Annotated in this window: 41 protein-coding genes, 4 tRNA genes, 1 other RNA gene and 1 pseudogene; 24 read left to right on the plus strand and 23 right to left on the minus strand. The window is 72.3% G+C overall.

Annotated elements, in window-relative coordinates; all coding sequences use genetic code 11:
- Position 1: 1 nt before the first annotated feature.
- From IXW69_RS05040 to IXW69_RS05060, 5 genes are all read right to left on the minus strand, one after another.
- Positions 2 to 1,240, minus strand: coding sequence for a carboxylate--amine ligase (locus IXW69_RS05040; RefSeq protein ID WP_194785282.1), 1,239 nt, complete (start codon positions 1,238 to 1,240; stop codon positions 2 to 4).
- A 195-nt stretch (positions 1,241 to 1,435) separates the two neighbouring features.
- Positions 1,436 to 2,581 carry a lipid II:glycine glycyltransferase FemX gene (locus IXW69_RS05045; RefSeq protein WP_194785283.1) on the minus strand — a complete coding sequence of 382 codons (1,146 nt, stop codon included), beginning with the start codon at positions 2,579 to 2,581 and terminating at the stop codon, positions 1,436 to 1,438.
- 112 nt (positions 2,582 to 2,693) lie between these two features.
- Positions 2,694 to 3,932, minus strand: coding sequence for a carboxylate--amine ligase (locus IXW69_RS05050; RefSeq protein ID WP_194785284.1), 1,239 nt, complete (start codon positions 3,930 to 3,932; stop codon positions 2,694 to 2,696).
- An 84-nt stretch (positions 3,933 to 4,016) separates the two neighbouring features.
- Positions 4,017 to 4,088 (minus strand) — tRNA-Val (locus IXW69_RS05055).
- Between the two features lies 1 nt (position 4,089).
- Positions 4,090 to 4,162, minus strand: a tRNA-Gly gene (locus tag IXW69_RS05060).
- A 252-nt stretch (positions 4,163 to 4,414) separates the two neighbouring features.
- Here IXW69_RS05060 and glgX point away from each other — a divergent pair.
- The 3 genes from glgX to treZ all read left to right on the plus strand — a co-directional run bounded on the left by glgX (position 4,415) and on the right by treZ (position 11,653).
- Positions 4,415 to 6,814 carry a glycogen debranching protein GlgX gene (gene glgX / locus IXW69_RS05065; protein WP_194785285.1) on the plus strand — a complete coding sequence of 800 codons (2,400 nt, stop codon included), beginning with the start codon at positions 4,415 to 4,417 and terminating at the stop codon, positions 6,812 to 6,814.
- Positions 6,815 to 6,968: 154 nt separating this feature from the next.
- The gene (treY, locus tag IXW69_RS05070) at positions 6,969 to 9,605 is read left to right on the plus strand and encodes a malto-oligosyltrehalose synthase (protein ID WP_194785286.1); all 2,637 of its coding nucleotides are present in this window, start codon (positions 6,969 to 6,971) and stop codon (positions 9,603 to 9,605) included.
- Positions 9,605 to 11,653: a malto-oligosyltrehalose trehalohydrolase gene (gene treZ, locus IXW69_RS05075; RefSeq protein WP_194785287.1), complete on the plus strand. Its 2,049-nt coding sequence runs from the start codon at positions 9,605 to 9,607 to the stop codon at positions 11,651 to 11,653. Before treY ends, treZ begins: the two co-directional genes overlap by 1 nt.
- A gap of 130 nt (positions 11,654 to 11,783) precedes the next feature.
- On the opposite strand, the gene IXW69_RS05080 is transcribed toward treZ, so the two are convergent.
- On the minus strand, positions 11,784 to 12,980 hold the full coding sequence (locus IXW69_RS05080) for a lipid II:glycine glycyltransferase FemX (RefSeq protein ID WP_194785288.1): 1,197 nt from the start codon (positions 12,978 to 12,980) through the stop codon (positions 11,784 to 11,786).
- Between the two features lie 132 nt (positions 12,981 to 13,112).
- Here IXW69_RS05080 and IXW69_RS05085 point away from each other — a divergent pair, with 132 nt between their 5' ends.
- The gene (locus tag IXW69_RS05085) at positions 13,113 to 13,721 is read left to right on the plus strand and encodes a DUF3000 domain-containing protein (RefSeq protein WP_194785289.1); all 609 of its coding nucleotides are present in this window, start codon (positions 13,113 to 13,115) and stop codon (positions 13,719 to 13,721) included.
- Between the two features lie 68 nt (positions 13,722 to 13,789).
- Entirely contained in the window at positions 13,790 to 15,031 is a 1,242-nt protein-coding gene (locus tag IXW69_RS05090) for an HRDC domain-containing protein (protein WP_194785290.1), read from the plus strand.
- An 83-nt stretch (positions 15,032 to 15,114) separates the two neighbouring features.
- Here the strand turns inward: IXW69_RS05090 and pflA are convergent, their stop codons facing one another.
- From pflA to pflB, 3 genes are all read right to left on the minus strand, one after another.
- On the minus strand, positions 15,115 to 15,999 hold the full coding sequence (gene pflA, locus IXW69_RS05095; protein ID WP_194785291.1) for a pyruvate formate-lyase-activating protein: 885 nt from the start codon (positions 15,997 to 15,999) through the stop codon (positions 15,115 to 15,117).
- 40 nt (positions 16,000 to 16,039) lie between these two features.
- Positions 16,040 to 16,285, minus strand: coding sequence for an autonomous glycyl radical cofactor GrcA2 (gene grcA2, locus IXW69_RS05100; protein ID WP_194785292.1), 246 nt, complete (start codon positions 16,283 to 16,285; stop codon positions 16,040 to 16,042).
- Between the two features lie 219 nt (positions 16,286 to 16,504).
- Positions 16,505 to 18,625, minus strand: a complete 2,121-nt coding sequence (gene pflB / locus IXW69_RS05105) for a formate C-acetyltransferase (protein WP_194785293.1) — start codon at positions 18,623 to 18,625, stop codon at positions 16,505 to 16,507.
- A gap of 551 nt (positions 18,626 to 19,176) precedes the next feature.
- Between pflB and IXW69_RS05110 the strand changes: the two genes are divergently transcribed.
- On the plus strand, positions 19,177 to 21,180 hold the full coding sequence (locus tag IXW69_RS05110; RefSeq protein WP_194785294.1) for an alpha/beta hydrolase family protein: 2,004 nt from the start codon (positions 19,177 to 19,179) through the stop codon (positions 21,178 to 21,180).
- Positions 21,177 to 23,255, plus strand: a complete 2,079-nt coding sequence (locus IXW69_RS05115) for a chloride channel protein (RefSeq protein ID WP_407646529.1) — start codon at positions 21,177 to 21,179, stop codon at positions 23,253 to 23,255. Before IXW69_RS05110 ends, IXW69_RS05115 begins: the two co-directional genes overlap by 4 nt.
- A 49-nt stretch (positions 23,256 to 23,304) precedes the next feature.
- On the opposite strand, the gene IXW69_RS05120 is transcribed toward IXW69_RS05115, so the two are convergent.
- Positions 23,305 to 23,820, minus strand: a complete 516-nt coding sequence (locus tag IXW69_RS05120; protein ID WP_194785295.1) for a hypothetical protein — start codon at positions 23,818 to 23,820, stop codon at positions 23,305 to 23,307.
- A 176-nt stretch (positions 23,821 to 23,996) separates the two neighbouring features.
- On the opposite strand from IXW69_RS05120, the gene IXW69_RS05125 reads away from it, so the two are divergent.
- From IXW69_RS05125 to sucB, 3 genes are all read left to right on the plus strand, one after another.
- Positions 23,997 to 25,520: a leucyl aminopeptidase gene (locus tag IXW69_RS05125; protein ID WP_323745184.1), complete on the plus strand. Its 1,524-nt coding sequence runs from the start codon at positions 23,997 to 23,999 to the stop codon at positions 25,518 to 25,520.
- A gap of 270 nt (positions 25,521 to 25,790) precedes the next feature.
- On the plus strand, positions 25,791 to 27,164 hold the full coding sequence (gene lpdA / locus IXW69_RS05130) for a dihydrolipoyl dehydrogenase (RefSeq protein WP_194785297.1): 1,374 nt from the start codon (positions 25,791 to 25,793) through the stop codon (positions 27,162 to 27,164).
- A 31-nt stretch (positions 27,165 to 27,195) separates the two neighbouring features.
- Positions 27,196 to 28,983, plus strand: coding sequence for a 2-oxoglutarate dehydrogenase, E2 component, dihydrolipoamide succinyltransferase (gene sucB / locus IXW69_RS05135; protein WP_194785298.1), 1,788 nt, complete (start codon positions 27,196 to 27,198; stop codon positions 28,981 to 28,983).
- 105 nt (positions 28,984 to 29,088) lie between these two features.
- On the opposite strand, the gene IXW69_RS05140 is transcribed toward sucB, so the two are convergent.
- Positions 29,089 to 30,786, minus strand: a complete 1,698-nt coding sequence (locus IXW69_RS05140) for a protein kinase domain-containing protein (RefSeq protein WP_194785299.1) — start codon at positions 30,784 to 30,786, stop codon at positions 29,089 to 29,091.
- Positions 30,787 to 30,921: 135 nt separating this feature from the next.
- Here IXW69_RS05140 and lipB point away from each other — a divergent pair, with 135 nt between their 5' ends.
- The 8 genes from lipB to IXW69_RS05180 all read left to right on the plus strand — a co-directional run bounded on the left by lipB (position 30,922) and on the right by IXW69_RS05180 (position 39,297).
- Entirely contained in the window at positions 30,922 to 31,614 is a 693-nt protein-coding gene (gene lipB / locus IXW69_RS05145; protein WP_194785300.1) for a lipoyl(octanoyl) transferase LipB, read from the plus strand.
- A gap of 93 nt (positions 31,615 to 31,707) precedes the next feature.
- A complete protein-coding gene (gene lipA / locus IXW69_RS05150) occupies positions 31,708 to 32,733 on the plus strand; it encodes a lipoyl synthase (protein WP_194785301.1) in 1,026 nt (341 codons plus the stop codon).
- A 124-nt stretch (positions 32,734 to 32,857) separates the two neighbouring features.
- Positions 32,858 to 33,580 (plus strand): DUF4191 domain-containing protein, encoded by a 723-nt coding sequence (locus IXW69_RS05155; protein ID WP_194785302.1) that lies wholly within the window; start codon positions 32,858 to 32,860, stop codon positions 33,578 to 33,580.
- 379 nt (positions 33,581 to 33,959) lie between these two features.
- Positions 33,960 to 35,381, plus strand: coding sequence for a type I glutamate--ammonia ligase (gene glnA / locus IXW69_RS05160; protein ID WP_194785303.1), 1,422 nt, complete (start codon positions 33,960 to 33,962; stop codon positions 35,379 to 35,381).
- Positions 35,382 to 35,518: 137 nt separating this feature from the next.
- A complete protein-coding gene (locus IXW69_RS05165; RefSeq protein WP_194785304.1) occupies positions 35,519 to 36,469 on the plus strand; it encodes an ABC transporter substrate-binding protein in 951 nt (316 codons plus the stop codon).
- An 87-nt stretch (positions 36,470 to 36,556) separates the two neighbouring features.
- On the plus strand, positions 36,557 to 37,501 hold the full coding sequence (locus tag IXW69_RS05170; RefSeq protein WP_194785305.1) for an ABC transporter substrate-binding protein: 945 nt from the start codon (positions 36,557 to 36,559) through the stop codon (positions 37,499 to 37,501).
- 3 nt (positions 37,502 to 37,504) lie between these two features.
- On the plus strand, positions 37,505 to 38,482 hold the full coding sequence (locus IXW69_RS05175) for an amino acid ABC transporter permease (protein ID WP_194785306.1): 978 nt from the start codon (positions 37,505 to 37,507) through the stop codon (positions 38,480 to 38,482).
- A complete protein-coding gene (locus IXW69_RS05180) occupies positions 38,479 to 39,297 on the plus strand; it encodes an amino acid ABC transporter ATP-binding protein (protein WP_194785307.1) in 819 nt (272 codons plus the stop codon). Before IXW69_RS05175 ends, IXW69_RS05180 begins: the two co-directional genes overlap by 4 nt.
- A gap of 126 nt (positions 39,298 to 39,423) precedes the next feature.
- Here the strand turns inward: IXW69_RS05180 and IXW69_RS05185 are convergent, their stop codons facing one another.
- The 4 genes from IXW69_RS05185 to IXW69_RS05200 form a co-directional block, all read right to left on the minus strand.
- Complete coding sequence (locus IXW69_RS05185; RefSeq protein ID WP_194785308.1) at positions 39,424 to 39,795, minus strand: hypothetical protein; 372 nt, start codon at positions 39,793 to 39,795, stop codon at positions 39,424 to 39,426.
- Positions 39,796 to 40,042: 247 nt separating this feature from the next.
- Entirely contained in the window at positions 40,043 to 40,750 is a 708-nt protein-coding gene (locus tag IXW69_RS05190) for a histidine phosphatase family protein (protein ID WP_194785309.1), read from the minus strand.
- A gap of 83 nt (positions 40,751 to 40,833) precedes the next feature.
- The gene (locus IXW69_RS05195; RefSeq protein WP_194785310.1) at positions 40,834 to 44,532 is read right to left on the minus strand and encodes a bifunctional [glutamine synthetase] adenylyltransferase/[glutamine synthetase]-adenylyl-L-tyrosine phosphorylase; all 3,699 of its coding nucleotides are present in this window, start codon (positions 44,530 to 44,532) and stop codon (positions 40,834 to 40,836) included.
- A gap of 106 nt (positions 44,533 to 44,638) precedes the next feature.
- Complete coding sequence (locus IXW69_RS05200; RefSeq protein ID WP_194785311.1) at positions 44,639 to 45,970, minus strand: glutamine synthetase family protein; 1,332 nt, start codon at positions 45,968 to 45,970, stop codon at positions 44,639 to 44,641.
- A gap of 125 nt (positions 45,971 to 46,095) precedes the next feature.
- On the opposite strand from IXW69_RS05200, the gene panB reads away from it, so the two are divergent.
- Positions 46,096 to 47,025: a 3-methyl-2-oxobutanoate hydroxymethyltransferase gene (gene panB, locus IXW69_RS05205; protein ID WP_194785312.1), complete on the plus strand. Its 930-nt coding sequence runs from the start codon at positions 46,096 to 46,098 to the stop codon at positions 47,023 to 47,025.
- A gap of 67 nt (positions 47,026 to 47,092) precedes the next feature.
- On the opposite strand, the pseudogene IXW69_RS05210 reads toward panB, so the two are convergent.
- Together IXW69_RS05210 and IXW69_RS05215 are read right to left on the minus strand one after the other, a co-directional pair.
- Positions 47,093 to 47,488 (minus strand): annotated as a pseudogene (locus IXW69_RS05210) (LysE family translocator); the annotation flags it as partial.
- 128 nt (positions 47,489 to 47,616) lie between these two features.
- Positions 47,617 to 48,474, minus strand: a complete 858-nt coding sequence (locus IXW69_RS05215) for a histidine phosphatase family protein (RefSeq protein WP_194785314.1) — start codon at positions 48,472 to 48,474, stop codon at positions 47,617 to 47,619.
- A gap of 138 nt (positions 48,475 to 48,612) precedes the next feature.
- Between IXW69_RS05215 and map the strand changes: the two genes are divergently transcribed.
- Both map and IXW69_RS05225 read left to right on the plus strand, forming a co-directional pair.
- Positions 48,613 to 49,500 carry a type I methionyl aminopeptidase gene (map, locus tag IXW69_RS05220; protein ID WP_194785315.1) on the plus strand — a complete coding sequence of 296 codons (888 nt, stop codon included), beginning with the start codon at positions 48,613 to 48,615 and terminating at the stop codon, positions 49,498 to 49,500.
- A 229-nt stretch (positions 49,501 to 49,729) separates the two neighbouring features.
- Positions 49,730 to 50,893 (plus strand): synaptobrevin family protein, encoded by a 1,164-nt coding sequence (locus tag IXW69_RS05225; protein WP_194785316.1) that lies wholly within the window; start codon positions 49,730 to 49,732, stop codon positions 50,891 to 50,893.
- A gap of 127 nt (positions 50,894 to 51,020) precedes the next feature.
- Here the strand turns inward: IXW69_RS05225 and rnpB are convergent.
- Positions 51,021 to 51,402, minus strand: an RNA gene (gene rnpB / locus IXW69_RS05230) — RNase P RNA component class A.
- A gap of 119 nt (positions 51,403 to 51,521) precedes the next feature.
- Here rnpB and IXW69_RS05235 point away from each other — a divergent pair.
- Positions 51,522 to 52,328 carry a YaaA family protein gene (locus tag IXW69_RS05235; RefSeq protein WP_194785317.1) on the plus strand — a complete coding sequence of 269 codons (807 nt, stop codon included), beginning with the start codon at positions 51,522 to 51,524 and terminating at the stop codon, positions 52,326 to 52,328.
- A 114-nt stretch (positions 52,329 to 52,442) separates the two neighbouring features.
- On the opposite strand, the gene IXW69_RS05240 is transcribed toward IXW69_RS05235, so the two are convergent.
- From IXW69_RS05240 to IXW69_RS05255, 4 genes are all read right to left on the minus strand, one after another.
- Positions 52,443 to 53,177, minus strand: coding sequence for a zinc ribbon domain-containing protein (locus tag IXW69_RS05240; protein ID WP_194785318.1), 735 nt, complete (start codon positions 53,175 to 53,177; stop codon positions 52,443 to 52,445).
- An 81-nt stretch (positions 53,178 to 53,258) separates the two neighbouring features.
- Positions 53,259 to 54,143 carry a Nif3-like dinuclear metal center hexameric protein gene (locus IXW69_RS05245; protein ID WP_194785319.1) on the minus strand — a complete coding sequence of 295 codons (885 nt, stop codon included), beginning with the start codon at positions 54,141 to 54,143 and terminating at the stop codon, positions 53,259 to 53,261.
- Between the two features lie 30 nt (positions 54,144 to 54,173).
- Positions 54,174 to 54,255 (minus strand) — tRNA-Leu (locus tag IXW69_RS05250).
- A gap of 4 nt (positions 54,256 to 54,259) precedes the next feature.
- Positions 54,260 to 54,350 (minus strand) — tRNA-Ile (locus tag IXW69_RS05255).
- Between the two features lie 151 nt (positions 54,351 to 54,501).
- Here IXW69_RS05255 and IXW69_RS05260 point away from each other — a divergent pair.
- Entirely contained in the window at positions 54,502 to 55,680 is a 1,179-nt protein-coding gene (locus tag IXW69_RS05260; RefSeq protein ID WP_194785320.1) for an aminotransferase class I/II-fold pyridoxal phosphate-dependent enzyme, read from the plus strand.
- Between the two features lie 82 nt (positions 55,681 to 55,762).
- Here the strand turns inward: IXW69_RS05260 and IXW69_RS05265 are convergent, their stop codons facing one another.
- Positions 55,763 to 56,449: a YdcF family protein gene (locus IXW69_RS05265; RefSeq protein ID WP_194785321.1), complete on the minus strand. Its 687-nt coding sequence runs from the start codon at positions 56,447 to 56,449 to the stop codon at positions 55,763 to 55,765.
- 79 nt (positions 56,450 to 56,528) lie between these two features.
- Between IXW69_RS05265 and IXW69_RS05270 the strand changes: the two genes are divergently transcribed.
- The gene (locus IXW69_RS05270; RefSeq protein ID WP_194785322.1) at positions 56,529 to 57,644 is read left to right on the plus strand and encodes a class I SAM-dependent methyltransferase; all 1,116 of its coding nucleotides are present in this window, start codon (positions 56,529 to 56,531) and stop codon (positions 57,642 to 57,644) included.
- Positions 57,645 to 57,671: the final 27 nt, after the last annotated feature.

Raw genomic sequence — 57,671 nt, forward strand, 5'->3', positions numbered from 1 at the left:
CTCAGAGGTAGAGGCCCTCGGGGCGGGGGTAGAAGCGGCCCAGCTTGCGGAGGTAGTTGAGCCGCTGGAGCCGGACGACGACGGCGCGCCGCAGGTCCTTCTCCTCGGGGTTCACGAGCGGGTCCTGCACGCCGCGACGTCGCGTGATCCGGCGGACCTCCCCGGCCAGGGACGGGCGGCGCAGGTAGCGCAGGATGAGCGCGCGCGGGATGAGGGAGTAGACGCCAGGCTCGTGGGCCTCGACGGGCGTGACGCGCTCGCCGTGGACGAGGTCCGCCAGCATCGGCTCCATGGGGTTCACCCCGCCGACCTTGACGTAGTAGCAGTTGCGGCCCATGCGCGGGTTGACCTCGAAGAAGTAGTGCCTCCCGTCGCGCGGGTCCACCTTCACGTCGACGTTGGCGAAGCCGGTGTACCCGACCCGTTCGAAGAAGCGCTCGAGCTCGGCGTGGAGCTCGGGGTAGTCGCGGATGAGCATGGCGACGGGGTTGCCGATCGCCGTCGGGTCGTGGTCCTCGACGAGCACCTGGGCGCCGGACCGCAGGGTGACGGTCCCGTGGGAGTCGACGTAGCAGGTGAGCGAGACGCCGCACGTATCGTCGCCCGGGATCATCTCCTGGACCAGGAAGCGCCCGGTGAAGCCCGCCTCGCGCATCGGCGGCCAGATCGCGTCGAGCTCCTCCTGGGTGTCGAGGAAGAAGACCTTCGAGCGCCCGGGGTAGTCGGTGGCCGCGTAGTCGAGGTAGTCGAGCGCCTTGGCGACGACGGGGAAGCGCAGGTCGACCGGCGGTGCCGTCCACTCCCCCTCGGCAGGGTCGGCGAGGTCGACGACGACCTCCGGCGGCGTCGGGATGCCCTGCTCGCGGCACACCTGCGAGAAGCGGGCCTTGTCCTGGACCGTCTCCCAGACCTCGAGGCTCGGGAAGGGGTGGACGAAGCGGTCGCCGAGACGCTCCTCGTTGGCCGCGGCGAAGCGGGCGAAGTTGTCGTGGTTCGCCATGATGACGAGCTTGCGCCCGGGGTGCTCGTCCGCGATGGCGAGGAGCGTGTCGACGAGCTCGTCGTCGCTCTGGTGGAGCGGGACGTGGTGGACGTCGATGAAGCTCGAGCGGGAGATGGCCTCGATGGGCTCCGGCGCCACGCAGATGACCCGCTCTCCCGTCGCCTCGTGCATGAGACGGGCCAGCGCGTAGGCGCTCGTCTCGCCGGTGACGATGACGGGAAGGATGCTGGTGGCCACGGGCGCTCCCTTGTTCGAGTCGAGACGATGCCGCCGCGCGCCGGAACCGGCGGGCCGCGTGCGGGCCCGTCCCAGCCTGCCATGACGCCTCAGCAGTACCAAGCACCGCGAGGGCGGCGGCGCTCACTGCCCGGTGCCGGCCCGGTCGCGCCCCACCGTCCGCGACGTGCCGGCACCTCCCCGACCGGCCCGTGGTCAGCGCTGGGCGCCGGCGCCCTCCGACGACCCGCGACCGGCCGAGGGCTCGGACGGCCGAGCGGCCTCAGCGGCCCGTCGCGCCGCCTCCTCCTTGAGCACGCCGGGCATGCCGGGCTCTCCGGTGCGGCGCTCGGCGAGCCAGTTGAGGAGGCGGTACCGCGCGGGCTTGAGCACGATCTCCATGGGGGCACCGACCCGGACCGTCTCCTTGCTCCACTTCGTCTTGAACTCGTTGAGCCCCATGAGCTTGGGGTTGTAGTCCGAGCCGATGGCAGCGAGGTCGCACACGGTGACTCCGTCGGCCTGCATGTCGGTGAGCGCCTTGTACAGCGTGACGTCCGGCCCGTGCTCGTGGCGGCCCTGGCAGTTCGAGGCGGCGACCTCCCACGTGGCGAAGCTCCCGCGGATGATCGCCAGGCCCCAGTTCACGGGCTCGCCGTCGACGCGTCCGACCCACAGGCGCGCCATGCCGCGGTCGCGGAAGTGGGTGAAGAAGGTCCAGTAGTAGTCGGCGTCGTGGTCGTGGAAGCCCTGACGGTCCGCGGTCTCGTGCATGACGCCGACGACCTCGCCGAAGCCCGCTCGGTCGATCCCGGTCTCCTCCGTGACGACGACCTTGGAGCGCCGCAGCGAGCGGTTGACGTCCCGGCGTCCGCGCGGCTTCATGCGCGAGCGGAAGGCCTCCTCGTCGCCACTGAGGTCGATGACGACCGTCGAGTCGTGGGCGTAGAGCTGCTGGCAGGTCGGGACGACGCCCGTGATGCCCTCGTGGTGGAGGACGGCGAGACGGATGAAGGCCTGTGACGCGTCGGTGTCCATGACGTGGACGCGCAGGGCGTCGACGAGCGCCTGCTCCTGGGCGGACGTCGGGTCCCCCGCGGTCCACACCGGCGAGCCGTCCGCCCACAGGAAGGGCATCTTGTGGATGTGGAACTGCCGCAGCGTCAGCACGGCGGCCGGCGCGTCGGACCCGCCGTCCGGGTAGTAGCCCCACCGCGTCCCCTGCCACAGCTCGCGCTCCGGCAGGAGCTCGGCGTAGTCGTCCCACGCCACCGCGGCGCGGTGCGGGTACGGCAGCCCCGCGATCGCGGCGTCATACACGGCGTCGGAGACGGGACGGAAGACGGTGCTGGCAGATGACATGAGTCCCCCTCAAGGACGTCGGTCGTGCGGTCGGTCGGCCGGTCGGTTGTCACGGGGCTGAGGGCGCCGGCCGGTTGCGCCCGCAGCTCCAGGTTCTCAGTGGCCCAGGGCCTCAGAGGTAGAGGCCCTCGGGGCGGGGGTAGAAGCGGCCCAGCTTGCGGAGGTAGTTGAGCCGCTGGAGCCGGACGACGACGGCGCGCCGCAGGTCCTTCTCCTCGGGGTTCACGAGCGGGTCCTGCACGCCGCGACGTCGCGTGATCCGGCGGACCTCCCCGGCCAGGGACGGGCGGCGCAGGTAGCGCAGGATGAGCGCGCGCGGGATGAGGGAGTAGACGCCAGGCTCGTGGGCCTCGACGGGCGTGACGCGCTCGCCGTGGACGAGGTCCGCCAGCATCGGCTCCATGGGGTTCACCCCGCCGACCTTGACGTAGTAGCAGTTGCGGCCCATGCGCGGGTTGACCTCGAAGAAGTAGTGCCTCCCGTCGCGCGGGTCCACCTTCACGTCGACGTTGGCGAAGCCGGTGTACCCGACCCGTTCGAAGAAGCGCTCGAGCTCGGCGTGGAGCTCGGGGTAGTCGCGGATGAGCATGGCGACGGGGTTGCCGATCGCCGTCGGGTCGTGGTCCTCGACGAGCACCTGGGCGCCGGACCGCAGGGTGACGGTCCCGTGGGAGTCGACGTAGCAGGTGAGCGAGACGCCGCACGTATCGTCGCCCGGGATCATCTCCTGGACCAGGAAGCGCCCGGTGAAGCCCGCCTCGCGCATCGGCGGCCAGATCGCGTCGAGCTCCTCCTGGGTGTCGAGGAAGAACACCTTGGACTTCCCCTCGAAGGAGACCCGGGAGTAGTCGAGGGCGTCGATGGCCTTGGCGACGACGGGGAAGCGCAGGTCGACCGGCGGTGCCGTCCACTCCCCCTCGGCGGGGTCGGCGAGGTCGACGACGACCTCCGGCGGCGTCGGGATGCCCTGCTCGCGGCACACCTGCGAGAAGCGGGCCTTGTCCTGGACGGTCTCCCAGACCTCGAGGCTCGGGAAGGGGTGGACGAAGCGGTCGCCGAGACGCTCCTCGTTGGCCGCGGCGAAGCGGGCGAAGTTGTCGTGGTTCGCCATGATGACGAGCCTCGCGCCCGGGTGGGCGTCCGCGATCTCCTCGAGCGTGTCGACGAGCTCGTCGTCGCTCTGGTGGAGCGGGACGTGGTGGACGTCGATGAAGCTCGAGCGGGAGATGGCCTCGATCGGGTCGGGACTGACGCAGACCACCCGCTCCCCCGTCGCCTCGTGCATGAGGCGGGCCAGCGCGTAGGCGCTCGTCTCACCGGAGACGATGACGGGAAGGACGACGGTGCTCATGCTCTCTCCCAGATGTGCCGAGGACTGACGGAGCCGACGAGAAATGAGAAAACCCGGATCCGTCAGGGACCCGGGTCTTGACCGTGGGCGATACTGGGATCGAACCAGTGACCTCTTCCGTGTCAGGGAAGCGCGCTCCCGCTGCGCCAATCGCCCGAGCGGATGACGGGACTCGAACCCGCGACCCTCACCTTGGCAAGGTGATGCTCTACCAACTGAGCCACATCCGCGTGTCGCAACCGCTGAGCGGTGCGGGAAGAAAGTTAGCAGAGCAGCGAGCCGCCCGCCAAATCGGACCGGGCATGACGTGTCTCACTCGTCGCCCGTCACCCGTCCGAGGACCGTCTCAGGGGCGCGGTCGGCCGACGGCCTCGCACTAACGCGCGCTCGAGACGTGGCCAGGACCCGGGCGCCCGTACGCCCTCAGCGGTCCCAGGCCCTCGGTGCGGGCCCGGAGGTCGCCCTCGTGGCAAGGTTGCCCCATGCAGACAACTCCCGAGCCCTCAGCCACGACGCCCGCCCCCGCGGCGCCGACGACGACGCCGTCGGCCCCCGAGCAGCCCGTCTGGCCCGGCAAGCCGTACCCCCTCGGCGCCACCTTCGACGGGACCGGCACGAACTTCGCCGTCTACTCCTCCGTCGCCGAGCGCGTCGAGCTGTGCCTCTTCGATGAGGACGGCACCGAGTCGCGCGTCGACATCACCGAGGTCGACGCGGACGTCTGGCACGGCTACCTGCCGGCGGTCCGGCCGGGCCAGCACTACGGCTTCCGCGTCCACGGCCCCTACGACCCCGCCGCCGGTCACCGCTGTGACCCCTCCAAGCTCCTGCTCGACCCCTACGCGAAGGCCATCTCCGGTCAGGTCGTCCCGTCGGAGTCCCTGTACTCGTACACCTTCGCGGACCCGTCGGTCCGCAACGAGGAGGACTCGGCGGCCGCGACCATGCGCTCGGTCGTGACGACCCCCTACTTCGACTGGGGCCACGACCGCCCGCCGGCGCACGAGTACCACGACACGATCATCTACGAGGCTCACGTCAAGGGTCTCACCCAGCTGCACCCCGAGGTCCCCGAGAACCTGCGAGGCACGTACGCGGGCGTCGCCCAGCCGGTCGTCGTCGACCACCTCAAGGAGCTCGGCGTCACGGCGATCGAGCTCATGCCCGTCCACCAGTTCGTCAACGACACCCACCTCCAGGAGAAGGGCCTGTCGAACTACTGGGGCTACAACACGATCGGCTTCTTCGCCCCGCAGAACACGTACGCCGCGTACGGCACCGACGGTCAGCAGGTCGCCGAGTTCAAGACGATGGTCAAGGCCCTCCACGAGGCCGACATCGAGGTCATCCTCGACGTCGTCTACAACCACACGTCCGAGGGCAACCACATGGGCCCGACGCTCTCCTTCAAGGGTCTCGACAACGCGGCCTACTACCGGCTCGTCGACGGCGACGAGGAGCACTACTTCGACACGACGGGCACGGGCAACTCCCTGCTCATGCGCTCCCCGGCGGTGCTCCAGCTCATCATGGACTCGTTGCGGTACTGGGTCACCGAGATGCACGTCGACGGATTCCGCTTCGACCTCGCCTCCACCCTGGCCCGGCAGTTCGCCGAGGTCGACAAGCTCTCAGCCTTCTTCGACATCATCCACCAGGACCCGGTGCTCTCGCAGGTCAAGCTCATCGCCGAGCCCTGGGACGTCGGCGAGGGCGGCTACCAGGTGGGCGGCTTCCCTCCCTTGTGGAGCGAGTGGAACGGCAAGTACCGCGACACGGTCCGCGACTTCTGGCGCGGCGAGCCCTCGACGCTCGGCGAGTTCGCCTCGCGCATCACGGGGTCCTCGGACCTCTACCAGCACTCCGGGCGCACTCCCGTCGCCTCGATCAACTTCGTGACGGCCCACGACGGATTCACGCTCAACGACCTCGTGTCGTACAACGAGAAGCACAACGAGGCCAACGGCGAGGGCAACAACGACGGCGACAACAACAACCGCTCCTGGAACTGCGGCGCCGAGGGCCCGACGGACGACCCCGGCGTCCTCGCCCTGCGCCATCGCCAGGTCCGCAACTTCCTCGCGACGATCCTCTTCAGCCAGGGCGTGCCGATGATCTCCCACGGCGACGAGCTCGGACGCACCCAGCAGGGGAACAACAACGCCTACTGCCAGGACAATGAGATCTCCTGGGTCGACTGGGACCTCGGCGAGGACGAGCGGGAGCTCCTGGAGTTCACGCGGACGATGGTGTGGCTCCGCCGGGACCACCCGGTGCTGCGCCGTCGCCGCTTCTTCACCGGCGAGGCCGGCCACGGCGGCGAGTCCGAGCTCGGCGAGATCGAGTGGCTCCGGCCCTCCGGCGAGCGCATGACCGAGGAGGACTGGGGCACGTGGTACGCGCGCGCCATGATGGTCTTCCTCAACGGGGACGCCATCGCCGAGCCTGACGAGCGGGGGCAGCGGATCGTCGACGACTCCTTCCTCATCCTCATCAACGCCTCGGAGGAGGACATCGAGTTCACGCTCCCCGGCCCGGACCACGCCGCGGCCTGGACGGTCGCGCTGGACACGGCGCCCGCCGAGGACGGAGGCACGGACCTCGTGCTCGCCGCGGGCGAGGACGTCGTCGTGGAGGCCCGCTCGATGCTCTTCCTCGTCGCCGACCCGGACGCCGCGACGGCCGAGGAGGCCGACGAGCTGCTCGCCGAGGCCGCCACGACCCTCGGCGCGGACCCGAAGCGCGCGGAGATCGCCAAGAAGGGCCGAGCCGGTTCCGCGGCGGCCGCCGCGGCTCCCGCCCGCCCCGTGGCACCGTCCACCGACCGGACGGACACGGCGACCGGCACGGAGACCACCCCTCCCACCGCCACGCGGCACTGAGGACGTGGCGGGGGAGGCACCTCGGTGCCTCCCCCGCCGCGTCCCCGGACCCGCCCAGACGCCCAGGCTCCCGTGGGCGCCCCGCCGGCCCGGACCGGGCCCGACCAAGCCACCAGCCACCGATCTCCCGACGCGGACAGGACGAAGGCACGAGATGACGACCAGCCCCACCTCCCCGAGCACCACGAACCCGATCACGACGGCCCCTTGCGGCGCCGCCGATGACGGCACCCACGAGGCCGTCGACCTGCCGGCCGACGGCTACGCCCCCTGGTCCGGGCACGTCCCGGCGCAGGGCCGGCGCACCCCGGTGAGCACCTACCGCCTGCAGATGGGCGCCTCCCTCACCTTCGACGACGCTCGCGCCCTCATCCCGTACCTCAGCCGGCTCGGCGTCACCGACCTCTACCTCTCCCCCGTCCTCCAGGCCGCGCCGGGCTCCACCCACGGCTACGACGTCGTCGACCACACCCGGATCAGCGAGGAGATGGGCGGCCGCGAGGGTCTCGAGCGGCTCGCCGCCGACGCCCACGCGGCCGGCATGGGCGTCGTCGTCGACATCGTCCCGAACCACATGGCCGTGCCGACCCCCGGCTGGCACAACCGTCCCCTGTGGTCCGTCCTGCGCGACGGGCCCGACTCCCCCTTCGCTGCCTGGTTCGACGTCGACGTCAACGACCCGATCCTCATGCCGGTCCTCGGCAAGAGGATCGGCCACGTCCTCGCCGACGACGAGCTGAGGCTGGAGCGGATGCTCGTGCCCACCGAGCCCGAGCGCGGCGAGCAGTGGGTGCTGCGCTACTACGACCACGTGTTCCCCGTCGCGGAGGGCACCGAGTCACTGCCCCTGGCCGTCCTCGTCGAGCGCCAGCACTACCGGCTCGCCTACTGGAAGGTCGGCGATGAGGAGATCAACTACCGCCGCTTCTTCGACGTCGGCACGCTCGCCGCCGTGCGCGTCGAGGACCCGGAGGTCTTCGCCGGATCCCACGCGCTCATCATCGAGCTGCTCGAGACGGGCACGATCGACGCCCTGCGCGTCGACCACCCGGACGGCCTCGCGGACCCCGCGGGCTACCTCAACGAGCTCTCCGAGGCGACCGGCGGCGCCTGGATCGCCGCGGAGAAGATCCTCGCCCCCGACGAGCCTCTGCCCGGCTCGTGGCACGTCGCCGGAACCACCGGATACGACGCCGCGTGGCGCGTCGACCAGCTCCAGGTCGACCCCGCCGGCGCCACCCGCCTGGGCGCCCTCATGCAGGAGCTGACCGGCGAGGCCCCCGTCGACTACGCCCGCGTCGTCGAGACCGCCAAGCGCGAGGTGATCTCCGGCTCGCTCGCCGCCGAGGTCGACCGGCTCGCCCGCATCCTTGACCGTCTCACCGACGAGGACGTCCGCCTGCGCGACCACACCTTCCGCGACCTGCGTCGCTGCCTCATCGAGCTCCTCGTCGCCGCCGACCGCTACCGCGCCTACGTCGTCCCCGGCGTCACCCCGGAGCCCGAGCAGGCGGCCGTCATGAGGGCCGATGCCGAGCGCGCCCGACGGCGCCTCGACGAGGACAGCGCTGAGACCCTCGACCTCGTCGTCTCGCTGCTGCTGGGCGAGCCCGTCGGGTCAGAGGGCCTGTCGGACGCTCCCGAGAGGGCCGAGGCCGTCATCCGCTTCCAGCAGGTCTGCGGCGCCGTCACCGCCAAGGGCGTCGAGGACACCGCCTTCTACCGGTGGACCCACCTGACCAGCCTCACCGAGGTCGGCGGCAACCCCGCCGGCTTCGCCCTCAGCCCCGACGAGGCGCACGCCTGGGCCGACCGGGTCCAGGACGCGTGGCCGGACACGATGGTGACCACGACGACCCACGACACGAAGCGCGGCGAGGACGTCCGTGCCCGCCTGGACGTCCTCGCCTCCTACCCGGACGAGTGGAGCGAGCTCGTCCACCGGCTCCGCGCCGCCACCGTCGACGAGCGCCCCGTGGACCTGGACGGCCGCAGCGAGAACCTCCTGTGGCAGACCCTCTGGGGCACCTGGGCCCCAGACTCCGACGACCGGATCGACGCCGAGCGCCTCGGGGCCTACCTCATCAAGGCCTCGCGAGAGCAGAAGGTGTGGACCACCTGGACCGGAGCCGACGAGGGCCGCGAGAAGGGACTCACGGACTACGCCGCCTTCCTGCTCGGCGACGCCGGCGTCGCCGAGGAGATGAACGACTTCGCCGAGCTCACGCGCCGCGAGGTCCACGACGTCACCCTCGCCAACAAGGCGCTGGCCCTCACCTGGCTCGGCGTCGCCGACGTGTACCAGGGCTCGGAGAGCACACGGACCAGTCTCGTCGACCCCGACAACCGCCGTGCGGTCGACTACTCCTCGCCGAGCGGTCTCGCGGCGTCCCTCGCCTCCCTCGAGGACGGCGCCGCACCGCGCACCCTCGACGAGGAGAAGCTCGCCCTCACGAGCACGCTCCTGCGCCTGCGGGCCGAGCACCCGGAGGCCTTCGTCGGCACGCGCTCCGGCTACCGCGCCCTCCCGGTCACGACGGGCCACGCCTTCGCCTTCGCGCGCCTCGTGGACGAGGAGGCCGAGGTCGTCGTCATCGTCCGCCGTCTGGGGCGCCGGCTCGCCCAGCTCGGCGGGTGGCGCGAGGACTCGGTGGTCCTGCCCGAGGGTCGCTGGCGCCACGTCCTGGCCGACGGCGACGCCGACGGCGGTGGGCAGGCGCTCTCCGAGGTGCTCGGTGACGAGCCCGTCGCCGTCCTGGTCCGTGTCCACGACGAGGAGGAGACCGCCTGATGAGCGACAACGAGCAGCAAGGGCCCGTCGACCCCAAGCCCGCCGACGTCGGCTCCGCCTCCGCGGGAGCCTCACCGTCCACGATCCCGACCGAGGGCGGGCACCCCGTGCCCGTGCGGGCGCCCTGGGTCTCCCCCGCGCTTCCCGTCGGACCGCGCGTGCCCGTGTGGGCGCCGGAGGCCCACGAGCTCCTCCTCCACCTGACCGCCACCGACGAGATCCTCACGATGGAGCGCGCCGCGGACGGCTGGTGGCTGAGCCCCCGCGACCTGCCCGACGGCACCGACTACGCCTACCGCGTCGATGGGTCGCCGGACCGCCCCGACCCGCGCAGCCCGCGCCAGCCCGAGGGCGTCCACGGGCCCTCGCGAACCGTCCGCACCGACGCCTGGGAGGACGGGCTCTGGACGGACGGGGACTGGGCAGGGCTCGACGCCCGCGGCGCCGTCGTCTACGAGCTGCACGTCGGCACCTTCACCGCCGATGGCACGCTCGACGCCGCCGCCGCGCGGCTGCCCGAGCTCGCCGCCCTCGGAGTCGAGATCGTCGAGCTCATGCCGCTCGCCTCCTTCCCCGGCCGCGCGGGCTGGGGATACGACGGCGTCGCGCTCTGGTCCGTCCACGAGCCCTACGGCGGTCCCGAGGCCCTCGCGCGCTTCGTCGACGCCGCGCACCGAGCCGGCCTCGCCGTCTGCCTCGACGTCGTCTACAACCACCTGGGCCCCAGCGGGAACTACCTGGGGGTCTACGGTCCCTACTTCACGAGCGCGCACGACACGCCGTGGGGGGCCGCCGTCAACTACGACCAGCCCGGCAGCGAGCAGGTACGCGCCTTCGTCATCGACAACGCCCTGCGCTGGCTGCGCGACTTCCACGTCGACGCCTTGCGCCTCGACGCGATCCATGCCATCCAGGACGACCACGCCTGGTCGAAGGCCGTGGAGCCCCACCGCCACCTCCTCGCCCGGCTCGCCGACGCCGTCGAGGACCTCTCCGGTGAGCTGGGACGCCCGCTGTCCCTCATCGCCGAGTCCGACCTCAACGACGCCGGCGTCATCACGCCGACCGACGCCGCACCGCCAGCGCTCATGCCGAGCCTCGGTATGACCGCGCAGTGGGCCGACGACGTCCATCACGCGATCCACGTCCGGCTGACCGGTGAGGCGCAGGGATACTACGCCGACTTCGCCGAGCCCGGCGCCTTCGAGACGGCCTACGGCGGCGGATTCCTCCATGCCGGCACCTGGTCCTCCTTCCGAGGGTCCAGCTGGGGCGCTCCGCTCCCGGCGGGCACGGACCCGCGGCGGCTCGTCGTCTTCGCCTCGGACCACGACCAGGTCGGCAACCGCGCCACCGGAGACCGTCCCTCAGCGTCCTTGAGCGACGCGCGCCTCGCCGCCGAGGCGGCGCTCGTCCTCCTCTCCCCCTACACGCCGATGCTGTTCCAGGGCGAGGAGTGGGGCACGCGGTCTCCCTTCCAGTTCTTCACCGACCACTCAGAGCCCGAGCTGGCCGCCGCGGTGACGGAGGGCCGTCGCCGCGAGTTCGCCTCGTTCGGCTGGGACGCCGCTGAGGTGCCCGACCCCCAGGCCGGGTCCACCGTCGTCGCCTCCACCCTGGACCGCGATGAGGCGCGGCTCCCCGAGCGCGCCCGGGTCCTCGCCTGGTACGAGGAGCTCCTGAGGGTCCGACGCCTCGCCGGTCTCAAGGAGCAGGAGCGCTGGGCACGAGTGGCGGACCTCGGGGACGCCATCGTCAGCCGGCTGGTCCTGGACGCGCCCGACGCCGCGCTGGCCGGCGCCCGGAGCGGCGACGAGCTCGTCCTCGTCGTCGCGCTCGGCGCCGACGACGCCCGGACTGCCCGCGCCACCACGGTCGAGGAGCTCGTCCGTCGCGCCCTCGCCAGGGACGCTGAGCCCGGCACGGGTCAGGGCGATGGCCCGGTGCTCGGCAACCTCACGGCCGTGGCCTCATGGTCCGCCGGTCCAGGGACCGTGCCGGGCGCGGTCGACGACGAGGACGTCCTCATCCTCCTGCGCCGTCCCTGACGGACGGTCCGGCGGGCCCGTGCGGCAGCGCACCAGTCAGCCGACCGGACGAGGCACCGCCCGGAGGACGCTCTCGCGTCCGCCGGGCGGTCTGCTACGAGTCGCGGGCGCCTCCCGCGCCCGCCGAGGCTCAGTCCTGCGTGCCCGCGCCCGCGTCCACGGTTGCGGAACCGTCCGCGGGATCCTGGGCCCGTGACGCACGGTGCAGCCGGAGATCGCGCAACGAGCCCCGGATCTCACCGGCTCGCTCGCGCACGGAGCCCACGGCTCCCTGCGCGCGGTGCTTGAGCTCGAGCGCCCGCACGAGGGCGTCGTAGACGCTGGGCCGCACCGGCACGTCCCAAGCGCCCGGGATGTCGACAGGACCGTCGGTGACGAACTTGTTCTTGAACTCGCGCACGCCGGCGAGCTCGGGCACGCGCTCGGAGTCGACTCCCATGAGGTCGTACCGGCGCACGCCCTCGGCGCGCAGCCAGCAGGCCTCCTTGTAGACGAGGGCGTCCGCGGCACGCATGCGGCGTCCCTCGGCGGAGGAGCCGGCGTAGTAGCGCAGCGCCCCGTCGCCCCAGACGGTGACGAGGGACCAGACGAGGGCCTCCTGGCCGTCGCGGCGCACGACGTAGAGCCGCGCGTGCTCCGGACCGAGTGCCCGCAGCATCGTCCGGTAGGTGTCCTCGGGTGCGGCGCGGAAGCCGTCGCGGTCACCGGTCTCCGTGAGGATCTCGTAGAGCTCGCCGAAGACCTCGTCGGCCCTCGCGGTCTCGTCGTGGAAGGTGAGCGACTCGTTGCGCAGGGCCTTGCGGACGTCACGGCGGCCGCGCGACTTGAAGGAGGCGAGGATCGCGTCGTCGTCCTCGCGGTCGAGGTCGAGGATGACGGTGCGGTCGTAGGTCATCGTCTGGAGGAGCTCGTGGAGCTCCGGGGCCTCGTGGCTGAAGTGCAGGCGGACGAAGACGATGCTCGGCTCGTGGAACCGGACTCCGGCGACGATGAGGCGTCGCAGGTCCGCCTCCTCCTCCGGCGTCGGGGCGTCCCCGAGCCAGACGGGGGCGTGGCGGGCCCAGAGGTAGGGGAAGCCCCGCACCTCCATCCGCGTGAGGGACACGAGGGCACGAGGCTCCCCGTCGGGGCCGTCGTAGACGACGCGGCCCCAGGGCTCGCGCCCGTCCATGGCGGCGTCGAAGGAGTCCCACGCGGAGGTCTGCTCGATCGGCAGCGTGGTCCCCGCTGCCGCGGCGATCTGACGGAAGGTCTCCCAGTCGACCTGCCTCATGGAGCCGTGGGGGGCACCTGCGGAGGGGGCGGTCGCGTGCTGGGTGTCGGTCATTGCTGCTCCTTGCTGCGTCCCCGCCGGTCATCGGGGCGCGCTGGCCAGGTTAGCCCAGGTCACGGCACCAGCTGCCGCCCGTGCGCGGCGTGGCAGCGCTTGTGCGGCCGCAGCGCCGGTAGCCTCGCAGCCGTGACCACCTCCTCCACCTCGAGCTCGAACCAGGACACGGGGGCTGACGTCCCCGAGCGCTTCCGCGAGGCGCTCCTGAGCATGCGCGACGCCGCCCGCCCCCGCGGCCTCGTCCTCGAGGAGGTGCCCGCCCCGCGTCGGCTCGCCCCCTTCACCGCGGCGCTCTCGGCTGAGACGGTCGAGAACGAGATGGGCACGCCCGTCGCCTCCGGGCGCTTCGTCGTCCTCCACGACCCCGAGGGCCAGGACGCCTGGGACGGGGACTTCCGCGTCGTCGTCCAGGCCCGGGCCCGGCTCGACGACGAGGTCGGCACGGACCCGCTCCTCGGCTCCGCCGCCTGGTCCTGGCTCCAGGAGGCGCTCGACTCGGCCGGCGCCGGTCATCGTGCCCTCGTCGGGACGGTGACGCGGGTCCTCTCCGAGACCTTCGGGGGGCTCGACCTCACGGACTCCTGCGGTCACGTCGAGATCCGTGCCTCGTGGTCGCCCACGACACCGGACCTGGGGCCCCACCTCGGGGCCTGGTACGAGATCCTCCACGTCGCCGCCGGCCACGAGCCCGAGCAGGCAGCGGCGCTTGCCGTCGCCGTCCCGGGCGCCGCCCGGTGAGCGCCGCCTCGCGCGGCCCGGCCCGCACGCCCCGTCCGGTCGCGGTGCCCGGGACCACTGACGAGCCCGTGCCCACCGACGAGGTCCTCGACTACAAGGTTCCTGCCGAAGGCCTTCCGCCCGTGACCGACTCCCCCTCAGCGCTGCACGACGCCGTCGATGCCCTGGCGACGGGGGCCGGGCCGGTGGCGGTGGACGCTGAGCGCGCCTCGGGCTTCCGCTACGGGCAGGACGCCTACCTCGTCCAGCTGCGTCGAGAGGGCGCGGGCACCGTGCTCGTCGACCCGGTCGACGCGGGCGACCTCACCTCCCTCGCCGACGTCCTGGACGGGCCCGAGTGGATCCTCCACGCCGCCGACCAGGACCTCCCCTGCCTGCGAGACCTCGGACTCGCCCCCCGCTCGGTCTTCGACACGGAGCTCGCTGCCCGGCTGCTCGGTCGCCAGCACGTCGGGCTCGGCGCGGTCGTCGAGGAGACGCTGGGTCTGCGCCTCGCCAAGGACCACGCGGCGGCCGACTGGTCCACGCGCCCGCTCCCGGAGTCGTGGCTCGTCTACGCGGCGCTCGACGTCGAGCTCCTGGCTCCTCTGCGCGACGCGCTCGCCGCTGAGCTCGTGGCCGTCGGCAAGGCCGAGTGGGCCGCCCAGGAGTTCGAGTACGTCCGCACGCGGCCGCCGCGGCCGGCGAAGGTCGACCCGTGGCGGAAGACGCCGAGGGCCGGCCGAGCCGTGCGCTCACCGCGGTCACTCGCGATCCTTCGCGAGCTGTGGACGGCGCGCGAGGAGCTCGCCGCCCAGCTGGACCGCACGCCCTCGAAGATCCTGCCGCACCACGCGCTCGTGGCGGCCGCCGTCGCACGGCCGACGTCACGACGCAAGCTCTCGGCGCTTCGCGAGTTCTCGTCACGCCAGGCGCGCCAGCACCACGAGCTGTGGTGGGAGGCGGTCGAGCGCGCCCTGGCGCTTCCCGACGACGAGCTCCCGCCGACGCACGCTCCGCTGCCCCCTGGTGAGCTGCCGCCGCCTCGCTCGTGGTCGCGTCATCACCGCGACGCCGCCGAGGCCCTCGACGTCGTGCGGCCAGCCGTGCGCGACCGCGCCGAGACGATCCGCGTACCGCAGGAGCTCCTGCTCAGCCCGGACTCCCAGCGCCACCTCGCCTGGGACCTCGGAGAGGAGCGCGCCGCCGGCGGCCGACCCGCCACGGACGTGGAGTCCGTGGCTCGCCGTCTCGAGTACCTTGACGCGCGCCCCTGGCAGGTCGAACAGGCGGCACCGGCTCTGTCCGAGGCACTCAGCTCCCGGTTCTGAGCCGCACCAGCCTGAGGGGGGCCCGTCCGGATCACCGGACGGGCCCCTCCTCGCTGGACGCTCCGGAACGCCGACGCTGGCGCTCAGTGCACGGTGAAGCCGTGCGAGCGGAAGATCGCGCGGGTCGACTCGACGAGTTCGGGCTCGGGCGGACGGACGTCGCGAAGGCTGTACTCGAGCTTGAGGGCGTCCCACTTGTCCGTGCCCATCTGGTGGAAAGGCAGGACCTCCACGCGGGAGACCGAAGAGCCCCATCGCTCGATGATGCGTGCGACGTTCTCCACGTTCTCCGGGTCGTCGGTGAGGCCGGGGACGAGGACGAAGCGCGCCCAGATCTCGATGCCCTTGGCGGCGAGGCGGTCGCCGAACTCGATGGTGGGGGCGAGCTCGCGGCCGGTGACCTTCTTGTAGGTCTCCTCGTCGCCGCTCTTGACGTCGAGGAGCACGAGGTCGACGTTCTCGAGCATCTCGTCGCTCGCGTTGCGCCCGAGGTAGCCGGAGGTGTCGATGCAGGTGTGGATACCCATGGCCTTGGCGCCCGCGAGGATCCGGCCGGCGAAGGCCGGCTGCATGAGGACCTCGCCGCCGGAGAGCGTGATCCCGCCCTTGGAGGCGCGGAACACGTTGCGGTAGCGCTTCATGCGGCGCAGGAGCTCGTCGGCCTCGACGGGCTCGCCGTCCTTCATGAGGAAGGTGTCGGGGTTGTGGCAGTACAGGCAGCGGAGCGGGCAGCCGTTGAGGAAGACGGTCATCCGGGTTCCCGGGCCGTCGACGGCCGTCACGAGCTCCCAGGAGTGGATGGAGCCGAGGGATCCGTCTCGCATGCGCGCGAGACGCTCGGAGCGCTGGAGGTCGCTGAGCTCCTCGATGCCTCCGATGCCCGCACCGCGCAAGCGGGCGGCCGGGGCCAGGAAGTCCTGGTCCCGGCCGCCCTCACTCGCGGGGGTGATGGTGTCAGTGTCTGTCATACGTGAATGATGCCAGTCGTGATGACCTCACCCGAGGCGCTCAGGCGCCCGCGTGGAAGGTGCGGTGGAGGACGTCGAGCTGCTGCTCACGCGTGAGCTTGACGAAGTTGACGGCGTAGCCGGAGACGCGGACCGTGAGGTTCGGGTAGTTCTCCGGGTGCTCCATGGCGTCCTCGAGGGTGGAGCGGTCGAGGACGTTGATGTTGGCGTGGTACAGGCCCTTGACGCCGCCGTTGTCCTGGCGCTGAGCCTTCATCGACTCAAGTCGCTCTTCGTACGTGGCCATGATGGCCCCTTTCGGTGTGGTGTGTAGTGGTCGGCCGTGAGGCCGAATGGGTGTCCCTCCGGTCGGGCGCCCGGGGGGGGGGCGCCCCGGGGCGCGGCGGGGGGGCCGACCCGCCGCCCGCGGGCCCGGCGACGCCCGCGGCGCGGGGGCCCGTGCGGCCTAATGGGGGCCCCGCGGGTCGCCCCCCCGTGGGGCGGCCGACCGGGGACGCGAGGGGGATCAGACCTCGGCGCAGTCGTCCGGGACGAAGCCGGCGTCGAGGATGCCCACGAGGTTCTCGACGCGCTCGTCGAGCGTGCGGCCGAGGCCCTGCGGGGTGATGGTGTTGGTGAGGGAGATGCCGTCGAGGGCGTCGTTGTAGTCGAGCTTGCCGACGCTCATCATGGAGGCGACCATGCCGTGCGTGTCCATGCCGTTCTCCGGGTTGGCGCCGGGGGCGAAGGGCGTGCCGGCCTGGTGGCCCGACGGGAAGGCGCCGGTGGCCTTGCCGTAGACCACGTTGGACGTGATGGTGAGAACCGACTGGGTCGGGATCGCGTCGCGGTAGAAGGGCTGCTCCTTGATCTTCGACATGATCGTGTGGACCACGGTGGCGGCGATGTCGTCCGCGCGGTCGTCGTCGTTGCCGTAGATCGGGAAGTCACCCTCGGTGACGTAGTCGACCACGAGGCCGGTCTCGTCCCGGACGGGCGTGACCTTCGCGTACTTGATGGCGCTCAGGGAGTCGGCGACGATCGACAGACCGGCGATGCCGCAGCCCATGGTGCGCACGATGTCGGAGTCGTGCAGCGCCATCTCGATCGCCTCGTAGGCGTACTTGTCGTGACAGTAGTGGATGATGTTGAGCGCCTCGACGTAGGTGCCGACGACCCAGTCGAGCATCTTCTCGTAGCGGGCCCAGACGTCGTCGAAGTCGAGCGGACCGTCGCCCTCGACGCCGGGAAGACCGTTGACGATCTGCTTGCCGGTCATCTCGTCGCGACCGCCGTTGATGGCGTACAGGAGCGCCTTGGCGGAGTTGACGCGCGCGCCGAAGAACTGCATCTGCTTGCCCACGCGCATCGGGGAGACGCAGCACGCGATCGCCGCGTCGTCGCCCCAGTGCTCGCGGATCTGCTCGTCGGCCTCGTACTGGATGGAGGAGGTCGTGATGGAGATGAGGGCGCAGAAGTCCTTGTAGCCCTGCGGGAGCTTCTCGTCCCAGAAGATCGTGATGTTCGGCTCCGGCGCAGGACCCAGGTTGCGCAGGGTCTGCAGGAGGCGGAAGGAGGTCTTCGTGACGAGCGGGCGGCCGTCCTCACCGAAGCCGGCGTCGGACCAGGTGGCCCAGTACGGGTCGCCGGAGAAGATCTGGTCGTAGTCCGTGGTGCGCAGGAAGCGGGTGATGCGCAGCTTCATGACGAAGTTGTCGATGATCTCCTGCGCCTCGGTCTCCGTGATCGTGCCGTCGGCGAGGTCACGAGTGAAGTAGACGTCGAGGAAGGCCGAGAGGCGACCGATCGACATGGCGGCGCCGTCCTGGGACTTCACGGAGGCGAGGTAGGCGAAGTACGTCCACTGGACGGCCTGGTGGGCGTTCGTGGCCGGGCCGGAGATGTCGAAGCCGTACGAGGCGGCCATGTTCTTGAGCTTCTTGAGCGCCTTGATCTGCTCGGAGTGCTCCTCGCGGTACCGGGCCCAGTGCTCGGAGAAGGGCTGGTCCGCGACGGCGTCCTTGGCGACCTGCTTGAGCTCGATGAGGCGGTCGACACCGTAGAGCGCGACACGGCGGTAGTCGCCGATGATGCGGCCGCGGCCGTAGGCGTCCGGCAGACCGGTGATGATGTGGCTGGAGCGGGCGGCGCGGATGCGCGGCGTGTAGATGTCGAAGACCGCGTCGTTGTGGGTCTTGCGGTACTTCGTGAAGATCTTCTGGACCTCGGGGTCGACCTCCTTGCCGGCCTCCTTGATCGCCTGGGCGACCATGCGCCAGCCGCCGTTCGGCATCATGGCGCGCTTCAGGGGAGAGTCGGTCTGGAGACCGACGATGACGTCGTCGTCCTCGGAGATGTACCCGGCGGGGAAGGCGTCGATGTCGGACGGGATGTGCGTGTCGACGTCGAGGATGCGGACCTTGCGCTCCTCCTTGAGGAACTTCTCCTCGAGCGTGTCCCACAGGCGCAGCGTCTTGTCGGTGGCGTCGGCGAGGAACGAGGCGTCGCCCTCGTACGGGGTGTAGTTGCGCTGGATGAAGTCGCGGACGTCGACGCCCTCCGTCCACGGCCCCTGGACGAAGCCTTCCCAGGCGTTGCGGCTGCTGGACTCCTCCGCCGTGGCGGATGCTGTGACCTCGGTGGTCATCCGTGCCCTCCTGTGTGTGGGTGCCGATCAGGTCACCCTGTTGGGGAAGTCCCTCGTGGGGACGTGGCGGTACTTCCTTGCGCCGTCGAAATAAGCGTAGGCGGACCGCTCAGCCCAGCAGGGGACGGACCCTGACGGGCCCAGTGTTCTGACTCACACGACGACCATATCGGCATCGCCTCAGGGACGTAAGTCCCCAACGAGATCACCAGACGTCAGACGTCCAGCGGGTTCGTTCGGCCAGGTCGTTCCCGGCCGGACGCTCCCGCCCCGGCCCCTACGGCAGGTGCGTGGGACCCGCGTCCCAGTCCTGCGCACAGGGTCGCGCGGGGACCCGCGTCGCGGAGCGTGCCGGCCCCCTCACCACGGGCCGCGACCTCGTCCGACAGCCGCCCGTCCCACCGAGCGCGCAGCGCCGGCCCGGAGGCTCGAAGGCGCGTCACGAGGGTCACTCCGAGCGGGATAGGGTGTGACCAGGGTCGCCCCGCGCGGCACCACCGGCTCAGTCACCGGGAGCGCGGGCGACCGACGACCACGTCTCAGGAGGATCCATGAGCACCACCGCCCCCTTCGGCACCTGGCCCTCGCCCATCACGCCGGGCACGATCACGACCCGCACGGTGCGCCTCTCGCAGGTCCGGGTCGACGGCGGGGACACGTACTGGGTCGAGCAGCGCGCCTCCCAGGCCGGCCGCCAGGTCCTCCTGCGGCGCGACGCCGCCGGCCAGACCGGCGAGGTCCTTCCCCTTACCCCCTCCGACGAGCTCGTCGACGCCCGCACGAGGGTCCACGAGTACGGAGGACGCGCCTACGCCGTCGACGCCGGAGTCATCGTCGTCTCCCACGCCGGGGACGGCCGGCTCTACCGCTACGAGGTCGCCCACCGCATGCGCGGCCTCGTGCCGCTGACCATCTACGGCGACGTCCGGCACGGCGACCTCGAGATCGACACCGCCCGTGGCCTCGTCTACGCCGTCCGCGAGGACCACCGCGGTGAGGGCGAGCCGGTGAGCTCGCTCGTCGCGATCCCACTGGACGGCTCCGCCGCCCGCGACGACGACCCCGTCCGCACGATCGTCTCCGGCACGGACTTCGTCTCCTCCCCCACGCTCTCCCCCGACGGAGAGCACCTCGCGTGGATCACCTGGGACCACCCCTCGATGCCGTGGGACAACGCGAGCCTCCACGTCGGCGACCTCGACCCCGACGGTACCATCGGCGAGCAGACCGTCCTCGACGGGGGCCACGGGCACTCCGTCGCCGAGCCTCGCTGGACCGAGGAGTGCGACCTCATCCACGTCTCCAACGAGACCGGGTACTGGAACCTCTACCGCACCGAGGGCTTCCCTGCTCGCGGGACCAACCGTCCCGGCTGGACCGAGCACCTGCGCACCCGCGCGCTGCACCCCGCCGACGCCACCTTCACCTACCCCTCCTGGCAGCTCGGCCCCCACCACTTCGACGTCCTGGACAACGAGCACCTCATCGCCTCCTGGGCCCGCAACGGCGTGTGGCACCTGGGCACGATCCGCCTGTCCAACGGCGAGCTCGAGGAGTGGAACGTCGGCTGGCAGCCCATCGGGAACGTCGCCGCCTCCTCCAGCCGCGTCGTCATGCTGGCTGGGAACGAGCTGGAGCTTCCCAGCATCATCGAGGTGCGCGCCGGCAAGGTCGAGGTCCTGCGCGGCTCCGGGGAGTTCAAGCCCGAGGCGATCGGCGTGTCCTTCCCCGACCCGGTCGAGTGGGAGACCACCGACGGCGAGACCGCGCACGGCTTCTACTACCCGCCCGCGTCGGCCGTCTGCACCGGCCCCGACGGCGAGCTTCCGCCCCTCATCGTCAACGTGCACGGCGGACCGACATCGCTCAGCCTGCCCGGGTACAACCTGTCCACCCAGTACTGGACGAGCCGCGGCTTCGCCGTGCTCGACGTCAACTACCGCGGCTCCTTCGGCTACGGCACCCGCTACCGTCTCCTGCTCAACGGGCGCTGGGGCGTGGCCGACGCCGACGACGTCGTCACCGGTGCCAGGAGCCTCATCGCGGCCGGCAAGGTCGATCCCGACCGCGTCGCCGTGAGGGGTGCGAGCGCCGGGGGCTTCACCGTCCTGCGCGCCCTGGAGCGCTCGGAGGTCTTCAGCGCGGCCACCTCCTCCTACGGGGTCACCGACCTCGTCCAGATGGCCCGGACCACGCACAAGTTCGAGTCCCGGTACATCGAGACCCTCGTCGGGGCGACGGGCGTCGACGACCCGCTCATGACGGAGCGCTCCCCCATCAACGCGATCGACGACATCCACGCCCCGCTCCTCCTCCTGCAGGGCTCCGAGGACCCGATCGTCCCCGCCGAGCAGGCTACCGAGCTGTACGAGGCGGTCAGGTCCCAGGGCCTGCCGGTCGCTCTCAAGGTCTTCCACGGCGAGGGGCACGGCTTCCGCATCGCCGCCAACATCCGGCGCGCGCTGGAGGCCGAGCTCTCCTTCTACCGCCAGGTCTGGGGCCTGGAGGCCGAGGAGGAGGGCTACGAGCTCACGGTGGAGAACCTCGCCCGGTGACCGAAGGAGACTCACGACGCTCCGGACGGAGCGCGGCGCCGGCGCGTCCCCTGGTCGCGTCGGCGCTGCGCGCGCGCGCACGCGAGGACGTCCTCGCCCTGCTGCGCCACCACCGCACCGGGCTGTTCTCCCTCGCGATCCTGGTCGGGGTGCTCTCAGGACTCGCCTCTGTCGTCTTCCGACTCGGGATCGACGCGTGGACCCACCTCCTCACGGGTGCCGACGACTACACGATGAGCCTGGGCCCCTCCACGGGCGTCCTGGCCTTCGCGGGCCGCTGGTTCGTCCTCCTCGCCCCGGTGCTGTCCGGTCTGCTGGTCGGGCCCCTCATGTCCTGGCTCGGGCGCACCCCGACGGGGCACGGCGTCGGCGGAGTCATCTGGTCCGCTCGCCGCTCGGACGGCGCGATGGCGCCCGTGCCGGCCACCGCCTCGATGATCGCCTCGGCCCTCACCATCGGAGGCGGTGGCTCCGTCGGCCCGGAGGGGCCCATCGCCGAGGTCGGTGCGAGCGCCGCGACGGTCTTCGGACGCCGCCTCGGCCTCCCGACGCGCTCGGTCCGCATGCTCGCCGCCGCCGGCACGGCAGCCGGCATTGCTGCCGCGTTCAACACCCCGCTCGCGGGCGCCTTCTTCGCGATGGAGGTCATCCTCCTCGACTTCACGATGGACGCCTTCGCCTTCGTCGTCCTCGCCTCGGTGTCCTCGACGGTCCTGTCGCACCACCTGCTCGGCACGACGCTCTCGGTCCAGCTGCCGACCCTCAACCTCGACGGCGACGCGGCGCTCGGCTGGGTCGCCGTGCTCGGGCTCCTCGGCGGCATCGTGGGCGTCGCCTTCTCCCGCCTGCGCTTCCTCGCCACCGACGCGGCCCAGTCGCTACGCGGCGCGCTCCACCTGCCCGCGTGGGCCCTGCCGGGTGTCGGCGGCCTCATCATCGGTGGCATCCTGCTCGCCGACCCCGAGATGTACGGCGAGTCCAACGCCGTCCTCAACCGGGCACTCGACGGCAGGTACACCGTGCTCGCCCTCCTCGTCCTCACCGCCGCCAAGATGGTCGCCACCTCGGTCACCCTCGGTCTCGGCTTCACCGGAGGCGTCTTCGCCCCGTCCCTCTTCATCGGCGGCACCCTCGGCGCGTTCTTCGGCGAGCTCGTCGTCCCGGGCCACCCCAACGCGGCCGCCGTGTTCGGCGTCATCGGCATGGGAGCCGTCTTCTCCGGCTCGGCCCGGGCGCCGATCACCGGGGTCGTCCTCATCATCGAGATGACGGGGCAGTACTCCCTCCTCATGCCCCTCATGCTCTCCACGGTCCTCGCCACCTTCGCGAGCCGCTTCCTCACCCGGACCACGATCTACACCGAGGAGCTGCGCCGGCGCGGCGAGGACGTCGACGACCCGGTCCGCTCGACGATCGTGGGCCGGACGACGGCCCGCGCCCTCATGAGCGAGCCCCCCGCGGTCCTCACCGCCGACATGACGCTGCGGCGCGCGGCAGCGGTCCTGCGAGCCTCCGGCAGCGCCGTGCTGCCGGTCGTCGCGGTCCAGGACAGCGCGCCGCGCGCCGCGGACGGGACGCCGTCCCTCGGACGCCTGCTCGGCTGCGTGAGCGCGGTCGCCGTCGCCGAGGCCGGTCTCTCCGAGGTCGGTCCGGCCACGGTGGGCGAGCTCCCGCTCTCCCACGAGCACGTCACCGTCGGCGACGGAGCCACAGCCGTCCTCAGCGTCCTCGTCGACTCGCACGCGGACGGCCTCCCGGTCGTCGCCCCGCCGCTGGACCCGTGGGACGAGGCCTCCCGCACCGACGGAGACGCCGCGCTGGCCGCCGCCCCCGGGCTCGACGACGCGGGCACCGCGGCCCCCGGGGCCTCCGCAGACGTCCTGGTCGGCTGGGTGGGGCAGGAGGAGATGGTGAGGCGGCTCTACCGCCACCAGCGCCGGGCGCTCGAGGCCGCGCAGGCGCGGACCTCCTTCGGGGCTCGTGTCCAGCAGCGGTGGCGTCGACGCCGCACGTCAGCACCCGACGGCAGCACGGCGCGCCGACCGCACGCGGTCCGCCTGCGGCGCAGGCGCTGAGGCCGGCCGAGGTCGGCAGGGGCGCGCCGGGGCCGAGGAAGCGAGCGGCTCAGCGCTCCGAGCGGTGCCGCTCGTTCCACGAGGCCCCGAGCCCGTCCATGCGCTCCGCGGCGACGACGATGCGCCGCGGGTCGCTCATCCACAGCCACCAGGCCGTGACGAGCGGGAGGACGAGGGGCAGGTAGGCGAGGGACCGGCCACCGCCGGCCCACACGCAGCCCTCGAGGAGAGGCGCCGTCCCCGTGTGCGTGAGGACGGAGACGAGAGCGGCCCCCGTGATGAGGGCCGTGTCGCTCATCCAGCCGATCACCCGCATCCGTCGGCCGTTGTGCGCGACGCACACGCCCAGCAGCACGCTGAGCACACCCGCGACGACGTCGAGCGACTCGACGACGGTGTTCGACGAGGGATCGCGAACGAGGGCGACGAGGGCCGGCAGGAGGATGACGGCGCCGAGGACGACGAGGACGAGCACGAGGACGCGGCTGAGCCCGTGGGCCGGGCGCCGCCGGTCCTCGACCGTACGCACGACGATCTTGCCGTCCTCGTTCTCCGTAGGCGTCATGCGGGTCGGGATCTCCTCGTCCGTCTCATCCGGTGCGCCGTCGGCTCGGGGCACCGGGACCTCGCGCACCGGGGTACGCTCCCCCGACGGACGGGGGACGTCGGGCCGAGCGCTCAGCGCGCACCGTCGTCAGGTCCTTCGCCCAGGGGACGAGTCCGGACACTACCATCGGCGCCGTGACTGGAAATCCCGTACCCGCAGACATCAACCTCCTCGCGCCGGGTTCCGCACCCGAGGCCGAGGTCCTCGTCCTCGCCGCCTCCCAGGGCGCCGTCCTCCTCGACGGTCAGACCGGCGTCGCCGCCACCGAGGCGCTGGCCGCGATCCTGCCCTCCCTGGGCGCACGGGGCTCGCTTGACGAGCTCGTCCGCGTGCCCGCCGCGGCCGTCGGCGGGGCCGACGCACCCGTCATCGCCGTCGTCGGCGCCGGGACCGCGCTCGACACCGACGACGAGCGCGACGACGAGGCTGCGCTCGGCGCCACCCGCCCCGCTGTTCTCGCCCGCCTCGCCGGCCGCGCGGTCCGCGGCCTCGCCGGGACCGGAACCGTCGTCCTCGGCCTGCCCGCGAGCACCCGCGAGGAGCTCGCCGCCGTCGCCGAGGGCGCGCTCACGGCCGCGTACGCCTGGGCCGGCCGCGTCCCGACGGACACGGCGCCGGTCGCCACGGTCGAGATCCTCACGCCGCTGGCCGGGACCGCGGAGGGCGAGGCCGTCCTCGCCCGGGCACGTGCGCTCGCGACGGCCACGACGCTCGCCCGCGACCTCGTCAACGCCCCGCCGAACAGGCTCACGCCCCAGGCCCTCGCCGAGCGGGCCCGCGAGGTCGCCGAGGAGGCGGGGCTCGTCTACGACGTCCTCGATGAGGTCCAGCTCGCCGACCAGGGCTTCGGGGGGATCGTTGGGGTGGGCCAGGGCTCCGTGCACCCGCCGCGCCTCGTGCGCGTCGAGTGGGTGCCCGAGGCCGCCGACGCTCGGAGCGTCGCACTCATCGGCAAAGGCATCACCTTCGACTCCGGCGGCCTGTCCCTCAAGCCCCCGGCCTCGATGCCGGAGATGAAGTCCGACATGGCGGGTGCCGCCACGGTCCTCGCCACCGTCCTCGCCGCCTCGCTCGAGCGCGTCCCGGTCCGGGTCACGGGGTGGCTGGCGCTCGCCGAGAACATGCCCGGCGCGGACGCCCAGCGACCGAGCGACGTCGTCGCCATGTACGGCGGCACCACCGTCGAGATCACGAACACCGACGCCGAGGGCCGTCTCGTCATGGCCGACGCGCTCGCGCGCGCCGTGGAGGAGGACCCCGACGCCGTCCTCGACGTCGCCACCCTCACCGGCGCCCAGATCGTCGCGCTCGGTGAGCGCGTCTCGGGCGTCATGGGCACCCCGTCCCTGCGCGACGAGGTCGTCGCCAGCGCCGTCGCCGCCGGAGAGGCCTTCTGGCCGATGCCGCTACCGCGTCACCTCCGGGCGAACCTGGACAGTCCCTTCGCAGACTTGCGCAACGCCGCCGTTGGCAATCGCGCGGGCGGCATGCTCGTCGCCGGTCTCTTTCTGCGGGAGTTCGTCGGGAGCACCCCCTGGGCGCACCTCGACGTCGCGGGCCCGGCGTACAACGAGCACTCTCCGTGGGGCGGGACGCCCACCGGGGGGACGGGGGTCGGCGTCGCGACGCTGCTCGAGCTCATTCGCCGGCGCGCCTGAGACCTCGCGCTCGGAGGCGGGTCCCCGGGCCGGCGCGGCCGCGGTCGCGCGCCACGCGGTCAGGGCCCGCCGCCGGTCCGGTGACGGACCGACGGGCCTGGAGGGCAGTGGAGGCACTCGCCCCGTAGGGTGAGGGCATTCACACCCCGAGAGGGACCCTGGTCCCCTCAGTAACCCTGATCGTCACGCGTCGCGCAGCCGCGAGTGGAACAATGACCACTGTGCCGAACCGCCCCACGGGGGCGAAGGACATCAACGAGGAGTTTTTCCGTGACAGACACCGTCTACGACATGGTCATCCTGGGCGCCGGCTCGGGTGGCTACGCCGCCGCCCTGCGTGGAGCCCAGCTCGGCCTCAAGGTCGCGCTCGTCGAGGCCGACAAGCTCGGTGGCACCTGCCTCCACCGCGGCTGCGTCCCCACCAAGGCCATCCTGCACGCCGCCGAGACCGCCGACGCCGTCCGCGAGGCCGGCGCCATCGGCATCAACGCCTCCCTCGACGGGATCGACATGGGCGCCGTCAACTCCTACAAGGACGGCGTCATCACCAAGATGTACAAGGGCCTCCAGGGCCTGGTCGGCTCCCGCGGGATCGACCTCATCGAGGGCTGGGGCAAGCTCGTCGCCGCCGACACCGTCGAGGTCGACGGCAAGCAGTACAAGGGCAAGAACGTCGTCCTGGCCTCCGGCTCCTTCTCCAAGACCATCGGCCAGGAGATCGACGACAAGGTCATCACCTCCGAGGGCGCCCTCAAGCTCGACCACGTCCCCTCCTCCGCGGTCATCCTCGGCGGCGGCGTCATCGGCGTCGAGTTCGCCTCTGCCTGGGCCTCCCTGGGCTCTGACGTCACCATCATCGAGGGCCTGCCCCACCTCGTCCCCAACGAGGACGAGGCCGTCTCGAAGCAGCTCGAGCGCGCCTTCCGCAAGCGCAAGATCACCTTCAAGACCAAGACCATGTTCAAGTCCGTCGACCGCACGGACAAGGGCGTCACGGTCCACACCGAGGACGGCAAGTCCTACGACGCCGAGGTCATGCTCATCGCCGTCGGCCGCGGCCCCGCCACGAAGGACCTGGGCTACGAGCAGGTCGGCGTCGAGATGGACCGCGGCTTCGTCCTCGCCGACGAGTTCGGCCGCACCAACGTCGACGGCGTCTGGGCCGTGGGCGACATCGTCCCCGGCGTGCAGCTCGCCCACCGCGGCTTCGCCCAGGGCATCGTCGTCGCCGAGAAGATCGCCGGGCTCGACCCGACCCCGGTCGACGACGTCAAGGTCCCCAAGGTCACCTTCTGCGAGCCCGAGATCGCCTCCGTCGGCCTGTCCGAGGCCAAGGCCAAGGAGCAGTACGGCGCCGACGCGGTCACGACCGCCGAGTTCAACGTGGCCGGCAACGCCAAGAGCCAGATCCTGGGCACCCAGGGCTTCGTCAAGTACGTCGCCCTCAAGGGCGGCCCCATCGTCGGCTTCCACGCGATCGGCGCCCGCATGGGCGAGCAGGTCGGCGAGGGCCAGCTCATCGTGAACTGGGAGGCCGACGCCGACGACGTCGCCGCCCTCGTGCACGCCCACCCGACCCAGAACGAGACCCTCGGTGAGGCCGCCATGGTCCTCGCCGGCAAGCCGCTGCACAACCACGGCTGACCAGAACCAGGAAGACAGAGGGAAGACAGCAATGTCCGAGTCCATCAAGATGCCCGCACTGGGCGAGTCCGTCACCGAGGGAACCGTCTCCTCCTGGCTCAAGGCCGTGGGCGACGAGGTCGAGGCCGACGAGCCGCTGCTCGAGGTCGCCACCGACAAGGTCGACACCGAGGTCCCGGCCCCGGTCTCCGGCACCGTCCTCGAGATCCTCGTCGAGGAGGATGAGACCGTCGAGGTCGGCACCGTCCTCGCCGTCATCGGCGACCCCTCCGAGGGTGGCTCCTCCAGCAGCTCCGAGGAGAGCAGGACCCCCCTCGAGAAGGAGGCTGACAAGCCCGAGTCCGACGGCACGCAGCTGTCCGAGGACGGGGACGCCGCCGCCGCGTCCGAGGGCTCCAACGCCACCGCTCCGGAGGCCGCCGAGTCCGCCGCGGGCTCCGGCTCCGCGACCGGCACCGAGATCACGATGCCCGCGCTGGGCGAGTCCGTCACCGAGGGAACCGTCTCCTCGTGGCTCAAGGCCGTGGGCGACGAGGTCGAGGCCGACGAGCCGCTGCTCGAGGTCGCCACCGACAAGGTCGACACCGAGGTCCCGGCCCCGGTCTCGGGCACCCTCCTCGAGATCCGGGTCGAGGAGGACGAGACCGTCGAGGTCGGCACCGTCCTCGCCGTCATCGGCGACCCGTCGGCGCAGTCCTCCACTCCCGACGCCGAGGCCCCCAAGGCCGAGGAGAAGAAGGCTGAGGAGCCCAAGAAGGAGGCTCCGGCCCCCGCCGAGGGCAAGCGCGAGGACGCCGTCGACGCCGAGGAGAAGAAGGCCGCAGCCGGCCCGTCCTCGGACGAGAGCGCGCCCTCGGCCGCCGCCGTCGCCTCCGCCGCCTACGTCACCCCGATCGTGCGCAAGCTCGCCCGTGACAAGGGCGTCGACCTCACGTCCGTCACCGGCACCGGCGTCGGCGGTCGCATCCGCAAGCAGGACGTCGAGGAGGCCGCCAAGAAGGCCGAGGCCGCGAAGGCAGCCTCAGCCCCGGCCCCCGCCGCTCCCGCGGCCGCTGCCGCTCCCGCCTCGAAGCCCTCCGCCAAGCCGGCGGTCGACACCGAGCTGCGCGGCACGACCCAGAAGATGAGCCGCCTGCGCCAGGTCATCGCGACCCGCATGGTCGAGTCCCTGGAGACCTCGGCCCAGCTCACGACGGTCGTCGAGGTCGACGTCACCCGCATCGCCGCCCTGCGCGCCCGTGCGAAGAACGAGTTCCTCGCCAAGAACGGCACGAAGCTCACCTTCCTGCCCTTCTTCGTCCAGGCCGCCACGGAGGCCCTCAAGGCCCACCCGAAGATCAACGCCTCGATCGACGGCAAGCAGGTCACCTACCATGACGTCGAGCACGTCGGAATCGCGGTCGACACCCCGCGCGGCCTCCTCGTCCCGGTCGTCAAGAACGCCGGCGACCTCAACATCCCGGGTCTCGCCAAGCGCATCAACGACCTGGCTGTCCGCACCCGTGACAACAAGGTCAACCCGGACGAGCTGTCCGGCTCGACCTTCACCATCACCAACACCGGCTCCGGCGGCGCCCTCTTCGACACGCCGATCATCAACCAGCCCGAGGTCGCCATCCTCGGCCTGGGCGCCATCCAGAAGCAGCCCCGCGTCATCAAGGACGCCGACGGCAACGAGGTCATCGCGATCCGCTCCGTCTGCTACCTCGCCCTGTCCTACGACCACCGCCTGGTCGACGGCGGCGACGCGGCCCGCTACCTCATGACGGTCAAGAAGCGCCTCGAGGAGGGCGACTTCGGCGGCGAGCTCGGTCTGTGACCTGCTGGCCGACGCCCGGAACGGCGCGCGAGCGCTGATCCACCCGTCACGCAGGAGGCCCCGCACCCTCAGGGTGCGGGGCCTCCTCGCGCTCGGAGCCCGGCGTCAGTCGGCGGGCAGGACCTCGGCGACACGCCACGGGCCGGGGACGAGGACCAGCACGACGTCGCGCGACGGCTGGGCCGGCACCGTGCGCTCCTTACCCGTGGCGCTCGTCCGGCCGGTGGAGGACTGCGTCAGCGTCACGGCGACGCCCGTAGCGGCCGGCCACCGCGCCAGGGCGGCCTCCGGGACCTCCACCAGGTGCGCCCCCACGAGCGCCGTGCTCAGCCCCTGGACGCGCTCCCCCGCGTCCGACAGCGCGGTGAGGAGAGCCGCGTCAGCCCGGGCGGCGGCTCCCCCGGCGACCGTCGTCGTCGCCAGCGCGGCCGCGTCGCCGGAGGTGAGAGCCTCGTCCCGAGCGGCGGTCAGAAGGACGGCCGCCTCGAGCGGGTCCCTCCCGTTGAGGAGCGCGTCGCGCTCAGTGAGTACGGACGCCGCTCCGGTCACGCTCGCTGAAGTGGCCGGAGTCGGATTGGGCGTGCTCGTCCCCTCCCCGCGCAGGCCGCCCGGCACCGCCGTGGCCCCGCCGGCTGACGAGGCCCGTCCGGAGAGAGGCGGCTCCGTCGGCGCCTCCGACCTCGTCACCGTGGCGACGTCCCCGTCGGCGATCCGGATGCTGGGGGCGTCCTGCTCCGTCCGGTCGAGGGCAGGGAGCGCGCCGCTCACGAGGGCGCCCGCGCAGAGAGCTGCCGCTGCGGCCAGGAGCCCGGCCAGCAGCCGTCGCCCGCTTGGTCCGGGTCTTCCCGCCCGGTCCCCCGTCCGCCGACTCCGGGAGGACGGCGCACGGGAGGCGGCGGCGCCGCGCCGCCGGGCACGGCGGGAGGGCACCGGCCGGGTCGGTGCCGCGGCGGCGGCTCGCAGTGCCCCTGCCGCCAGGCGTGCGCCGTCAGGGAGCTCGATGGCACCGCGGCGGGCGATCCCGGGTGCGCGCGCAGCCAGGGCCCGGGCCGTGGGCCGCGCGTCAGGGTCCTCGTGCAGCGCGTCGGCGAGGATGGGCTCGAGGCGCTCGCGCAGCGACGCCGACCCCTGCGAGCAGAGCTCGAGGAGGCGGGCGAGGCCGTAGACGTCCGAGGCAGCCGTGGGTGCGGCGCCCGACTCGACCTCCGGGGCGGCGCACCCGGCCGTCCCGGTCTCCATGACGCCGCTGACCACGTCGATGAGCACCGCACCGCCGTCCGTCGTCACGACGACGTTGCCGGGAGCCACGTCGCCGTGGACGAGCCCGGCCGCGTGGAGGTGAGCGAGCGCCGAGCCGAGGTCGTCCAGCAGCCGTGCCGCCTCGGAGCGGGTGAGCCCGCCACGGGCGCCGAGCACGACCGCCAGGTCCGCGCCGGCAACGAGGTCCACGGTGACGGCGGCGCGTCCGCCCGGTACGGCGATGACCTCGCGCACCCGAGCGATCCCCTCGTGACGGAGCCCCTTGAGGAGACTCAGACGGCGGAGGACGGTGGCGCCTGCGCCGCCGGCGGGCACGTCGACGAGCCGCACCGCGACGTGCCGGTCCTGCCGGTCGAGCCCGCGGTACACGCCGGGTCGACCGGTCCGTCCTCGTGCCAGCGGCTCCCCCACGGTGAGCCCGGAGGCCTCGAGCGTTTCAAGGGTCGCCGCGTCCATCACCGTCGGGTCCTGCGTCCCGGCGCCCCGCTCGGATCGGGGCGACTGGGTCCGGCCGCGGCGCGAGCCGCCTCGTCGTGTCCTCATGCCGCCATGGTCCCGGCGACCCGTGCCGACCCGCCACGCCTTGCGGCCGCCCTGTGGAAAACCGGCTTCGGAGGACCGCCGGCCGCCTGGTCCGTTGCCGGCCGCCCCGCCGCGGGCCGGGCCTAGGGTGGCCCCGTGCAGCGCATCGACCTCGACCTCGGCACCCGCCTCATCCCCTACGCGGAGGGCCGCGCGCTCCAGCAGGAGCTCCACGACGACGTCGTCTCCGGTCACCGGGACTCGACGCTCCTCCTCGTCGAGCACGAGCCCGTCTACACGGTGGGGCGCCGCGCGCACTCCTGGGAGCGGCCCGAGGGCGACTTCGTCGAGCCCGGGCACGTGCCCGTCATCGACGTCGACCGCGGGGGCAAGACCACCTGGCACGGCCCGGGTCAGCTCACCGTGTACCCGGTCGTGCGGCTCGCCTCCCCCGTCGACGTCATCAAGTACGTGCGAGCGCTCGAGGGTGCCGTCATGGACGTCTGCGGCGCCTACGACGTCGAGACCATCAGGGTCGCGGACCGCTCGGGCGTGTGGGTCCCCGCCGTCCCGGCGTCGCCCGACGAGCGGCAGCGTCAGGACCGGAAGGTCTGCGCCCTGGGCGTGCGCGTGGCGCGCGAGGTGACGATGCACGGGATCGGCCTCAACGTCTGCGCCGACCTCGCCGCCTTCGGACTGGACCGCATCATCCCCTGCGGCATCGACGACGCCGGCGTGACCTCCCTGTCGGCGGAGACGGGCCGCACCGTCCCGGTCACTGAGCCGGCCGACGCCGTCGCGGCCGCGCTCGAGGAGCACCTCGAGCCGCTCGTGGCGCAGACCACGTGAGCCATTCACCGCCGGCTGGGCCGGAGGTCCCGACGCGGGGCCCTGCGGCGATAGGCTGAGGACCGCTCATCATCGCGTCAACGGAGGAGAGCCATGACGGACACGATCGCCCCCGAGGGCCGCCGGCTGCTGCGCGTCGAGGCGCGCAACGCCGAGGTCCCGATCGAGCAGAAGCCGAAGTGGCTGCGCACCAAGGCCGTCATCTCCGAGACCTACCAGGAGGTCCGGGGGATGGTGCACGAGAAGGGGCTCCACACCGTCTGCGCCGAGGCCAACTGCCCCAACATCTACGAGTGCTGGAACGACCGCGAGGCCTCCTTCCTCATCGGCGGCGAGCTGTGCACCCGCCGCTGCGACTTCTGCGACATCGCCACCGGGCGCCCCACCGAGTACGACGAGGACGAGCCCCGTCGCGTCGCCCAGTCCGTCAAGGAGATGGACCTGCGCTACGCGACCGTCACGGGCGTCTCCCGCGACGACCTTCCCGACGGCGGCGCCTGGCTCTTCGCCGAGGTGTCGCGCCAGATCCACTCGATGCTCCCCGGCTGCGGCGTCGAGCTCCTCGTCCCGGACTTCAGGAGCCGCCGCGAGTCCCTCGAGGAGGTCTTCTCCTCGCGCCCCGAGGTCTTCGCCCACAACCTCGAGACGGTGCCCCGCATCTTCCGCCGGATCCGCCCCGCCTTCTCCTACGAGGGCTCGCTCTCCGTCCTCAACCAGGCCTCCGAGGCCGGGCTCCTCACCAAGTCCAACCTCATCCTCGGCATGGGCGAGACCCGTGACGAGATCGAGGAGGCCATCAAGGACCTCGTCGCCAACCACGTCGACATCCTCACCATCACGCAGTACATGCGCCCCTCGAAGCTCCACCACCCGATCGACCGCTGGGTCAAGCCGGAGGAGTTCGTGGAGCTCGGGCAGATGGCGGAGGACCTGGGCATCTCGGCCGTCATGTCCGGGCCGATGGTGCGCTCCTCGTACCGCTCCGGCATGCTCTGGGGTCGCGCGATGCGTGCCAAAGGCTGGGAGGTCCCCGAGCAGATGCAGGACGTCGCAGCCCCGAAGACCGCGCGCCAGGAGGCGTCCTCGATCCTCGAGCAGCAGGCCGTCAGCACCCGCTGAGCGTGCTCGGGGCGGCCGGGCGGGTCACCGCTCCCGCCTCGTCTCCCGTCCCGGCCCCGACGCCGCCTCCTCGCTCGGAACACGGTTCCGGAGCAGGGGGCGGCGTCCGCTATGGTGGGGCACCGTGAGCACAGCGTCGAGCCCGAGTCCCCAGAAGCGGGGCCGCGTCGGGCAGTACTTCCAGAACCTCAAGGACTCCTACACGATCTCGAGGCGGACCTACCCGTGGATCGGGTGGGCGCTCATCGGCGTGCTCGTCGTGCTCGTCGTCCTGTCGGTCCTCCTCGCCGCGGCGACGCACCAGGCCGCCTGGTACTGGGTGCTCATGGGCGTGCTCCTCGCGGGCATGCTCGACATGATCCTGCTGTCGTGGACCGTGCGCCGAGCCTCCTACACCCAGATCGAGGGCATGCCCGGAGCCGCCAAGGCCGTCCTCGACCAGCAGGGACGCGGCTGGTTCGTCGAGCCCGAGCCGGCCGCCGTCAACCCGAAGACGCAGGACGTCGTCTGGCGCCTGGTGGGACAGCCCGGGATCGTCCTCGTCGCCGAGGGCCCGACCAGCCGCACCCAGCGCCTCGTCCAGGACGAGTCCAAGAAGATCAAGCGGATCCTGTCCACGGTCCCCCTGCACGTCGTCAACGTCGGCACCGGTGAGGGCCAGACGCGTCTCATCGACCTCAACAAGACCCTGCGGCAGCTGCCCACGAAGCCGACGAAGCTCACCGACGCCGAGATCGCCCAGGTCTCCAAGCGACTCTCCTCCCTCGGCGCGAAGGCCCTGCCGATCCCCAAGGGCGTCGACCCGATGCGAGCGAGGCCCGACCGCCGCGCCATGCGCGGTCGCTGAGCCGCCGCTTGAGGACACCCTCCGGACGCCGCCACGCACCGCGTGGCGGCGTCCGTCCGTCGTCGGGAAGCGAGCCGTCGCGACGGACCGGCCACAGGGGTCGCCCCGGAGGATCCCCGACACGCTGCCCGCGGGCTGCGCAGGGCCCGCAGTCGACCGGACCTAGGTCCCGGCCGATCCGGTCGCGTCGCCCGTCTCACGTTCCGAGCCTCCGAGGCCCCCTTCCGTGAAACATCGAGGACACACTCGCGGCACCTTCGCGTCACGGCGCACCCATACTGTCGAGCCAACCGCACAGCAGCCCACCCGGCTCGGCACCCTCGGGAACGACCTGGGCGAACCGGTATCCGGTGCGGAGAATCATCTGGAGGAACACCACATGTTCAAGGACGCTTCCGAGGCGCAGGCCTTCATCGAGAAGGAGGGCGTCAAGCTCGTCGACGTCCGCTTCTGCGACCTGCCCGGCATCATGCAGCACTTCACGATTCCCGCCGGCGAGCTCGACGACGCCCTCGAGAACGGCCTCATGTTCGACGGCTCCTCAATCCGCGGCTTCCAGGCCATCAACGAGTCGGATATGAAGCTCATCCCGGACGTCACCACGGCGTTCCTCGACCCGTACCGCGAGCAGAAGACCCTCATCATCAACTTCTCGATCGTCGACCCCTTCACCGACGAGGTCTACTCCCGCGACCCGCGCTCCGTCGCCGCCAAGGCCGAGGAGTACCTCAAGTCCACCGGCATCGCCGACACCTGCTTCATCGGCGCGGAGGCGGAGTTCTACCTCTTCGACTCCGTCGCCTACGAGACCACCCCGGGCTCGACCCACTACGAGGTCGACTCCAACGAGGCGGCGTGGAACTCCGGCCGTGAGGAGGAGGGCGGCAACAAGGGCTACAAGACGCCCTTCAAGGGCGGGTACTTCCCCGTCTCCCCCAACGACCAGATGGCCGACATCCGCGACCGCATGGTCTCCGACTGCATCGACGCGGGTCTCGCCATCGAGCGCGCCCACCACGAGGTCGGCACCGCCGGCCAGCAGGAGATCAACTACCGATTCAACTCGCTCCTCGCCGCCGGCGACGACATGATGAAGTTCAAGTACATCATCAAGAACCAGGCCTGGCAGTCCGGCAAGACCGCGACCTTCATGCCCAAGCCGATCTTCGGCGACAACGGCTCCGGCATGCACTGCCACCACTCCCTGTGGAAGGACGGCAAGCCGCTGTTCTTCGACGAGCGCGGTTACGGCCAGCTCTCCGACCTCGCCCGCTGGTACGTCGGCGGCATCCTCAAGCACGCCCCGAGCCTCCTGGCCTTCACCAACCCCTCGGTGAACTCGTTCCGCCGTCTGGTCCCGGGCTTCGAGGCGCCGGTCAACCTCGTCTACTCGGCCCGCAACCGCTCCGCCTGCATCCGCATCCCGGTCACGGGCTCCTCCCCGAAGGCCAAGCGCATCGAGTACCGCGTGCCGGACCCGTCGAGCAACCCGTACCTCTGCTTCTCCGCCGTCCTCATGGCCGGCCTGGACGGCATCCGCAACCGCATCGAGCCCCGCGAGCCCATCGACAAGGACCTGTACGAGCTCGCTCCGGAGGAGTACTTCGACATCGACAAGCTCCCGTACTCCCTCGACCAGGCGCTCGACGCCCTCGAGGCCGACCACGACTACCTCACCGAGGGCGACGTGTTCACGCCCGACCTCATCGAGACGTGGATCGAGTACAAGCGCGAGAAGGAGATCGCCCCGATGCGCCTCCGTCCGCACCCCTACGAGTTCGAGATGTACTACAACATCTGATCGGCAACCCGGCGGCACCGTCGGCGATCGGACACGGCTCGGCCCCGTCCTCCACGAGGACGGCGCCGAGCCGTATATCTATACGCAACACGCGATACCTACGATGGTGTCATTCCCGTCCACACCGAGGAGCAGACATGCGAGTCCCCACCGCACACCGCGCGCTCGGCGTCATCGCGGGCCTAGCCCTGGCCACCGGCCTCGCGGGCTGCACGAACGCCGCGGACTGGAGCGCCTCAGGCTCCGACACGGCCTCCTCGAGCTCGGGCGCGAACGAGGGCTACGACACGAGCGCCATCAAGGAGCAGGCGGACATCGCCGCTCTGCTGCCGAAGGACGCCCTGGCCGACGGGGTCCTCGACATCGGGACGTCAACCGCCTACCCGCCGGGCGAGTTCCTCAACGCCGACGGCACACCGATCGGCTACGAGGTCGACCTCACCCACGCCATCGCCCGTGTCCTTGGCGTCAAGACGACGACGCACTCGGCGGCCTTCGACTCGATCATCTCCTCGATCGGCTCCAAGTACGACCTCGGCGTCGCCGCGATGACGATCACGACCGAGCGCGAGAGCGCCGTCGACATGATCTCCTACATCAACGTCGGCTCCCAGTTCGACGTCCAGTCCGGCAACCCGAAGAAGATCGATCCCAGCCACACCATGAACCTGTGCGGGCTCACGATCGGCGTCCAGACCGGAACCGGTCAGGAGACCGAGCTCGGCACGGACTCCCAGACCTGCCAGGACGCCGGCGAGCCCGCCATCCAGGTGCGCTCCTACTCCAAGCAGTCCGAGGCGGCGACGGCGCTCGTCGGCGGCACGATCGACGCCACCTACTCGGACTCGACTGTCGCCGGCTACGCCGTGCAGCTCACCGACGGTCAGGTGGAGACCGTGGGCGACGTCGTCGACGCCCTCCCCCAGGGCATCGCCGTCTCCAAGGACGACCCCCAGCTCACCAAGGCCGTCCAGGCCGCGGTCCAGTACCTCATGGACGAGGGCATCTGGAGAGACATCCTCTCCTCCTGGGGGGTCAAGGACGCCGCTCTGAGCAAGGCCGAGCTCAACCCGTCCGTGGGCGGCTGACGCACGTCGGCACACCCCAACAACGCGCATACTTATGCGTTATGCGGATACACTGATCCGCACCATCCCCTTCCGCTAGGAGCACCCATGAGGAACGCACGATCCCTGCGCCGCGGGGCCGCCCTCGCCTCCCTCCTCGCCCTCGCCGCCGGGCTGTCCGCCTGCACGAACGCCGCCGACTGGCACGCCTCCGGCTCGTCGACGTCGAGCGGGAGCACGGAGGGCTACGACACGAGCGGTATCCAGAAGGACGACAAGATCGCCGCGATGCTCCCGGCCGGGACGCTCAGCGACGGCAGCCTCGACATCGCTGCCTCGACCGACTACGCCCCTGCCGAGTTCCTCGACACCTCCGGGAAGGCCATCGGCTACGACGTCGACCTCGCGACCGCCATCGGCCAGGTCCTCGGCGTGCCTGCCACGACGCACACCGCCGAGTTCGACTCGATCATCGCGGCGATCGGCTCGAAGTACGACCTCGGCGTCTCCTCCTTCACCATCACGAAGGAGCGAGAGGCCAGCGTCGACATGATCTCCTACATCAACGTCGGCTCCCAGTTCGACGTCCAGTCCGGCAACCCGAAGAAGGTCGACCCCTCCGACCACCTCAACCTGTGCGGTCTGTCCGTCGGCGTCCAGGTCGGCACCGCCCAGGAGGACTCGATGAAGAAGGACGCCCAGACCTGCTCCGAGGCCGGCAAGCCGACGCTGACCGTCCGCTCGTACAACACCCAGTCCGAGGCCTCGACGGCCCTCGTCGGCGGAACCATCGACGCCATGTACTCCGACTCCACCGTGGCCGGGTACGCCGTCGAGCAGACCGGCGGGGAGCTGGAGACCGTCGGCAAGATGGAGGACGCCCTTCCACAGGGCATCGTCGTCGCCAAGGACGACCCCGAGCTCACCAAGGCCGTCCAGGCCGCCGTCCAGAAGCTCATGGACGACGGCACGTGGCAGAAGATCCTCGAAGCCTGGGGCGTCAAGGACGGTGCGCTGGACAAGGCCGAGATCAACCCGAACGTGGAGGACTGACCCATGAGCACCCAGCCCACGAGCGCGGAGACGTCCTCGGACGCCCCCGTCAAGCTCAACAACCCTAAGCCGGTCCCCAAGCCCGGCACCTGGATCAGCGCCGCCATCGTCGCCGTCCTCGGCGCGATGTTCGTCCACGCGCTGCTCACCAACCCGAAGTTCCACTGGGACACGGTCTGGTTCTTCTTCCGCGAGGTCCACGTCGTGCGCGCCGTCGGCATCACCCTCGTGCTCACCTTCCTCGCGATGCTCATCGGCATCATCCTGGCGGTGGCGACGGCGGTGATGCGCCAGTCCTCGAACCCCGTGCTCCGCTGGGTGTCCCTCGCCTACCTCTGGTTCTTCCGCGGGACCCCGATCTACACCCAGCTGGTCTTCTGGGGCGCCCTGTCCGCCCTGTACCAGCACCTCAGTCTCGGTGTCCCCTTCGGTCCCGAGATGCTCACCTTCGAGACGAAGACGGTCTTCAGCCCCTTCGTCGCCGCCGTCCTCGGTCTGGGGATCAACGAGGGCGCCTACCTCTCCGAGATCGTCCGCTCGGGGCTCGGAAGCGTCGACCCGGGTCAGAGCGAGGCAGCCGGCGCACTCGGCATGTCCAAGGGCAAGATCCTCCGCCGCATCGTCCTGCCCCAGGCCATGCGCGTCATCGTGCCGCCGACGGGCAACGAGACGATCTCCATGCTCAAGACGACCTCGCTGGTGCTGGCGGTGCCCTACACGCTGGACCTCACCTTCGTCACGAACTCCTACGCCTCGAGCACCTACCAGACGATCCCGCTGCTCATCGTCGCGGCGCTCTGGTACATCATCATCACCTCGATCCTCATGGTCGGTCAGCACTACATCGAGCGCTACTACGGGCGCGGCTTCGACGGCCGCTCCTCGTCCACCGGATCGAAGCGCGGCCTGTCGTCCCGGCAGCAGGCCATCCTCGACGCCCACACCACGAAGCACGATCCCTTCCTGGAGGTCACCCCATGAGCACCAGCGCCACGAGCAGAGCGTCCTCGCCCCAGGCGTCCACCCCGAAGGTCCAGGTCTCCGGGCTCCACAAGTTCTTCGGGGACCTCCACGTCCTCAAGGGCATCGACATGACGGTTCCCTCCGGATCCGTCACGGTCCTCATCGGCCCCTCCGGGTCGGGCAAGTCCACCCTCCTGCGCTGCATCAACGAGCTCGAGTCGATCGACGCCGGCCGCGTCTACGTCGACGGCGACCTCATCGGCATGCGGGAGGTCACGAAGTCCGACGGCACCGTCGAGCTGCACGCCCTGTCGGACAAGGCCCGCGCCGCCCAGCGCGCTCGCATCGGCATGGTCTTCCAGCGCTTCAACCTCTTCCCCCACATGACCGCTCTCGAGAACGTCATGGAGGCCCCCGTCCAGGTCAAGGGGCTCAGCAAGGCCGAGGCGCGCAAGCGCGGCGTCGAGCTGCTCGAGCGCGTCGGCCTGGGCGACCGGCTCGACCACTACCCGTCCCAGCTCTCCGGCGGCCAGCAGCAGCGCGTCGCCATCGCCCGGGCCCTGGCCATGGACCCTGAGCTCATGCTCTTCGACGAGCCCACGAGCGCCCTCGACCCCGAGCTCGTCGGCGAGGTCCTCCAGGTCATGAAGGACCTCGCGGCGTCGGGCATGACGATGGTCGTGGTCACCCACGAGATGGGCTTCGCGCGGGAGGTCGGCGACCAGCTCGCCTTCATGGACGGAGGCGTCATCTGCGAGTCGGGCGACCCGGTCCAGGTCCTCGACCATTCGGCGCAGGAGCGCACGCGAGCGTTCCTCTCCTCCGTCCTCTGAGGACGGCGCCCTTCGAGCCTCCCGTGTCCCGATGCCGCTCCCCCAGGCGACACGATCCGGCCCGGCGCACCACGTGGTGCGCCGGGCCGCGTCGTGCCCGTGGGCGGGTGCTCGGGCGAGCGTCGCTCAGGCGCGAACGGTCTCGACGAGGAGGGTCTGGACGTCGAGGAGGACGCTGCGCCCCAGGATCCCGGAGAGCCCGGTCTCGAGGTCGGCGCGGACGCGCGGCTCGGCGACGAGGTACTGCGAGGTCGTGCCGAGGAGCTCGAGGTAGGTCGGCGTCGGCATCTCCCAGGTCCACTCCGCGACCTCGCGGCGTGACTCGCGCAGCAGCTCGGCGCCGGGTCCCACGACGACGCCGTCCGTCCAGGCGGAGCCGGCAGCCTCGCGGTGCTCCACGTCTGAGGTCGTGGGACGCGCCAGCCCGGCGTTGACACGCTCGAAGAGGGCGTCGACGTCGTGGCGCTCGGGGTCGAGCTGCCAGCCGTTCCAGAGCATGGCCGCGGCTCCTGTGGGGGCGAGGAGGTCATGGAGCCGACGCCAGCGCGTCGTAGGGTGGGTCCAGTGGAGCGACTGGGCGAGGACGACGAGGTCAGCACCGCCGTGCGGACGTCCTCGACGAGCAGGTCCCAGAGGGCCGCCGGGTAGCCGGGGCGGAGGCGGTCGTAGTCGTCGGCGCCGTCCTGGAAGGAGGCGGCCCGCTGGTCCCGGTCACCGCGGTCGCGGGTCCCGTTCTGCGCGGCGCTCACGCCGGCTGCTCCACAGGGTCGGCGGGCTCCGGCGCCTCGGGCTGCTCCGTGGGTGAGGCGGTCCACGTGCCCTCGGACCAGTCCAGCAGGCGCCAGCCGCGCTCGGGGTCACCCTCGACGACGGTGATCGCGGTGTTCGTCATCGGGTGCTCGGCGATCCAGGCGGGGTCGGCGCCGCCAGCGCGCGCGGCGGCGAGGGCCGTCCACAGGCGCAGGACGGTGCCGTGGGCGACGAGGAGGGCGCTTCCGTCCGGTCCCTGCGACTCCAGGGTCGCCGCGGCGATCTCGTCGACGACACCGTCGAAGCGGGCGAAGGTCGCTGCGCCGTCCTCGGGCGATCCGGGCAGGACGCAGGCGGTGCGACCGACCATCCAGGAGCGGGTCGTGTCGGCGTAGACGGCGACGGAGCCGGCGTCGGTGTTCATCTCGAGGTTTCCGGCGATGACCTCGCGCAGGCCTGAGCGGATGGTGGCGGTGAGGCCCGTCGCGGCCTCGATCGGCGCGATGGTCTGGCGCGCGCGGAGGATCGGGGAGACCCACAGGGAGGACAGCCCCTCGAGGTGCCCCGCGGCGGCGAGGCGCTCGGGCAGGGTGCCGGCCTGTGCGAGGCCGGTGTCGTCGAGAGGGTTGCCGGGGAACGCGGTGTCGAGCGCTCCCATGACGTTGGCGATGGTGCGGCCGTGGCGGACGAGGAGGAGCTTCACGCCCCTATCCTGCCAGGGCCGCGCGCTGCCGCGCCCGGGCGTCCTGCCAAGGGGCGCTCAGGAGAGCCCCCGCCCCGTGTCGCTCAGGACCAGGGGAAGGGACCCGAGCCGCCGCCTCGCCGGTGAGTGCGGCGCCTTTCCGTCCCGGTGGACCGGCGGGCGCCGGTGGCGTGCTCGGCCGGTGCCGCCGTGTCGTCGGGCCCGTCTCCAGGCGGCGTCCCTCCGGTGGCGGCCCGTGAGGGCGTGGCCCCGGACTGCTCGGAGCGCGTGGAGGCGATCTCGGCGCCCCCGGCCGAGGACGCTCCCGTGCTCATCTCCGTGCTGATCTCCGTGCGGCGTGACGGGGCGCGCCTCGGGGCGCCCCCGCCCCGCTCCCCGGCGGCCGAGGCCTGCTGCCCCCGGGCACGGGCCGAGGCGGCGTCGTCCTGGTCGTGGAGGGCGTCGCCGAAGACGACCCGCTCGACGACCGCACGGGCGTGCCGGGCGGAGCGCCGGTAGTCCTCGACCACCTCGCGCTCGTGCCCGGGCTCCTGGCCGAGAAGGCGCCCGACGAGCCGCAGGTCGCGCGTGTCGGAGGGGATGACGTCCACCCTGGCGCCCGCGTCGCGACCGGTGCCGATGACGTTGGCCGCCCGGACCCGTGAGGCGAGCCGCCACGCGTCGAGCAGGTCCTGGCCCTCGTCGACGGTGAGGAGACCGGCGTCGACGGAGGCCCGCAGCGCCTCCGTCGTCGAGGTGGTGCGCAGACCGGGCTCGTTGGCGGCGTGGGCGAGCTGAAGGACCTGAGCGGTCCACTCGACGTCGGAGAGTCCCCCGGGCCCGAGCTTGAGGTGGCGCGAGGGATCGGTGCCGCGCGGCAGGCGCTCGGCCTCCATCCGGGCCTTGAGACGACGGATCTCGCGCAGGCCGGCGCCGTCGAGTCCCGCCTCGGACCAGCGCAACGGGGCGACGAGCGCCTCGAAGCGGGCCCCGAGGTCGGAGGCGCCGGCGCAGGCCCGGGCGCGCAGCAGCGCCTGGCGCTCCCAGACGGAGGCCCAGCGCTCGTAGTACTCCGCGTAGGAGCTGAGGGACCGGCTCATCGGCCCCTGCCTCCCCTCCGGGCGCAGGTCGGCGTCGACCTCGAGCGGGTGCGGACGCGCCCCTGCCATGAGCCGGACCGTCCAACGGGCGACGGCGTCGGCCTCGGCGGCCGCGGCCTCCTCATCGGCGCCGGCGCGCGCCTCGTGCACGAAGAGGACGTCGGCGTCGGAGGCGTAGGTGATCTCACGGCCCCCGAGGCGGCCCATGGCGATGACGGCGTGCTCCGCGAGGGCCGCCCGCCACGTGCCGTCCGCGGCCGGTCCCTGCGCGACGGCGCCCACGCCGTCGCGCAGCGCGATAGTCAGGCCGGTGGCCACGGACAGGACCCCGGCGAGGACGGCGTCCGTGGCGTCGGTCAGCACGTGGGCCGCTCGGGCGGGATCGACGCCGTCGAGGGAGTCGGCGAGGGCCGCGCGGACGAGCTCGCGGGTGCGCACGCTCATGAGCGCCCGGACGGCCTCGGCGGCCTGCTTCTCGAGGCCGGCGGCGTCGGTCGCGGTGAGCGCACGGCGGCGCAGGGTGGAGCGCACCTCGTCGGCGAGGGCGCCGTCCGGTCTGGGGGCGAGGTCCGCGGCGTCGTCGAGCCAGGCGATGGACTCGGGCCGCTCGGCGAGGCGCTCGGTGGTCCAGCGCGCTCCGGACAGGACCTGGCACAGGCGTCGCGCAGCCGCCGGCGAGTCCCGGAGGAGCGCCAGGTACCAGTGGGAGGAGCCGATGGACTCCGAGAGCAGTCGGAAGGCGAGGAGCCCCTGGTCGGGATCGGGTCCCTCCCCGATCCACCCGATGATGACGGGCAGGAGCTGACGCTGGATGGCGGCGCGGCGCGTGACGCCCTCGGTGAGGGCCTGGATGTGGCGCAGCGCCCCGTCCGGGTCGAGGTAGCCGATGGCGGCGAGGCGCTCGCGCGCGGCCCGCGGGCTGAGGGACATCTCCGCGTCGGAGAGCCTCGCCGCGACGGAGAGCAGCGGTCGGTAGTAGATCGCCTCGTGGAGGGCGCGGACCTGGCGGCGCAGGGCCCGGAACACGGTGAGGAGCGCCTCCGGCTCGGCCAGGGAGCGCAGCTCGATGCCGCGTCCGATCCGGCGCAGGTCCTCCGTGCGCGTGGGCAGCTCGTGGGTGCGGCGCAGCCGGTGGAGCTGCGAGCGGTGCTCGAGGAGACGCAGGGCCTTGTAGCAGTCGCCGAGGGCGGCGGCGTCCGCCCGCGAGACGTAGCCGCCGGCGGAGAGGGCGTCGAGCGCCTCGAGGGTGGGCCGGACGTGCAGCGACTCATCGGCCCGGCCGTGGACCAGCTGGAGAAGCTGGACGGTGAACTCGACGTCGCGCAGGCCACCGGGGCCGAGCTTGATGCGCATGTCCTCCTGGCCCTTGCGCTCGGACTCGCGCTCGACGCGGCGGCGCATGGCGCGGGCGTCGTCGACGAAGTTCTCGCGTCCGGACGCGGACCAGATGAAGGGAGCGACGGCGGCCTCGTAGGCGGCGCCGAGCGCGGCGTCCCCGGCGGCCGCGCGCGCCTTGAGGAGCGCCTGGAACTCCCAGGAGGAGGCCCATCGCTCGTAGTAGGCGACGTGGGAGGCGAGGGTGCGCACGAGAGCGCCGTCCTTGCCCTCGGGGCGCAGGGCCGTGTCGAGGGGCCACAGGGGCGGCTCCTCCCCCGTCGCGGACGTGGCGCGGGCGAGCTCGGTGGCGATGGCGGTGCCGGCGGCGATGAGGAGGGCCTCGTCCTCGGGCTCCGCGGTGGGATCGCCGGCGGGCCCGACGACGTGGAGGACGTCCACGTCTGAGATGTAGTTGAGCTCGCGGGCCCCGCTCTTGCCCATCGCGATCACGGTGAGGGCGACGTCGACGGCCTCGGGGCCGACGGCGGCACGGGCGATGAGCAGGCCGGCCTCGAGGGAGGCGTCCGCGAGCTCGGCCATGTCCTGCCCGACGACGGGCAGGTGCGCGAGCGGCTCCGCGGCGCGCAGGTCGTCGGCGACGATGGCGAGGAGGCGGTCCCGGTAGGCGACTCGCATGGCCGAGGTCGCTGCGGTGACACGCTCCTCGGGCGCGGGGCGGTCGGAGCCGTCGTCGGTGCCGAGGCAGGTGCGGACGGCGCCCGTGAGCGTCTCGAGGGCGCTCGGCCGGTCGGGAGCGTGGAAGGCCTGATCGGGGGCGAGCGCCGCGAGGTGCAGCGGATGGGCGACGAGGAAGTCCCCGAGGGCGCTCGAGGACCCCAGGACGGCGAGGAGCCGGGCGCGGTGCTCGGCGACCGCGTGGGACGCCTCGACGCTGCCGGCCCCGCCCGTTCCGGGACCGTCGTGCGCGGGGACCTCGGCCAGGCCCCCGAGGAGACCTCGCAGGACCGACTCGGCCTCGCAGCCGGTGCACGCCTCGGCGAGACGGACGAGGGAGAGGAGGGCGAGGTCTGGATCGGCGGTCCGTCCGATCTCGGTGACGAGCGCCTCCTGGGCGGGGCTGAGCACGAGGGAGCTGATCCCGGTTCGTCCCAGGGGCCCCGTGGGCGACGTCGGTCCCGCCGGTACCTGCGCGGCTCGTGCGGCCGTGTCCGGCGCCTCGGGCAGGAGCGCGGTGAGCGCGGGGTCCGTGAGACAGCCGGCGGCGCGGCTCAGCTCGTCGAAGCCGGCCCGGATGAGGCGGGCGCGGGGCGTCTCGCGCCGAGGCCCTCCCAGGACCGGTCCCGTCGTCCCGCTGCGCTCGGTCATCGTCGTCCTCCTGCTCGCCTCATCATCGGCCGGACCGGTGGCTGCTCACCGGTCCGCGGCCCGGTGCCGGGCCGCCGTCGAGGAGCCCGCGCTCCCCCGTTGAGGGTCAGGAGCGGGGGAAGAACTGCTCGAGCTCGAAGTCGGTGACCTGGGCGTCGTAGGCCTCGTACTCGCGCCGCTTGTTGCGCACGAAGAACTCGAAGGCGTCCTCGCCGAGGGTGTCGGCCACGAGGTCGGACTCGTCCATGGCGGCGACGGCCCGCTTGAGGGAGGACGGCAGGGCCCTGATGTCGAGGGCCTTGCGCTCCTGCTCGGTGAGCGCCCACACGTCGTCCTCGGCCTCGGGCGGGAGCTCGTAGCCCTCCTCGATGCCCTTGAGCCCGGCCGCGAGGATGACGGCGTAGGCGAGGTAGGGGTTCGCCGAGGCGTCGATGCCTCGGTACTCGACGCGGGCGGACTGCGCCTTGCCGGGCTTGTGAAGGGGGACTCGCACGAGGGCGGAGCGGTTGTTGTGGCCCCAGCACACGTAGCTCGGGGCCTCGTCGCCGCCCCAGAGGCGCTTGTAGGAGTTGACGTACTGGCTCGTGATCGCGGAGATCTCGCGGGAGTGGCGCAGGAGGCCCGCGATGAAGGAGCGACCGGCCTGGGAGAGCTGGTACTCGCCCGTGGGGTCGAAGAGGGCGTTGCGGTCCCCCTCGAAGAGGGAGAAGTGAGTGTGCATGCCCGAGCCGGGCTTGCCCACGAAGGGCTTCGGCATGAAGGTCGCGAGACAGCCCTCCTGGAGGGCGACCTCCTCGACGACGGCGCGGAAGGTCTGGACGTTGTCCGCCATGGACAGCGCGTCCGCGAAGCGAAGGTCGATCTCGTTCTGGCCGGGACCGCCCTCGTGGTGCGAGAACTCGACCGAGATCCCCATCTGCTCGAGCATGAGGATGGCGCGGCGGCGGAACTCGTGGGCGGTCCCACCGGGCACGTGGTCGAAGTACCCGGCGGTGTCCGTGGGCACGATGTGCCCGTCCTCGGTCCTGCGCACGAGGTAGAACTCGATCTCGGGGTGCACGTAGCAGGTAAAGCCGGCGTCGGCGACGCGCGCGATCTGCCGCTCGAGGACGGCGCGCGGGTCGGTGCGCGCGGGCTCGCCGTCGGGGGTGAGGACGTCGCAGAACATGCGGGCCACCCCGTTGGAGGAGTCGCGCCAGGGCAGCATCTGGAAGGTCGAGGGGTCCGGCGAGAGGATCATGTCGGACTCGTAGACACGGGTGAGGCCCTCGATGGCGGAGCCGTCGAAGCCGATGCCCTCCTCGAAGGCCCCCTCCACCTCGGCGGGCGCGATGGCGACGGACTTGAGCTGCCCGAGCACGTCCGTGAACCACAGCCGGATGAAGCGGATGTCCCGCTCCTCGATGGCCCGGAGGACGTACTCCTGCTGCTTGTCCATGCTCTCTCCCTTCACCGCCTGAGCGGATCACCCGCGCGGGCGCACGGGTACACGAGACGCATCATGCCGCCCGCACGTGTCCGGCGCGTTGCGCAGCGCCGGCCGCTCGGTCCTACGCTGCCACCATGTCGCGATCCGAGACGCCCTACGGTCCCTCGTCCACCGCTCCCGCCCCCGGTTCCGGCTCCGGCTCCGGCTCCGGCTCCGGCTCCGGCTCCGGCTCGCAGGGTGCCACGTCCGTTCCAGCGGCGCCGTCGCCGCGCCCGGTCCGCGTGACCCGGCTCGCCCGGGCCAAGGAGGCGGGCGAGCGCCTCGTCATGCTCACCGCGTACGACGCCCTCACCGCCAGGATCCTCGACGCGGCGGGCACGGACATGCTGCTCGTGGGCGACTCCATCGGGAACGTCGCCCTGGGCTACGACTCGACGCTGCCGGTCACGCTGGACGAGATGGTCGTGGCGACCCGCGCCGTCGCGTCGGCGACCAGCCACGCCCTCGTGGTCGCCGACCTGCCCTTCGGCACCTACGAGGCGGGCCCTGAGCAGGCGCTCGCCTCCGCGGTCCGGCTCGTGAGGGTCGGCGCCAACGCCGTCAAGCTCGAGGGCGGGCACCCGCGCGCGGCGACGGTCCGGGCGCTGACGGACGCGGGCGTCCCCGTCGTCGGGCACCTCGGCTTCACCCCGCAGTCGGTCAACGCGCTGGGCGGCTTCCGGGTGCAGGGCCGGGGCGAGGAGGCGGCCGACGCGCTCGTCGCCGACGCGCTCGCGCTCGCCGAGGCGGGCGCCGTGGCCCTCGTCCTCGAGATGGTCCCGGAGGCCCTGGCCGCACGCGTCACCGAGGTGTGCCCCGTCCCGACGATCGGGATCGGCGCCGGCGCCCGGTGCGACGGCCAGGTGCTCGTGTGGTCGGACATGGCGGGCATGACGGACTGGGCCCCGCGCTTCGCCCGCCGCTTCGCCGAGGTCGGCCGCGTGCTGCAGGAGGCCGCCGAGGACTACGGCCGCGCCGTCCGCGAGGGCAGCTTCCCCGCCGAGGAGCACTGGTTCGAGAAGTAACTGGACGCCAGACGGCCGTCCCAGGCCACGAGTCGGCGCACCGTGGCTCCGGCAGGCGGAGCGGCACTCAGACCCTCGTCTGGAGGGCGAGGAGGACCGCCATGACGACCGGCGGCACGCCCGTGACCATGAACTGCGGGATCGTCGCGAGATAGAAGACGCCCACCTTCGGGTTGAGCAGGTTGGTGAGCGCAACGGTCCACCAGCCGCGCCACGCGGAGTCCGCGGGCACCGCCTCGCCCGCGAGCTCCTGGGCCTCGTCGACGGCGCCGGACTGCCGCGCCCCGGTCCCCTGGGCTCGTCCCGGCCGCGAGCGCCACAGCATCGTCACGCCCATGCCCGTGAGGTAGAGGGCGCCCGCGAGGGTGAGGAGCCGGTAGGCGGTACGCGACGCGGCGAGCACGGCCGTGGCACCGACGCCGGCGGCCGAGCCCCACACGACGATGCCGGTGGAGACCCCGAGGACGGTGGCGAGCGCTTAGCCGCGCGACCGGGTGAGCGCGCTGCGCGGGACGAGCGCGGTGTCGATACCCGGAACCAGGGTGAGGACGCCCACGACGAGGTCGAAGCCGACGAGCGCGTGCACGAGGGTCATGCCGGCGCGCTCCCGGTCTCCGTGTCTCGCCCCGCACCCGGCTCGGTGCCCGCCTCGGCGGCGTCGGCGACGGCCTCAGCGACCTCCTCGGGGGCGATCGGGTAGTCGGTCGCGTAGGGGGCGCCGTCCTGGGCGAGGACGGACCAGTTGATCGGGACCGCGGTGACGCCGTCGAAGGCGCTCGTGATGTCAGCGGCGTCCCAGGTGACGCCCTGACCTCCGGGGTCCACCGCCCAGCTGACGATCCGCGGGCTGCCGCCCGCGACGGTCGGGTCGACCTCGACGGTCGTGACGGAGCAGTTGGCCATGGGGGCCATGCCGTAGACGGAGAAGTCGGTCCAGCGGCTCATGATCGTCATGATGGTCATGCCGTGGGAGACGACGAGGACCTCCTCGTCGTCCGGGCCTCCGGCCTCGATCGCGGCGCGCAGGTCGGCGAGGATGCGGGCCAGCGCCCCGTCGATGTCGGCGAGGTAGTCGGCCGCGGCGATGCCGCCTGGTGCGCCCGGGTGGGTGCCGGCGATGACTGGCGGCAGGAACTCCGCGGTGGGCAGCGCCGCGATCATCTCCTCGTCCGGACCGCCGTCGTAGACGCCGTAGTCGTACTCGCGCAGGCCCTCGAGGTAGACCGGGGTGACGTCGGGGTGCGCCTCGAGGAGGATCCCCGCCGTCTGCTGGACGCGGCCCTGCGGGCTCAGGTAGGCGCGGGTGATCGGCCAGGAGGCCATGTGGTCACGGGCGGCGCGGGCGCCCTCGCGCCCCTCGGGGGTGAGCGGCGAGTCCGCCGACCCCTGGGTGCGTCGCTGCTCGTTGAGGACCGTGCGGCCGTGGCGCACGAAGTGGATCTTGGCCATGGTCGGCATGCTATGCAGAAGCGGGCCGCACGAGGCCGGATTCCACCGAGCCGACCGACCGTCATCCGGACCCGAGCACCTGCTCGTGCCAACAGTCCCCAGGGTGGCCCGTCGCCGCCCCGCTCCTATGCTGGAGCCATGACGAACTCCTCCTCACTCGCCGACCGCGCGCCCCGGGGCACCCTCACGAAGGGCGTCGTGGGCCCGATGCGCCACGTGCCCGGCTCCATCGCCCGCCCCGAGTACATGTTCCACGACGGCCCCGAGGTCGTCACGGCCTCGGACGTCAAGGACGTGGAGACCGTCGAGCGCATCCGCGAGTCGGGCCGTATCGCCGCGCGCGCCATGGCCGAGGCCGCCAAGGCCATCGCCCCGGGCGTCACCACGGACGAGCTGGACCGCATCGCCCACGAGTACATGTGCGACCACGGCGCCTACCCGTCGACCCTCGGCTACATGGGCTTCACGAAGTCGATCTGCACGTCGGTCAACGAGGTCATCTGCCACGGCATTCCGGACTCGACCGTGCTCCGCGAGGGCGACATCATCAACCTCGACGTGACCGCCTACAAGAACGGCGTCCACGGCGACACGAACGCCACCTACACCGTCGGCGAGGTCGACGAGGAGTCCGCCCTCCTCATCGAGCGCACCCGTCTGGCGATGGAGCGCGGCATCAAGGCGGTCCGCCCGGGCCGCGAGATCAACGTCATCGGCCGCGTCATCGAGAAGTACGCCAAGCGCTTCAGCTACGGCGTCGTGCGCGACTACACCGGCCACGGCGTCGGCGAGGCCTTCCACTCGGGCCTCATCGTCCCCCACTACGACGCCGCGCCCATGTACGACACCGTCATGGAGGTCGGCATGGTCTTCACCATCGAGCCCATGCTCACGCTGGGCACCGAGGACTGGGAGCAGTGGGACGACGACTGGACGGTCGTCACGAAGGACCGCTCGCGCACCGCGCAGTTCGAGCACACGATGGTCGTCACCGAGGACGGCGCCGACATCCTCACCCTTCCCTGAGCCGCCGCTCCGCGTGCCCGCGCGAGCCGGGTGCCCGGACGGGCCGCACCGCCTCTGTTACCGAGGGGCGCCTGGGGAGCGCTCCCCAGGCCTCTCCTCGGTAACGGAGGCGGTTTCGCGCACAGTGCCGTGTACATTCAGGCGCAGGTCGCCGACGTGATGACGCACTCATCCCGCCGCCGCACACGCGTCCCAAGCCCCTCGCACGACACCTCCCGGAGGTACTCCCATGGCTCTGCGCTTCAACCCGCCCCCGAACTGGCCCGCCCCGCCCGAGGGCTTCGTCCCCCCTGCCGGCTGGCAGCCCGACCCCGCCTGGGGCCCCGCCCCTGAGGGCTGGGAGCTGTGGGTCGACGACTCCGCCTCCGCGCCGGTCGCCGGCTCTGCCCACGACGCCGCCTGGGCGCCGACGCAGGCGATCCCGGGGCAGTCCGTGCCCGTCGCCAGCCCGACCGGTCAGCCCGCCTCGGCACCGTCCGGCGACTACGCCGCCGGCAACCAGTACGCGGGATCCGCGCCGGTCGCCTCCTCCGCGTCCTCGGCCAGCCCCTACGCGGCCAACATGAGCTACGCCCAGTCCCCAACGCCCTACCACAACCAGGGTCAGGCGGGCCCCGCCGCCTCGCAGCAGGGCGGCTGGCAGCCGATCGACGTCAACGGCGGCTCGGGCAACGGCGGCAAGAAGCCCGTGACGAAGCAGTGGTGGTTCTGGCTCATCATCGGTCTCGTCGTCCTCCTCATCCTCATCGGGATCATCGTCGCCATCGCGGGCGGCGGGGACGACAGCAAGACCGACGACACCAAGGGCTCAGGCGTCGGATCGGCCGCCCCGGCGGACCCGACGACGTCCTCGGACTCCGGCTCGTCGAGCTCCGACTCCTCCTCATCTGACTCCTCCGACTCCTCCTCCGACGAGCAGGGCATGTCGATGGACAACCCGGCTGACCCGACCACCCAGACGATCAAGATCAAGGCCGACAAGGACGCGACGGACCCTGACGCCTCGATCGAGATCCAGTTCGGCGCCGTCGAGTGGGACGACACTGCCAAGATCAAGCAGGCCTACAAGGACCAGGACTACGAGGACGGCTTCGAGGACCCGGGCTCGGACAAGGTCTACATGCGCGTCCCCGTCACGGTGACCTACCACGGCAAGGGCCAGATGAGCTCCGGCGACGTCAAGATCGACTACGTCAACAAGGGCAACACCGTCGAGGCCAGCTGGGACGTCTCCCTCCTCGATGACGAGTTCACTATGCAGGACATGCCGCGCGACGGTGGCACCGTGACCGGCTACTTCACCTACGCCATCCCGAAGTCGGACGAGAAGTCGGGCGTCTTCGCAGTGTCCGGCTTCTACGGTCAGGACGAGATGTACATGGCGGCCAAGTGACTCCAGCGTCACGACCGTCGGTCAGTCACGTCGACTGACGACGACGCGGCGGGCCTCCACCTGATGGGGTGGTCGCCCGCCGCGTCGTCGTACCCGGCTGCTGCGGGGAGCGTGCTTCGAGGTGGGGCGGACGAGCCGACCTGTACGCCGGGTTCTGTTGCCGCCGTCCGTTGCCGGGTCGGCGGTGGCGACCATTCATCTTGGACCGCCGTTGCCGGCGGTCTCGCGCGACCTACCCGCAGGCTCGGGCGAGCAGCCCTCGGGCGCCTGCTGTGCGGTCTTGCTCCGGGCGGGGTTTGCCGAGCCGCCGCAGTCACCTGCGGCGCTGGTGGGCTCTTACCCCACCGTTTCACCATCACCGTCCGGCGAACCGGTCGGCTGTCTGTTCTCTGTGGCACTGTCCCGCGGGTCGCCCCGGGTGGCCGTTAGCCACCGCCCTGCTCTGTGGAGCCCGGACGTTCCTCAGCCCTCAGGTCTCCCCGAGGTACCGCGGCCGCCCGGTCGGCTCGTCCGCGCGGAGCACTCTACCCCGGGCACCGTGCCGCACAGGTCCCGGCGGGTTCCGTCCGCCTGAGGCAACGGGCACAGGGCCCCGCCGCCACGGAGGCACCTCGCCTACGATGCCGTCGTGCTGCTCCTCCTGCCGCCCTCCGAGGGCAAGACCGCGCCGCGCCGCGGCGACCCGCTCGACCTCGGCGCCCTCCTCGGAGCCCCCGCTCTCACCGGCCCCCGCCGGAGCCTCATGGACGAGCTCACGCGGCTCGGCACCGGACCGGACACGGCCCGTGTCCTCGGACTGGGGCCGCGCAGCGCCGAGGAGGCGGCCCTGAACACGACCCTGAGCACCGCGCCGGCCGCACCCGCGTACGCCCTCTACACCGGTGTCCTCTACGAGGCTGCCGGCCTGCACGCCCTCGCGCGTCGCAAGGCCGTGCGACGGGTGCTCGCTGAGGAGGTCGTCATCCTCTCGGGGCTGTGGGGCGCCCTGCGCGCCACCGACGCGGTCCCGGACCACCGACTCTCGATGGGCGTGACGCTCCCCGGTGCCGGTCGCCTGGCCGCCTTCTGGAAGCCGCACCTCAAGCCCGTGATCCGCGACCTGGCCCAGGCCTCCGGTGGCGTCATCGTCGACTGCCGCTCGGGGGCGTACTCCCCCGCCTGGCAGCCCGCCGCGGCCGACGCCGTCGACCTCCTGCGGGTCAAGGTCGTTCAGGAGGCGCCCGACGGCTCGCTCACCACCGTGTCCCACTGGGCGAAGCACACCCGGGGCCTGCTCACGGGCGCGATCGTGGACCGCCGTGCCCAGGCACCGCGGTCGCTGCGCGTCCTCGACGACGTCGCTGAGCTCGCTGCGGGCCTGGATGCCGTCCGCGCCGTCGAGCTCGGCCAGGCCGACCGGGAGGGGCGCCGGGACCTCGTGCTGCGACTGGCCTGAGCCCGCCGCCGTCCCGAGCCCCGCACGACGGACGACGCCCCGGGCACCGTGGCGGTGCCCGGGGCGTCGTGCTGCGCCGTCGTCAGCGGGAGGGCGCAGGACCCAGGGGTCCGCTCAGACGTCCATGCGGACGAGGATGACGTCGCCCTCCTCGGCGTGGATGACGGCGTCGGCCGGGGCGGCAGCGATGCGCGCGTGCTCCTGGGGGCTGATCTCGATGGCGGCTCCCTCGAGCCGGCGCCCGTAGAGAGCGGCGACCCCGATCCCGCCGGTGGCCTCGCGGACGGCGTCGTAGTCGGCGAGGAGCGCGTCGTCGATGGTCGCGGCGAGGTCCTCGCGCGCCTTGCGCGTCTGCGCGACCTCGGCGTCGATGCGGGCGAACTCGGAGTCGCGCTCGGCGGTCAGCTCGCGGCCTGCCGCGCGGATCTCCGCCTCCTCTGCGGTGAGGCGATCGACCTCGGCCTGGGCGGCGTCAAGGGCCTCGATGGCGGCGAGCTGCTCGTCCTCGAGGACGGACTGGCGTCGGCCGAGCTGGTCGATCTCGCCCTGGATGGCGGTGAGGTCGCGGGCGCCGGCGGCTCCCGACGAGAGCCGCTCGCGCAGGACCTCGGCACGGCGGTTCACCTGGCCGACCTCGTCCTCGCTCTTGGTGACGACGGTCCTGGTGTCGGCCAGGGTCCCGGCGGCGACGACGGCCTCGCGCTTGTTGGTGCGCAGGCGCTCGATGGTGGCCTCGATGCGGGCGAGCACGGGGAGGTTCTTTCGCTCGTGGGCGAGCCGGGCGAGCCGGGAGTCGAGCTGCTGGAGGTCGATGAGCAGACGCTGCTGGGCAAGGGGTGCGCTCGTCACTGCGGGGGTCCTTCGCTGGCCGGGGTATCGAGTTCTGTGCGGTGCCCGGGCGAGGCGGCGGACGCCGTCCGGGGACGGCGCTCAGGAGCCGGTGCTCAGGCGCAGCGTCCAGGGGTCGGTGACGACCGTCGAGACGTGCGCGGTCAGTGTACGTCCCCCCTGCGCGGCGCCCTCCTCGAGACGGCGGGCGAGCGGGGGAAGGCCGACCCACTCGGTGGCCCAGTGGGTCCCGCACAGGAGGTAGGGGCGGCCGCCCTCGAGGTGGTCGGAGGCGGGGTGGTGGCGAAGGTCGGCGGTGAGGAAGACGTCGGCGCCGGCCTCGCGCGCGGCGCCGAGGAGGGAGTCGCCCGCCCCGCCGGAGACGGCGACGCGCTCGACGAGGGCCTCGGGGTCGCCGCCGACGAGGAGACCGGGCGCGGTGTCGGGCAGGGCGCGGGCGACGTCCTCAGCGAGCGCTCGCAGCGTCGTCGACGCCGGGAGGGAGCCGACGCGGCCGATGCCGAGAGCGGGGTCGGCGTCGGCGGGCTCGAGGGGGACGGTGCCGGTCAGCCCGAGGAGGTCCGCGAGGGCGTCGGCGTTGCCGCCGCGGGCGGAGTCCCAGGTGGTGTGGGCGTTGGCCAGGGCGATGCCGGCGCGGATGAGGCGGTGGACGATGCGGCCCTTGGGGTCGACGGCGCCGACGTGGTCGGTGCCGCGCAGGAAGAGGGGGTGGTGGGTGATGACCATGTCGACGCCGCGCTCGATGGCCTCGTCGACGACGGCGGTGAGGGGGTCCATGGCGAGCAGGACGGTGCGCACGGGGTCGGCGGGGTCGCCGCAGATGAGGGTGTTGGAGTCCCAGTCCTCGGCGAGCTCGGCCGGGGCCGCCTCGCGGAGGAGGTCGACGACGTCGCCGACGGTGAGGGGCTCCTCATCGCGCGCGGTGCCGGTGCTCGTGGTGGTCGGCGTGCTCGTCTCGTCTGCCATGCGGGCAGGGTATCGGCAGGGGCCCGTCAGTGCCTCCAGCGGGACTCGAACCCGCACGCCCAGGGGCATCGGCTTTTAAGGCCGCTGTGTCTACCGGTTCCACCATGGAGGCTCGGTACCCCCGCTGGGATTCGAACCCAGGACCATGTGCTTATCAGGCACGGACGAGGTATAAGCTCGCTGCTCTAACCGCTGAGCTACGGGGGCTCGGAGGGGGCGATGACGCTCTTCCGACGCCGTGAGGTTACCCCAGCGCGGGCCGCTCACCGGACGCCCCGGCGGCGCCGTCGTCGCCCGCCTAGCCTGGTTCCGCGCCGGTCCGCGCTCCCGCGGCGGCGCCGGATGAGGGGAGCCAGCCATGAAGATCGCGCAGCGGGCGCTCGACGCCCAGCCCTTCCACGCCATGAGCATCGGGGCCCGGGCCCGCGAGATCGAGGCGGCCGGCGCGCACGTCGCCAAGCTGAGCCTCGGCGAGCCCTCCTTCGGAGCTCCCCCGGGCGTCCACGAGGCCATGCGCGAGGCGATGGACGGCCGTCCGCTGCCCTACACGCCGGCGGCCGGGCTGCCGGCGCTGCGCGAGGCCGTCGCGGGCCTCTACCGCGACCGCCACGGCGTCGAGGTGGACCCGCGCCGCGTCCTCATCACGGCGGGGGCCTCGGCGGGCCTGCTGCTCGCGACGGCGCTCACGACGGGGCCCGGCGACGACGTCGTCATGGCGGACCCCTGCTACCCCTGCAACCGCGAGCTCGTGAGCGCCTTCGGGGGCAACGTCGTCCTCGCCCCGACGACGCCGGCCACCCGCTACCAGCTCGACCGCGCCACGATGGAGGCGGCGTGGACGGAGCGGACGGTCGCCGTCCAGCTGGCGACGCCGTCGAACCCGACGGGCACGACGATCCCCTTCGAGGAGCTCGCCGCGATCTGCGCCAGCGCTCGCGAGCGCGGGGCGTGGCGGATCGTCGACGAGATCTACCTGTCGCTCGCAGACCCGGCGCCCGACGGCTCCCCCGCGCGCACGGCGCTGGAGGCGGACCCGGACGCGATCATCGTGTCCTCCTTCTCGAAGTACTTCGGGATGACGGGGTGGCGGCTCGGCTGGCTCATCCTGCCTGAGGCGCTCCTCGAGGCGGCCGACAACCTCGCCGTCAACTTCTTCCTGTGCGCCTCGACGCCGACGCAGGTGGCGGCCCTGTCCTGCTTCACGCCGGAGGCGCTCGCCGCGTGCGAGGAGCGACGCGAGGAGCTGCTCGTGCGCCGCGGCATCGTCCTGGAGGGGCTCGAGCGGATCGGGCTGCCGGTGCCGGTGCTGCCCGACGGGGCCTTCTACGCCTACTTCGACGTCTCGGGCACGGGACTGGACGCCTGGACCTTCTGCGAGCGGGCGCTGGAGGAGACGCACGTGGCGCTCACCCCGGGGCGCGACTTCGGGCCGTCGACGGGCGACACGCACGTGCGACTGTCCTACGCGGCTGGCCGCGAGGAGCTGGCCGAGGGGCTGGAGCGGCTCGGCGTCTTCGTGGCGGGTCTGCGCGGCTGAGCCACGCGGCGCAGCCGGCGCTGATGGCGGGCGGCCCGACCCAGGCGCCGGCACCCCGTCGTCAGTGCCCTGCCGCGGCTGCTCAGTCGCGGGACGCGAGGAGACGGCGCACGCCGGCGAGCCCCTGGGCCGAGTCCTGCGCCCAGCCGTCGACGTGCTCCGAGAGCCACAGGTCGACGAGACCCATGAGGACGCCCCACGTTCCCGCGCTCGGGAGCGGATCCGCACCGTCCGACGTCGTCGCCGCGGCGAGGCGGTCGGCAAGGTCGGGGCGTTGGAGGGCGAGGAAGTGGCGGGCCTTGGCGGCGTGGACCGGCTCGGAGACGACGACGATATGTGGGGCGTCCTCGAGCAGCGGCGCGCAGTTGGCGACGTTCTCCCAGGTGGAGCGCGAGGCCCCCTCGACGCGGACCACGCCCCTCCAGCCGAGGTCGCGGGCGGCGTCGGCGAGGAGGCGGGCCTCGGGGACGGGACCGGCGACGCCGCCGCCGGAGACGACGAGGACGTCGCCCGGCCGCGCGACGGCGAGGGCGGCGCGCACGCGTGCGAGGTTCTGCTCCCCCGCCGTGGTGCCGGTGTCGGCGTGACCGAGGACGAGGACGGTGCGGGAGCGGCTCGTCGTGCAGGCGCCGGCGGGATCCTGGCCGCCGCCCCGCGGCAGGTACCAGGTCGCGGCGCGGTGCTCAATGACGCGAAATCCGGCGCCGGCCGCGAGCGCGGTCCCTGCGACGGCGCCCAGCACCCAGGCGGCGGCGAGCGTCGGTCTCATACCGGCTCCTTCCTCACGCTGCCGGGATCGTGGTGAGGCTAGTCCGTCGTCACGAGCTCTGGCTCGCTACGCTCGGTCCATGCCTGAGAACGCGGTGAGCGACGCGTACTCCCGACGCGCCCGCGAGTACGCCGAGGCCCTCGGGCAGATCTCGGCGACGGCACCGGCCGACCGCGACACGATCGCGGCCTGGGCCCTCGCCTGCGGCGGGCCCGTCGTCGACCTGGGCTGCGGCCCCGGGCAATGGACCGCGTACCTGGACGCGCTCGGTGCGAAGGCCTCCGGGGTGGACCCGAGCCAGGCCTTCATCGGGATCGCCCGGGCCGAGCACCCGGGCGTCGGCTTCACCGCCGGCACCGCCGCCGACGCCCCACCCGGTGGGGCCGCGGGCGTCCTGGCCTGGTACTCCCTCATCCACGTCCCTCCGGAGCGCCTCGGCGAGGAGCTCGCCGCGGTCCGCCGCCTCCTCCGGCCGGGCGGGCGCCTCCTCGCCGGCTTCTTCGCCGCCGACACGGTCGCGCCCTTCGACCACGCGGTCACGCGTGCGTGGACCTGGACGCCCGAGTGGATCACCGAGCGGCTCGAGGAGGCGGGGCTCGCCGTCGAGCACGTGCGGCGGCGGCAGGACCCGGGTGCGCGCGAGCACGGGGAGGTCTGGGCGGTCCTGCCATCCGGCGGCACCGTGGGTCGCCGCGTCACCGACGTCATCGGCGGCCCCAGCTGGGTGCTGAGCGGTGAGACCCTCGACCCGGTCATCACGGATCTCCCCGCCTTCCGCGCCGGCCTCGCGCACGACCCGCTCGCGGGCGCGATCGAGGCGCTGTGGACGGGGCGCGTCGCCGAGGCTCGCGTCCTGCTGCACGGAGCGCAGCCCACCGTCCGAACGCGAGCGCTCCTCGCCGACTGCGACCGCCGCTCGGGGGACGCCGGGGCAGCCGTCTCGGCGCTGCGGTCACTCCTCGCCGAGCACGAGGACGACCGGTGGGCACCGGTGCTCCGTCAGCACCTGGGCAAGGCGCTGCTCGCCGTTGGCGAGGTCGACGCTGCCCGCCGCGAGCTGAGGCTCGCGCTCGAGGCCCGTCTGGAGGCAGGAGCCGACGCGGGGCTCCTCGCCTCGAGCCGTCAGGCTCTCGCCCGGACGGGCCTCGGAGTCGGACCGAGGACGCCCACCGGACCTGCAGGCACGGGCGACTGAGCCAGCCGCAGCGCCACGGTCCCGCGT

Source organism: Actinomyces haliotis (assembly GCF_015355765.1).
In the GTDB taxonomy this organism is placed as follows: Bacteria; Actinomycetota; Actinomycetes; order Actinomycetales; family Actinomycetaceae; genus Actinomyces; species Actinomyces haliotis.

Bases quoted from the DNA above. Each gene is read 5' to 3' on its own strand.
- IXW69_RS05045 (WP_194785283.1), bottom strand. From the start codon at position 2,581: ATGTCATCTGCCAGCACCGTCTTCCGTCCCGTCTCCGACGCCGTGTAT.
- IXW69_RS05050 (WP_194785284.1), bottom strand. From the start codon at position 3,932: ATGAGCACCGTCGTCCTTCCCGTCATCGTCTCCGGTGAGACGAGCGCC.
- glgX (WP_194785285.1), top strand. From the start codon at position 4,415: ATGCAGACAACTCCCGAGCCCTCAGCCACGACGCCCGCCCCCGCGGCG.
- treY (WP_194785286.1), top strand. From the start codon at position 6,969: ATGACGACCAGCCCCACCTCCCCGAGCACCACGAACCCGATCACGACG.
- treZ (WP_194785287.1), top strand. From the start codon at position 9,605: ATGAGCGACAACGAGCAGCAAGGGCCCGTCGACCCCAAGCCCGCCGAC.
- IXW69_RS05080 (WP_194785288.1), bottom strand. From the start codon at position 12,980: ATGACCGACACCCAGCACGCGACCGCCCCCTCCGCAGGTGCCCCCCAC.
- pflA (WP_194785291.1), bottom strand. From the start codon at position 15,999: ATGACAGACACTGACACCATCACCCCCGCGAGTGAGGGCGGCCGGGAC.
- grcA2 (WP_194785292.1), bottom strand. From the start codon at position 16,285: ATGGCCACGTACGAAGAGCGACTTGAGTCGATGAAGGCTCAGCGCCAG.
- pflB (WP_194785293.1), bottom strand. From the start codon at position 18,625: ATGACCACCGAGGTCACAGCATCCGCCACGGCGGAGGAGTCCAGCAGC.
- IXW69_RS05110 (WP_194785294.1), top strand. From the start codon at position 19,177: ATGAGCACCACCGCCCCCTTCGGCACCTGGCCCTCGCCCATCACGCCG.
- IXW69_RS05120 (WP_194785295.1), bottom strand. From the start codon at position 23,820: ATGACGCCTACGGAGAACGAGGACGGCAAGATCGTCGTGCGTACGGTC.
- sucB (WP_194785298.1), top strand. From the start codon at position 27,196: ATGTCCGAGTCCATCAAGATGCCCGCACTGGGCGAGTCCGTCACCGAG.
- IXW69_RS05140 (WP_194785299.1), bottom strand. From the start codon at position 30,786: ATGAGGACACGACGAGGCGGCTCGCGCCGCGGCCGGACCCAGTCGCCC.
- lipA (WP_194785301.1), top strand. From the start codon at position 31,708: ATGACGGACACGATCGCCCCCGAGGGCCGCCGGCTGCTGCGCGTCGAG.
- glnA (WP_194785303.1), top strand. From the start codon at position 33,960: ATGTTCAAGGACGCTTCCGAGGCGCAGGCCTTCATCGAGAAGGAGGGC.
- IXW69_RS05165 (WP_194785304.1), top strand. From the start codon at position 35,519: ATGCGAGTCCCCACCGCACACCGCGCGCTCGGCGTCATCGCGGGCCTA.
- IXW69_RS05170 (WP_194785305.1), top strand. From the start codon at position 36,557: ATGAGGAACGCACGATCCCTGCGCCGCGGGGCCGCCCTCGCCTCCCTC.
- IXW69_RS05175 (WP_194785306.1), top strand. From the start codon at position 37,505: ATGAGCACCCAGCCCACGAGCGCGGAGACGTCCTCGGACGCCCCCGTC.
- IXW69_RS05180 (WP_194785307.1), top strand. From the start codon at position 38,479: ATGAGCACCAGCGCCACGAGCAGAGCGTCCTCGCCCCAGGCGTCCACC.
- IXW69_RS05185 (WP_194785308.1), bottom strand. From the start codon at position 39,795: ATGCTCTGGAACGGCTGGCAGCTCGACCCCGAGCGCCACGACGTCGAC.
- IXW69_RS05195 (WP_194785310.1), bottom strand. From the start codon at position 44,532: ATGACCGAGCGCAGCGGGACGACGGGACCGGTCCTGGGAGGGCCTCGG.
- IXW69_RS05200 (WP_194785311.1), bottom strand. From the start codon at position 45,970: ATGGACAAGCAGCAGGAGTACGTCCTCCGGGCCATCGAGGAGCGGGAC.
- panB (WP_194785312.1), top strand. From the start codon at position 46,096: ATGTCGCGATCCGAGACGCCCTACGGTCCCTCGTCCACCGCTCCCGCC.
- IXW69_RS05215 (WP_194785314.1), bottom strand. From the start codon at position 48,474: ATGGCCAAGATCCACTTCGTGCGCCACGGCCGCACGGTCCTCAACGAG.
- map (WP_194785315.1), top strand. From the start codon at position 48,613: ATGACGAACTCCTCCTCACTCGCCGACCGCGCGCCCCGGGGCACCCTC.
- IXW69_RS05225 (WP_194785316.1), top strand. From the start codon at position 49,730: ATGGCTCTGCGCTTCAACCCGCCCCCGAACTGGCCCGCCCCGCCCGAG.
- IXW69_RS05245 (WP_194785319.1), bottom strand. From the start codon at position 54,143: ATGGCAGACGAGACGAGCACGCCGACCACCACGAGCACCGGCACCGCG.
- IXW69_RS05260 (WP_194785320.1), top strand. From the start codon at position 54,502: ATGAAGATCGCGCAGCGGGCGCTCGACGCCCAGCCCTTCCACGCCATG.
- IXW69_RS05265 (WP_194785321.1), bottom strand. From the start codon at position 56,449: ATGAGACCGACGCTCGCCGCCGCCTGGGTGCTGGGCGCCGTCGCAGGG.
- IXW69_RS05270 (WP_194785322.1), top strand. From the start codon at position 56,529: ATGCCTGAGAACGCGGTGAGCGACGCGTACTCCCGACGCGCCCGCGAG.